The sequence below is a fragment of the Methylobacterium komagatae genome (assembly GCF_042661665.1).
GTDB classification, from domain to species: Bacteria; Pseudomonadota; Alphaproteobacteria; order Rhizobiales; family Beijerinckiaceae; genus Methylobacterium; species Methylobacterium komagatae.
The window spans coordinates 3,053,929-3,110,429 of the sequence record NZ_JBHSWN010000001.1 but is presented as its reverse complement, the minus strand read 5'-3'; the positions used below and the strand labels follow the sequence as shown (position 1 = coordinate 3,110,429).

Genomic DNA, 56,501 nt, shown 5'->3' with positions numbered 1-56,501 from the left:
CTTCCGGGAGTTTCTGGGCTTCGCCGCCTTCGAGCAGCAAAACGCGCAAGCCCGAATCGGCAAATTGAAGCGCGAGCGTGATCCCCGCCGCTCCGGCGCCGACGATGCACAGATCGGCGCTGAGGATTTGCCCGTCCTCGACTGTCGCCACGTGCCTGATCAAATCATCGCCTCCCCGAGCGAGGCGCCGAATAATCGGGATACAACCTCTACTAGAAACTAGAACAAGCCGCAGCAGCGTTCAATGCTCGATAGAGGTCATCCACCGCTCGATCGTCCTCTCGATTGTCGGCGAGCTTGAGACATCGTGCCGAGGGTCGTCCGGGATTCTCGGAGATCTACGTAAATTGATCGGATTGTGTCGGTTAAAACGAGCGGGGCAAGCCGAGGATATGTTCGGCGACGTAGGAGAGGATCAGGTTCGTGGAGATCGGCGCGACCTGATAGAGCCGCGTCTCACGGAACTTGCGCTCGACATCGTATTCGGCGGCAAAACCGAATCCGCCATGGAACTGGATGCAGGCATTGGCCGCCTCCCAGGACGCCTTGGCAGCGAGGTATTTGGCCATGTTCGCCTGAGCGCCGCAGGGCTCCCCTGCATCGTAGAGGCGGCACGCCTCGTAGCGCATCAGGTTCGCGGCCTCGATCTCGATAAAGCTCTCGGCGATGGGGAATTGTACGCCCTGATTCTGGCCGATGGGACGGCCGAACACCATGCGATCCTTGGTGTAGGCCGTGACCTTGTCGATGAACCAGTACCCGTCGCCGATGCATTCGGCGGCGATCAGCGCCCGCTCGGCATTGAGCCCGGTCATGATGTACTTGAAGCCCTGCCCCTCCTCGCCGATCAGGTTCTCGGCCGGGATCTCGAGATCGTCGAAGAACAGTTCGTTGGTCTCATGGTTGACCATGTTGAGGATCGGCCGCACCGTCAGGCCCTTCTTCACCGCTTCGTGCAGATCCACGATGAAGATCGACATGCCCTCTGATTTCTTCTTCACCTGATCGAGCGGCGTGGTCCGCGCGAGCAGAATCATCAGATCAGAATGCTGTACGCGGGAGATCCAGACCTTTTGGCCGTTGATGACGTAGCGGTCGCCCTTGCGCACCGCCATGGTCTTGATCTTCGTCGTGTCGGTGCCCGCCGTCGGCTCGGTCACGCCCATGGATTGCAGGCGCAACTCGCCTGCCGCAATGCGTGGCAGGTAGTACCGGCGCTGCTCCTCGGAGCCGTGCCGGACCAGGGTGTTCATGTTGTACATCTGTCCGTGGCAGGCGCCGGAATTCCCGCCCGAGCGGTTGATCTCCTCCATGATGACGGAGGCTTCAGTGAGCCCGAGCCCGGAGCCGCCATAGGCTTCGGGGATGAGCGCGGCCATCCAGCCCGCCTTGGTCAGCGCGTCAACGAACGCTTCGGGGTAGCCGCGCGCCTCATCGATCCGGCGGTGGTACTCGGCGGGAAAGTCCGCGCAGAGCGCCTTCACCGCATCGCGGATTTCGCCATGGCTGCCGTGATCGATCGTCTGCATCGCGTGTCCCCCCTTCGTCCAGATAGGACCGGGAGGGCGTCCCGCCAGCAAACCCGGCGGGACGCCGCAGGCCTCATCCCTTCTTGACGTTCCAGAACACCGGGACGCCATTGAGGACGCCGGTAATGTTGGGCTTGAACGACGTCTGCACGAAGTACTGGCCGAGTGGCAGGTAGGGCAGATCCACGAAGGCCTGCTTTTGGATCTCGGCGGCGACCGCCTTCTGCCCAGCGACGTCGGGCGCATCGAGCCATTTCACCCGCAGGGCTTCGATGCCCTCGCTGGTCGGCCAGCCGATGGCGGCGTTCGCGCCGTTGCCGCGCAGGAAGGAACTCACCGCCGGATTGGCTTGATCGAGCCCCGCCCAGAAGGTGCAGAACACGTTCCAGCCACCCTGCGAGATCGGCTCCTTCTTGGCTCGCCGCTGCACGACGGTGCCCCAGTCCATCACCTGATAATCGACGTTGAAGCCGGCCCGCGAGAGGGTGTCGGCGGCGACGTCGGCGAGCGCCTTGAGGGTCGGGAAGTCGGAGGCGCCCATCAGGACGATCTTCTCGCCCTTGTAGCCCGCGGCCGCGAGTTCCTTCTTGGCCGCCTCGAAGTCGCGCTTCGAGGTCAGCGCGCCCAGGCCGACATCGCTCGCCATCGGCAGCTTCGGGCAGAAGAAGCCGACCGGCGCGTGCATCAGCTTGGGGTCGGTGCCCGTCACCGCCTGCATGAAATCACTTTGGTCGATGACCTTCAGGAGCACTTGGCGGATCGCCGGATTGTCGAAGGGCGGCAGCAACTGATTCATCCGCAGGGTGCCGATGAGCCCGGTTGGATCTTTGATCGTCGTGGTCAGGCCGCGCAGGGTCGGCACGAGGTCGGCCGGGGGCTGCTCCCACCAATCCATCTCGCCCGTCTGCATGGCGGAGGCGGCGGTGGCCTGATCCGGGATCACCGTCCATTCCACCCGGTCGACGTAGGCGCGCTTGGGGCCGGAGGTCCATTGCGGCTCGCCGCCCTCGCGCGGGACGTAATCCGCAAACTTCTCGTAGACGACGCGGGCGCCGACGATGCGCTCATCGGCCTTGAATCGGAACGGTCCGCTGCCGACCATCTCCGTCACCTGCGTGAAGGCATCGGTCTTGGCCAGCCGCTCGGGCATGATCGCGCAGATCTGCGAGCCGACCTTGCCCAGCGCATCCGGCAGCAGCACGAAGGGCTTCTTCAGCCGGAACTGGATGGTGGTGTCGTCGGGCGCGGAGAGTTCGTCCGTGTAGCTCATGAGCGTCTGGCCCATGGCGTCGCGCTTGCCCCAGCGGGCGATGCTCGCCACGCAGTCGCGGGCGAGGACCGGCGTGCCGTCGTGGAATTTCAGGCCCGGCCGCAGGGTGATCTTCCAGGTCTTGCCGTCGTCCTCCGTCACGTGGCCCGCCGCCATCTGCGGCTGCGCGCGGTAGCTCGCATCGAGGCCGTAAAGCGTATCGAAGATGGCCAGCCCGTGGTTGCGGGTGACGTAAGCGGTCGTCCAGATCGGATCGAGCACCGTCAGGTCGGCCTGCGGGATGAACTTGAGCACCCGCGAGTTGGAGCCCTGCGCCAAGGCAGGGGCAGCCAGCACAGAGCCGGACGCGGCCATGAAACGTCGTCTGTTCAGCACGATCACTCGCTCCATCAAGGAAGACGCGTGAGCGTAGCATGGGCCGGGCCATTGGCACCGTCCGCGCGCCGAAGCCGAAGCGCATTGCCCCGCCGTTGTCTCGCGGCTTCACGCGATGCGACACCGGTCCTGGCGTCGGCACGCGGGCGGCCCCTTGCGAGGCCAAGGAAACTTGTCCATTTCCGGTCGAGCGAACAGCCATGGGCCAAGCATGGCTCACGCTGTCGTTCCACCGGCAGAGACATCGGGTCAGGCATGATCGAGCGGGGCGAAGCGGCCGACGAGGCATGGACGCTCGCGAGCTTCAGCGACACGATCCATCGCGGCGGGGTCGGCCTCTGGGCGTGGTCGCCTTCTCGCCGCCTCGCGCGGCTCGACAGCCTGTGCCGGGAGTTCTGGGGCACCGACGAAACGGTCATCGGCATCGACGAACTCTTCGCCCGCGTGAACCTCGAGGACCGGCTCGGCATGGTCCAGGATTGGGAGGCCAGCGCCACCGATCCAAACCCCTACAGCTTCGATTTTCGTGTCGGCCATGGGCCGGAGGCCCGCTGGATTTCGGCCCGGGGCGTCGGCGGCGAGGCGGGCCGGGTCGGCGAATGGCTCCAGGCCATCTTCATGGACGTGACCGAGCACAAGCGCGCCGAGGAAGCCGAGCGCTTGCTCACCGCCGAGCTGGCGCACCGGGTGTCGAACATGTTCAGCGTCGCCCGCGCGCTGACGTCGATCGTCTCACGCGAAGCGAATTCGACCTCGAGCTTCGCCGACGACCTCGCCCGCCGCTTCGGCGTGCTTCACGAAGCGACGACCCTCGCGACGCGCTCGCGCAGGCTCGACCAGGGCCACGTGCGGCTTGAAGATCTCGCACAGCGGATCCTCGCTCCCTACCTGCAGGGCGACAACATCGCCGTCGCCATCGCGAGCGACGTCACGGTCGATTCGGACAAGACCAACGACTACGCGATGATCTTCCACGAGCTCGCCACCAACTCCGCGAAGTACGGCGCACTTTCGGGTGGCGGCGCAGTTCGACTCGATGGCAGCGTGTCGGGCGACACCCTGCGGCTGACATGGAGCGAGGGCAGCGCCGCGCCGGATGCCGTGAAGGCCGAGGGGACGGGTTTCGGCTCACGCCTGCTCAAGCAAACGATCGAGCGGAGCCTGCGCGGCAGCTTCCAGCGCACCATCGACGGCGATGGGCTGCATTTCGAGATGACGGTCCCGCTGAAATAGGCGGCTCGACCTGTCCATCCGCGCCACAACCGGTGCGAATGCATCATTGCGTCCATCGCCCGAGCCGCTATCTCCGCGCGCCCATCCACAATTCGGAGAAATCGGGATGAGTATCCTCCGCACGGCTGGCTTGCGCGCCGCCCTCACCGGCCTCACCCTGACTGGTCCGGCCTTCGCCGACGACACCCCCACCACGGCGGGCGCGGTCGACCGGCTGAAGGGTCTCGCCAACGAGGCGGTCGGCAGCGCCAAGCGCGGGGTCGGCAACCTCACGGAAGACGAGGATCTGAAGGCCGAGGGCCGGGCGCAGAAGCTCCGGGGTCAAGCCCAGCAGGAGCGAGGCAAGGTCAAGGACACGATCGAGAACGCCATCGACAAGTAAGGCGAGCAGCCCCGGCCGGATCGGCCGGGGCTTTTACGCTCAGTTGGCCCGCGAGACCTCGACGAGGTTGTCCGAGAAGGACGGCGCGTGGCCCATATCGGTGAAGGCGGAAGACGAGATGCTGTTCACCGTGCCCTCGTTGAGCTGGCGCCAATAGCCCAGTGTGGCAACCACGATGCCGGCCTTCACGTCGTCCGTGATCCGCGCGACGCCCTTGAAGGCGCCTCGCCCGTTGGCGACCTGCACACGATCCCCGTCCACGATGCCGCGCGCTTGTGCATCCTCGGCGCTGATCATCACGAACTGCTCACCCTGCCCCTTCTGCTTGTCCTCCATGTTCGCGTAGCAGGAGTTCAGGAAGTAGTGGCTCTTCGGCGAGACGATGTTGAGCGGATAGCGCTTGGCGAGTACGGGATCGGCCGTGTGCGACTCGCGGGCGCCGACGTAATCCGGCAGCGGGTCCAGCGCCTCGCCGGGCTGGAAGCCCTCATACATCTGCCGGAAGGGCGGGGCGACGAAGTTCGTGGCGCCTTCGACCTTGAGCATGCACTTGCCGGTGGGCGTCGGGAAGTTGCCCTCCCTGTGCGGCGCCCGGTCGTCCGGCGTGCCGACCTTGAGGCGGGCGAAGCCGTGCTCGCGCATGTAAGCGAGGTCGATGCCTTCGCAGGCGGGCGACGACCAATCGACGTAATGCTCAAGGCACTCGGCGTCGGTCCACTTGAAGTTCTCTTCCTCGAAGCCGAGCCGAGCCGCGAGTTGCCGGAAGATGTCGTTGTTGGGAATCGCCTCGCCCGGCGCGTCCGCGCATTTCGTGTTGTAGGTCAGGTAGAGGTGACCCCAGGACAGGATCATGTCCTCCATCTCCGCGCCCATCGCCGCCGGCAGCAGGATGTCGGCATAGGAGGCCGTGTCCGAGATGAAGTGCTCGGCCGAGACCATGAACAGGTCTTCGCGCATCAGCCCCTCGACGATCTTGTCGGTTTCGGGAGCCTGCGTGACGGGGTTCGAGTTCCAGCACATCATCGACATGATGGGCGGGTCGAGCTTCATCTCGCCGGTCAGGGCGCGGCCGATCTGAAGGTTCGACACGACGCGGGTGCCTTCTGGAATGAGATCCGGGCGGCACATCACGTCGAACTTGTAGGGGTGCTCCCAGACGGGGAACTGGGTGACGCCGCCGCCGACATGGCGCCACGCGCCGGTCAGCGCCGGGATGCAGGTGACGGCGCGGATCGTCTGCCCGCCGCCGTAATGCCGCTCCAGCGCGACGCCCATGCGGATGCCGACCGGCTGAGCCGTGGCCATCTCGCGGGCGAGCGTGCGGATATCCTCGGCCGAAACGCCGGTAATGCCCGCCGCCCATTCGGGCGTGCGCGGGGCGGCACGCTCCTTCAACTCCTCGAAGCCGACCGTGTAGTTGTCGACGTAGTCCTGATCGACCAATCCCTGTTCGATGATCGAGTTGATCAGCGCCATGGCGAGGGCGCCATCCGTGCCGGGCTTCGGCGCGATGTGCCAGTCGGCTGCCTTCGCAGTGCGCGAGGCGTAGGCGTCGATCACGACGACCTTCGCGCCCTTCTTCTGCGCGTCCTTCACGATGGCCCAGTGGTGCAGGTTCGTGCTGACTGAGTTACAGGCCCAGATGACGATGTATTTGGAGTGGATGTAGCTTTCGGGATCGAGCCCGGCGGTGGGGCCGACTGTGAGGAGCCACGCGGTGCAGGAGCCCTCGCCGCAGAAAGTGCGCTCGGTGACGGTGGCGCCCATGCGGTTGAAGAAGGCATCGCCGCCGTTCAGCCCGTGCACCAGCCCCTGATTGCCCAGGTAGCTGTAGGGCACGATGGCCTGCGGGCCATGACTGTCGATGATCGCCTTCCAGCGCGCAACGATCGTATCCAGCGCCTCATCCCAGGTGATGCGCTCGAACTGCTTCGAGCCCTTCGGGCCGACCCGCTTCATCGGGTAGAGCAGCCGGTCGGGATGGTAATGGCGCTTCTCGTAATCCTTCAACTTCACGCAGAGGCCGCCGCGGGTCATCGGATGGACCGGGTTGCCGCGCACGCTCTTCAGTTCGCCATCCTCGACCTCGAACAGCATTGAGCATGTATCGGGGCAATCATGCGGGCAGGCGCCGAAAAACGTCTTTGTCCGGCCCTCGAGCAGAGCCTCGGGATTGACGATCTCGTTCATGTTTCCTCCGCGTCCGAGCGTTGGGCCTTCTTGTTTTGGCGTGGGCCTGCTCGATGCGCGGAAAGAGTGCACTGAAACTGAAATAACTCCAAATGCGCATGCGCGCCCGATAGGGCACTAGCGCCGCACGAAGTCCGGCAGAAAGTCGCGGTCGGTGAGCGCGGCGGCGAGCATCGCGAAGAGGCCAAGATGCAGCCCGGCTGCCGCGAGCCCGGCATTCTCGAAACACCAAAGCGCGACTGCACCGCCCGCCATCGCGGGTGGAGCGGTGACATAGACGGCGACGCGCCAGGAGGCGGCAGGCCTTGCGATCCGCCAGTAGCTCGCGGCAAAGGCCATCAGCGCGAAGACGCCCTTCATCGCCGCCATGAAGCGGATGACCCGTGCGAGATCGGCGTCCGGAATCGCGGCGGGAGGCCTCAGCGCCGCCGCACCGGCCACGAGAAGCGCCAGCGATGTCAGCCCGACGAGCCAAATTCGCGTGGTGCCAAGTGCGGGGGTGGCTTCGACCGCGAGGTCGCGCCGAAACATCCGCGCATGTCTGTCCGCGAGAGCCATGATTCTCTCCCCGGCGAGAACTGATGACGGAGAATAGTGCGCTCCGTCGGCCAGCCCTGTCCACAGGCTCGCAGAGGCTGGGATTGCCGCACCTGCCCCATTGGCGGAGCCCCGGCCTTCTCATACAGTCATTCACATGACTCTTGCCGCCGTGCCGCAGCCCGACCTCCGTCTTCCGCTGTATCAGCGCCTTCGCGATCAGATCGCCCACCAGATCGCGCGCAATGTCTGGCGCTCGGGCGAGCCGATTCCGACCGAGGCGGAATTGGCGGCGAGCCACGGCGTCGCCGTCGGCACGGTACGGAAGGCGATCGACCTGCTCGTAGCGGATGGCCTCGTCGAGCGTCAGCAGGGGCGCGGGACCTTCGTGCGGCGCCCGCGTTTTGACCGCTCCCTGTTCCGGTTTTTCCGGCATCTGGGGCCGGACGGCACGCAGGCCGTGCCGGAAGGGCGCATCCTCGATCGCAAGGCCCGGCGAGCACCTGCTCATGTCCGCGATGTCCTCGGTCTGGAAGCCAACGCCAAGGCGATCTACCTCTCACGCACCCGGCTGCTCGACGGTCGGCCGATCCTCTCGGAGGAGATCTGGCTTCCGGCAACGCGGTTCGCGCCACTGTTGAGTGTGCCGCTCCCGGAGATCGGCGATCTGCTCTATCCCGCCTATGAGCGCCTCTGTGGCGAGATCGTCGCCCGCGCGGAGGAGACACTGACGGTGGGGGCCGCGCAGGCCAGCGATAGCAACGCGCTCGGCATTCCCGAGGGTGCTCCGGTGGTGGTGATCGACCGCCTCGCCTTCGGGTTCGACAACCGCCCGATCGAGTGGCGCCTCACGCGCGGCGCGGCGACCGACTTCCGGTATCGCGTCGAAATCCGCTGACCTGCCCGGCTGGACTTGACGCGCTCTGCCCTTCGTGTTCATCTATTCATATAAATGACTAGTCCTCTCAAAGGGGACGGAGGAAGCCCTTGTTTAGCTGGTACCGCGTGATCGGTCCGGCTGAGCGCCGCACATTCTGGTCCTGTCTGGGCGGGTGGTCGCTCGACGCGCTGGACGTGCAGCTCTTCAGCCTCGCGATCCCCGCCCTTATCGCGACCTTCGGCCTGAGCCGCACGGATGCCGGATTGATCGGTGCCGTCACCCTGGTGTCGGCGGCGGTCGGTGGGTGGATCGGCGGCGTGCTCGCGGACCGGGCCGGGCGTGTCCAGGCGCTACAGGTCACCATCCTGTGGTTCGCGATCTTCACCTTCCTCGCAGCCTTCGCTCAAAGCTTTTCCCAACTACTCGTCCTCAAGGCTCTTCAAGGGCTTGGCTTCGGCGCCGAATGGGCGGCGGGTGCTGTTCTGATGGCCGAAGCGATCCGGCCCGAGCATCGCGGCAAGGCTCTCGGTGCCGTCCAGGGTGGCTGGGCGCTGGGCTGGGGCACGGCTTTGCTGCTCTCGACTGCCGCCTTCTCGGCCCTGAGCCCGGACGCAGCGTGGCGCGTGCTCTTCGCCTGCGGCCTCGCCCCTGCCCTTCTGGTCCTCGTGATCCGCCGAAACGTCCCCGAACCCAACCGGCCGCGAGAGGCTCCTGGCGCAGCCGCCGGACCTCTCGCGATCTTCTCCCCCGCCATGCGCCGAGTGACCTTGGCGGGGACGCTGATGGGCCTTGGCGCCCATGGCGGCTTCCACGCCCTGTTCACGTGGCTTCCGACCTACCTCAACACCGAGCGCGGCGCCTCGGTCCTGGAATCCGGCCTCTACCTTGGAATCATCATCGCGGCCTTCGGGCTCGGATGCCTCGTCGCGGGCGAACTCGTGGATCGGCTCGGAAGGCGGCGGACCGTGGCGCTCTACGCCGCCGCCTGCATGGCCCTGGTGATGCTCTACTTGCTGGTTCCGGTGAACGGCACCGCGCTGCTGTTGCTCGGCGCGCCGCTCGGCTTCTGCACCGCCGGCATCCCGGCGAGCCTCGCCGCCCTGTTCAGCGAACTCTACCCCTCAGGCCTGCGCGGGACAGGAATGGGCTTTTGCTACAATGCGGGACGCCTCGCCTCCGCCCTGCTGCCCCTGACTGTCGGCCTGCTCAGCGAAGTCTGCGGCCTCGGCCCGGCCATCGGGCTGTCCGCTCTGACGGCCTACGGGCTCGTCCTCCTCGCCGTGGCGCTCCTGCCGGACGGCACCCCTCCCCTCCGTACCGGGATGATCCGATGAACCGGCGCACCTTCTGCCGCGATCTGCTGGCGGGCAGTCTCACCCTCGCTCTGCCGCTGAGAAGCTGGGCGGCGGGAAGTGAGCCAGTTCGGATCGACACCCACGCCCACATCTTCACCCGCAACCTGCCTCTTGTGGGCGACCGTCGCTACGCCCCCACCTACGACGCGAGCATTGCCGATTACCTCGCCATGCTCGACCACAACGGCATGACCCACGGCGTGCTGATCCAGCCGAGCTTCCTCGGCACGGACAACAGCTACATGGTCTCGGCCCTGCGCCAGAACCCTAAGCGGTTGCGTGGCATCGCCGTGTTGGCGCCCGAGGCCGACGAAAGCACGATGCGCGACCTCGCCGGGGCGGGTGTCGTGGGCCTGCGCCTCAATCTCATCGGCAAGCCCGATCCGGCCTTCGCGAGCCCGGCTTGGCAGACCCATCTCGCGCGGGTGAAGGCCCTCGGCTGGCAGATCGAGGTCCAGGCCGAGGCGCATCGCCTGCAAACGCTGCTGCCGCCGCTGATCGAGGCGGGCGTGCCTGTCGTGGTCGATCATTTCGGCCGCATCGATCCGAAACAGGGCCTGTCGGATCCCGGCTTCGCGCAACTCCTGTCTTTCGGGCCGGGGGGGCATGTCTGGGTGAAGCTGTCCGGCGCTTACCGGATCGGCAGTGGCGAGGACGGCCAACGTACGGCCCGCGAGGCAGCGGGATGCCTCCGCGCCGCCTTCGGTGCGAAGCGCCTCGTCTGGGGCAGCGACTGGCCGCACACGCAATTCGAGACGAAAGTGAACCCGGCACAGGCGCTGGCCGACCTTTCCACCTGGGTGCCGGACGAGGCCGAGCGGGCCATCGTCCTCGGGCAGACGCCCGCCGCCCTCTTCCGCTTCGACGCCTGACTTGAGGAGACGAACATGGCCCCGACGCCCACGCCCGACGCGGCGTTCGAGAGCCGGACGATGCGCAAGGTCGGCCTGCGCCTCATCCCGTTCCTCGTGCTCTGCTACTTCATCGCCTATGTCGACCGCGTGAATGTCGGCTTCGCGGCGTTGACGATGAACCGCGATCTCGGCCTTTCCACCGCCGCCTTCGGACTCGGCGGCGGCCTGTTCTTCGTGGCCTACGTGCTGTTCGAAGTGCCGAGCAACCTCGCCATGGAACGGGTCGGCGCGCGAATCTGGATTGCGCGGATCATGATCACGTGGGGCCTCGTCGGCATCGGCTCCGCCTTCGTGACAGGGGCGGTAAGCTTCTCGATCGCTCGTTTCCTGCTAGGCGCGGCAGAGGCCGGATTTTTCCCCGGCGTGATCCTCTATCTGACCTATTGGTTCCCCAAGGCCTACCGGGCGCGCATCGTGGCGATGTTCATGGTCGCGATCCCGCTCTCGAGCTTCTTCGGCTCGCCGCTCTCGGCTGCCCTTCTCAAGCTCGACGGGATGGGCGGATTGCGCGGGTGGCAATGGCTCCTGATCATGGAGGCGATCCCGGCGGTTCTGCTCGGCCTCGGCGCTCTCGCCCTGCTCCCCAGCCGCCCGTCGGAAGCGAAGTTCCTCAGCCCCGAGGAGCGGACTTGGCTCTCGACCAAGCTCGATGCCGAGCGCCGGGCCGCCGAGGCCGGATCGGGCCACCAGCCGCATGGCCTCGCCGCCGTCGGCTCCGTGCTGCGGAACGGGCAGGTGTGGTTGCTCGCCGTGATCTATGCGGGCAGTTCGGCCACCAGCAACACCCTGTCCCTGTGGATGCCGCAGATCCTGAAGGGCTTCGGCCTCAGCGAGATGGAGACGGGCCTTCTGAACATGATCCCGTTCGGGATCGCCTCGGTGTTCATGATCGTCTGGGGCCTGCGCGCCGACCGAAGCGGCGAACGTATCTGGAGCACCGCCCTGCCGCTGGCGCTGACCTGCATCAGCTTCGCCCTGACGCTGACGACCGGCTCGCTCGCCTTGACCCTCGTGCTGCTGTCGCTGGTGCTGCTCGGCAATTATGCGATCAAGGGGCCGTTCTTCGCCCTCGCGACGGAGACCTTGCCTCCTGCCCAGACGGCGGCGGGCATCGCGGCGATCAACACCCTGGCGCATCTCGGCACGGGGGCGATCACATCTCTGATCGGCCTTCTGCGTGAGCAGACGGGCAGCTTCCCGGTTGCGCTGCTACCGCTCTGCGCCCTCACCGGCATCGGCTCCGCCCTGGTGTTCTGGATCGGCCATCGCCGCACGAAGACGATGGCCGCCAGCCCCACCGCCTCGGCGGCCTAACCGCCCGATGCAGGCTCGATCTGGATGAGGCGGATGTTGTTGGTGTTGCCCGTGGTGTGGAACGGGATGCCGGCGGCCGTGACGATGATGTCGTGGGGCTTGGCAAACCCCTCGTCCTGCGCGTGACGGCAGGCATCGGCCGTCATCTCCTCGTAGGAGTCGACGTCGCCGGTATGCACAGAGTGGGCACCCCAGAGCAGAGTGAGGCGGCGTGAGGTGTTGAGATCCGGCGTCAGCGCCAGGATCGGCACGGCGGGGCGCTTGCGCGCGACGCGGGCGGCCGTGGTGCCGCTCGCGGTATAGGCGACGATGGCGGCCGCGTGGATCGCCTCCGCCAGCGTCGCGGTCGCCGTCGCGACGGCGTGAGGCGGGGTCTCCTCCTCTCCCGGCTCCGAGGCCGCGATGATCGAGTGGTAGAGCTTGTGCCGCTCCACCGAGCGGATGATGCGGTCCATCATCGCCACCGCCTCGGCGGGATACCGCCCGGCCGCCGACTCGGCCGAGAGCATGACGGCATCGGCGCCGTCATAGATGGCAGTGGCCACGTCCGAGGCCTCGGCGCGGGTCGGCGCGGGGGCATTGACCATGGAATCGAGCATCTGCGTCGCCACCACAACGGGCTTCACCGCGAGGCGGCAGGCGCGGATCAACTCCTTCTGACGGCCGGGCACGTCCTCGTGCGGGATTTCGACGCCGAGATCGCCGCGCGCCACCATCACCGCGTCCGAAAGCCGGATGATGTCGTCGATCCGCTCCAGGGCCTGGGGCTTCTCGACCTTGGTCATGATCCCGGCGCGCTCGCCGATGAGACCGCGCGCCTCGATGACGTCCGAAGGCTTCTGCACGAAGGACAGCGCCACCCAATCGACACCGAGTTCGAGGCCGAAGGCGAGGTCGGCCCGGTCCTTGGGCGTGAGCGGCGACAGGTCGAGCAGCGTGCCCGGCAGGTTCACGCCCTTCCGGTTCGAGATGACGCCCGCTGTGATCACCTCGGCCTCGATGGAATCGGTCTCGATGCCGACCACCCGCACCCGCACGCGGCCGTCATCGATGAGCAGATCCTGCCCGGGAATTACGGCGGCGAAGATCTCGGGATGGCGCAGGGGAATGGTGTCCTTGTCACCCTCGGCCCCGTCGAGGACGAAGCGCACCCGCTCGCCCGCCACGAGGTCGAGCCGCCCGTCGCGCAGGGTGCCGATGCGGATCTTCGGCCCTTGGAGGTCCTGAAGGATGCCGATGGGCCGCCCGACCTCGCGTTCGAGGGCGCGAATGGCCGCATGGACCTTGGCATGGTCGTCATGCGTGCCGTGGCTGAAATTGAGCCGGAACGTATCGACCCCGGCCAGGAACAGGGCCTTCAGCATCTCCGGGGTGTTGCTCGCGGGACCGACGGTGGCGACGATCTTGGCGTAGCGGTGTCGGCGCATGGCTCGCTCGGCCTCGTCTGGCCGCCTCTGGGATCGGGTGCGGGAAACGCGGGGCCAGCGCCCGCGCCGGGGAGGATTCGACCGGGCGATGATGCCACCGCCCGGCGCCTCAGGGAATCCAGCCTGCCCGTTTCAGCGCTCCCGCTCCGTGGAGTGACCCGTCAGGGGCTTGGTGGACCCTCGCCCTTGCCCACGAAGGGGATGCCTTCGATCGGGCATTCCTCCGTCCCCACGCTTTGGCGGGTGATGGCGCGCACGGCATCGCGCGTGGCGTCCGGGTTTTCGATCCAGCGGCGGTAGAACTCGTAAGGGCATTCCGACAGGCCGTGCCGGTTCTCCTTCGAGTTGATCATGCCGGTATAGCCCCGGTGCAGCAGCTTGAAGAGGTGGTTCTCCGATTGGCCGTGGGCGCGAAAATCGCGAATCAGGAACTTCGAGAGGGCGGCATACTGAATGCCCATCTCCTCCTCGCCGCATTCACCGAGCGTTCGCCCATCGAAGCCGATGATCGCCGAGTGGCCGAAATAGGTGTACACGCCGTCGAACCCGGCTGCGTTCGCCACCGCGACATAAGTGTTGTTGGCGAATGCCATCGCCTTCGAGATGACGATCTGCTGTTCCTTGGCCGGATACATGTATCCCTGGCAGCGGATGATGAGCTCGGCGCCGCGCATGGCGCAATCGCGCCAGATCTCGGGATAATTGCCGTCATCGCAGATGATGAGGCTGATCTTCAGGCCCTTCGGCCCGTCCGAGACGTAGGTCCGGTCCCCCGGATACCAGCCCTCGATCGGCGTCCAGGGCATGATCTTCCGGTACTTCTGTACGATCTCGCCCTGATCGTTCATCAGGATCAAGGTGTTGTAGGGGGCCTTGTGCGGGTGCTCCTCGTGGCGCTCGCCGGTGAGGGAGAATACGCCCCAGACCTTCGCCTCGCGGCAGGCGGCGGCGAAGACGTCCGTCTCCGCGCCGGGGATGCTCGAGGCGGTCTCGTACATCTCTGCGGCGTCGTACATGATGCCGTGCGTGGAGTATTCGGGGAAGATCACGAGATCGAGGCCCGGCAGGCCGGCCTTCATGCCGACGATCATTTTGCCGATCGCCTTGGCGTTCTCCAGAACCTCGGCGTGGGTGTGCAACCGCGGCATCTTGTAGTTCACGACGGCCACACCGACGCTGTCCTGGCTGGACGAGATGTCCCCGTGCATCATGGCGTGATCTCCTCTTCCGCGGCGATTGTTCGTCTCTCGGGGGACTTGGTGCGAGCTTTGGAAGTCCAACCGTCATGACTGCATAGGATCAGCCATGACGGTGGATCGGTCAGTGGCTGATCATCCAGGGCCGCGCGCTGGGGAAGCTCTTGGCGGCGGCCGGAGCCGTCGCCTTGCTCTTCTTCGGCGCGCAGCAGCCGCATCCGGCCCCGTGGGCGCCTGAGCGCCGGGGAGCATGGCGGCTGCGCTCGTTGGTGGCGTGCGCCGCCTTCAACCCCGCATCCATGCCGCCGATGCGCGGCGCGGTGAGGAAGGCCCGTGGGCTCGCCTCCCCGCAATCCGGGCAGGCATGCGGCTCGCGGAACTCCGCCATCGGCCGCATGACCGTGAAGGGCCCGCAGGCCTCGCAGGCATAATCGTAGACCGGCATGTCAGAGGTCCGGCGAAAGCGGCATCTGAATCGAGCCGTCGAGGAACTTCGTCGGCCCGGCGGCGGTGGGATTGATGTCGAAGTCGAAGATCTTGGTCGGAATCCAGAGCGTGGCGCAGGCATTCGGGATGTCGACGACACCCGAAATATGCCCCTGGACCGGCGCCGTGCCGAGGATCGAGTAGGCCTGCGCGCCGGAATAGCCAAACTTCTTCAGGTATTCGATGGCATTGAGGCAGGCTTGGCGATACGCGACGTGCACGTCGAGATAGTGCTGCTTGCCCCACTCATCGACAGAGATGCCTTCGAAGATCAGGTAATCGTCGTATTGCGGGGTGATGGGCGAGGGTTTGAAGATCGGGTTCTTGATCCCGTACTTCGCCATGCCGTCCTTGATGATGTCGACTTTGAGATGCACCCAGCCCGCCATCTCGATGGCGCCGCAGAAGGTAATCTCGCCGTCGCCCTGGCTGAAGTGCAGGTCGCCCATGGAGAGACCGGCACCGGGCACGTAGACCGGGAAGTAGATCTTAGAGCCGCGCGACAGATCCTTGATGTCACAATTGCCGCCATGCTCGCGGGGCGGCACGGTGCGGGCGCCTTCGCCGGCGGCCTTGTCCCGCGCGTCGCCCTTCAGGCGGCCCATATGGGCCGTGGGCCCGAACGGGACGGTGCCGAGGGCGGGCACGCGGTCCGGGTCGGTGTTGACGAAGGCGATTTCGCGCTCGTTCCAGGTTGAGAGCAGCTTGGGATCCGGCAGGCAGCCGATCAGGCCGGGATGGATCAGGCCGGGAAAGCGCACGCCGGGTACGTGGCGGGACTTGGTGAACATCCCCTCGAAGTCCCAGATCGACTTCTGAGCCTGCGGGAAATGCTCGGTGAGGAAGCCGCCGCCGTTCTTCTTCGAAAAGAACCCGTTAAACCCCCACTGGCTCTCGGGCTTGGCGCCGATATCCAGGAGATCCACCACCAGCAGATCGCCGGGCTCGGCCCCCTCGACGCCGATCGGGCCGGACAGGAAGTGGACGATCGACAGGTCGATATCGCGCACGTCGTCGGCGGAATCGTTGTTCTTGATGAAGCCGCCGGTCCAGTCATAGGTCTCGACGATGAAGTCCGCGCCCGGCTTCACGTAGGCGACCATCGGGATGTCCGGGTGCCACCGGTTGTGCACCATGTCGTTCTCGTAGGCCGACTGGGTGAGATCGACCTTGATGAGCGTCTCGGGCATTGTTTCAGCTCTCCCTTGTGCGCTGGTCTTGGTGAAAAGGGGGGCGGCTCAGACCGACAGGAAGCGAGCGACAGCCGCCTCATCGATGCCGTCTCGCGGGGCCTCGTGGACGATCGCGCCGTTCTCCAGCACGATCACCCGGTCGGCGACATCGAGGGCGAAGCTCAGCACCTGCTCGGACACGACGATGGACAGGCCGCGCTCGTCGCGGATCTGCTTCAGGGTCCGGCCCATCTCGCGGATGATCGAGGGCTGGATGCCCTCTGTCGGCTCATCGAGGAGCAGCACCTTCGGTCGGCTCGCGAGCGCCCGGGCGATGGCGAGTTGCTGCTGCTGTCCGCCGGAGAGGTTGCCGCCGCGTCGGCCCTCATCTCCTGAAGCACCGGGAACATGGCGTAGAGGTCCGGCGGTACCTTGCGGGTACCCGTGACCGTCAGCCCGGTTTCGATGTTCTCCTGCACCGTCATGGTCGAGAAGATCATCCGGCCCTGCGGTACGTAGGCGAGGCCCTTGGCCACCCGCAGATGGCTCTTCAGCCCGCCGACGCCCTCGCCCTCGACCCGGATGGACCCGGATTTCACTGGCACGAGGCCCATCAGCGTCTTCATGAGCGTTGTCTTGCCCATGCCGTTGCGGCCCATCACGGCGACAATCTCGCCGGGCGCGACCGAGAAGCTCAGTCCGTGCAGGACTTCGCTCTGGCCGTAGGCGGCGTGGAGGTCTTCCACGGCGAGGGCGGGCATGGCAGCGGGGGCGATGCCGGGAGACGGCATGAGGGGCGTGGTCTGGAGCATCGCGATCCTCAATGGCCGAGATAGACTTCGATGACCTTCGGGTCGTTCTTGACCCGATCCATCGACCCTTCGGAGAGCACCTTGCCCTGATGGAGCACCGTGACCCGGTGGGCGATGTCCTCGACGAACTTCATGTCGTGCTCGATCACCAGAACCGAGCGGCCCTTGATGATCTGGTTGAGCAATTCGGCCGTCTTGATACGCTCGCCGACGCTCATCCCGGCGACCGGCTCATCGAGCATCAACAGTTCCGGGTCCTGGATCAGCAACATGCCGATCTCGAGCCATTGCTTTTGGCCGTGGCTCAGGAACTCGGCACGCTCGCTCAACTGATCCTTGAGGAAGATCGTCTCGGCGATTTCGTGAATGCGGTCGCGGACTTCGGCGTCGCGCTTGAAGGTCAAGGCCCCGAAGACAGATCGGCCGCGTGGGAACGAGATTTCCAGATTCTCGAACACCGTCAGATCGTCGTAGATCGACGGGTTCTGGAACTTCCGGCCGACGCCCGCCTGGACGATGGCGCTTTCGGAGAGCTTGGTGAGTTCCTGGCCCTTGTAGCGGATCGACCCGCCACTGGCCCTGGTGCGTCCGCAGATGAGGTCGAGCACGGTCGTCTTGCCCGCGCCGTTCGGGCCGATGATCACCCGGATCTCATCCGGGTCGACGTAGAACGACACGTCGTTCACCGCCTTGAACCCATCGAAGGAAACCGTCAGCGCCTCGACGGCGAGAAGATAATCCAGCGGCGCGGCCTCGGCGCCGACGACGGGGGAGGAGAGGATCGCGGCGTTCATGGGGGTCCTCACTCGGCCGGGGCGCCAACGGGCGTCTTCTGGGGCGAAGGCATGGTCGGCGCAGGGGGCCGCAGGCCCTTCACCCGGCGGGTGAGGCGCGGCTCGATCTGCTCGCGCCAGATGCCGGCGAGGCCGTTCGGGAAGGCGAGCACGACGGCGATGAAAAGGGCGCCGAGGCCGAAGAGCCAGAGATCGGGGAAGCTCTCGGAGAAGCTGGTCTTGGCCCAGTTCACCAGCAGCGTTCCCCACACCGCACCGAACAGGGACAGGCGTCCGCCGACAGCGGCGTAGATCACCATCTCGATCGAGGGCACGATGCCGACGAACGAGGGGGACATGAAGCCGACCTGTAGGGTGAACATCGCTCCGCCGATCGCCGCGAACCCAGCCGCGAGGCAGAAGGCGAAGACCTTGAAGCCCGCCACCGAGTAGCCGGAGAACCGCACCCGGTCCTCCTTGTCGCGCATCGCCACGAGGATGCGGCCGAGCTTCGACTTCTTCACGTACTGCGCGGCCAGGATGCAGGCGATGAGCAGTCCGCCATTGACGAAGTACAGGATGAACTTCGCGCTGTCGGTGCGGATATCCCATCCGTGGAGCGTGCGCAGGTCGGTGATGCCGTTGATGCCGCCGGTATAGCCTTGCTGACCGACGATCAGGATCGTCAGGATCGCCGCGATGGCCTGGGTGATGATGGCGAAGTAGGTGCCGCCGACGCGCCGCTTGAACATCGCGAAGGAGATCAGCATCGCGAACAGCACCGGCACGGCGACCACGAGGATCAGCGTCAGCGGCAGGCTCTTGAAGGGCTGCCAGAACCACGGCAGCGCCGTGATCTGGTTCCAATCCATGAAGTCCGGAATGCCAGGCGTGGATTGGATCTTCGTATTCTCGACGCTCGAAGCCTCCAGCTTCAAGTACATCGCCATGCAATAGCCGCCGAGACCGAAGAACACCCCCTGCCCCAGTGACAGGATACCAGCATAGCCCCAGCAGATGACGAGGCCGAGCGCGACGAAGGCGTAGGTGAGGTACTTGCCGACGAGGTTGAGGCGAAAGCCATCCAGCATCAGCGGCAGGACAATAAGCACCACCCCCGCCAGGAGGAGCAGGCTCAGCCACTCCACCGGCTTCATGTACGGGTTGTCGTTGACGGAGACCGTTTTCGAGAGGGTCTGGACCGGGTTCGTCATGGTCTCACACTCCTCAGCGACGGACCTTGAGGGTGAACAGGCCCTGCGGCCGCAGCATCAGGATGCCGACCACCGCGAGCAGGGTGAGCACCTTGGCCATCGAGCCGGACAGGAAGAATTCGAGGGTCGATTGCGTTTGCGAGATCGAGAAGGCCGAGGCGATGGTGCCGAGCAGGCTCGCCGCGCCGCCGAAGACGACGATCAGGAACGTATCGACGATGTAGAGCTGGCCCGAGGTCGGCCCCGTGGAGCCGATCATCGTGAAGGCCGAACCGGCGATCCCGGCAATGCCGCAGCCGAGGCCGAACGTATAGCGGTCGACCTTCTCGGTATCGATGCCCACCGCGCCCGCCATGGCGCGGTTCGACATCACCGCCCTTACCTGCTGGCCAAAACGGGAACGGAAGATCAGCAACGCGACACTGATCGTAATCAGGATCGTTACGCCCATCACGAACAGGCCGTTGATCGGGATCTCGATCGTGTCGGTGACCTGCACCGAGCCGATCAGCCACGAGGGCAGCTCGACGCCGACTTCGCGGGCGCCGAAGATCGAGCGATAGGCCTGCTGCATCATCAGCGACAGGCCCCAGGTCGCCAGCAACGTGTCGAGCGGGCGCTTGTAAAGGAACCGGATGAGGCTCCACTCCACCAGCATCCCCATCGCCCCGGAGGCGAGGAAGGCCAGCCCCATCGCGACGAAGAAGTAGGCCGGGAAAAGGAACGGCAGGTAAGCCTGGAAGAAGTTCGAGCAGAGGTAGGTGACGTAGGCGCCGAGGATCATGAACTCCCCGTGCGCCATGTTGATCACGCCCATCTGGCCGAAGATGATGGCGAGCCCGAGCGCCATCAGAAGGTAGACTGAGAACAGGATCAGCCCGGCGAAGCCTTGCATGGCGAAGATCGCGCCGAGATCGCCGAGGGAATAATCGCCGAGCATTCTTTGAAGTCTCCCAAGCTCCGTCATGGCGAGCGGAGCAAAGCAATCTGGGGAACCACACTGTCTCGAGATGTCCCGCTGCCCTGGATCGCTTCGCGTTACTCGCGATGACGACAGGGAGGGGTGAGAAACACCCCTCCGGCAGCGATTACTGGTAACCCTTCGGAAAGGGGTCGGGCTTGATCAGCTCAGGACTGGTATAGACGATCTCGAACTGGCCATCGTTCTTGGCGCGGCCGACGCGGGTCTTCGACCAGAGGTGATGGTTCTCGTCGATCTTGACGTAACCTTCCGGCGCGGCCTTGAACTCGATGCCGGGCGAGGCCGCGACGACCTTGTCGACGTCGAAGGAGCCGGCCTTCTCGCAGGCCATCTTCCACAGGAACGGCCCGAGATAAGCGGCCTGGGTTACGTCGCCGATGACGGTCTTCTCACCCCACATCTTCTTGAAGGCGGCGACGAAGGCCTTATTGTTCTCGTTCTCGATCGACTGGAAGTACTTCATGCAGGCATAGGCCCCGGCGATATTCTCGCCGCCGATGCCGTCGATCTCGTCCTCGGTGACCGAGATCGTCATCAGCACCTGCTTCGACAGGTCGATGCCCGCCGCCTTGAGCTGCTTGTAGAATGCCACGTTCGAGCCACCGACCACGTCGGCGAAGATCACCTTCGGCTTCGTCAGCTTGATTTTGTTGATGACCGAGTTGAACTGCGTGTGACCCAGCGGGAAGTATTCCTCGCCCACCACCTTGCCCTTCAGCACGTTCTCGACATGCTTGCGGGCGATCTTGTTCGAGGTGCGCGGCCAGATGTAGTCCGAGCCGATGAAATAGAAGGTGTCGCCGCCCTTCTCCTTGTGCACCCAGTCGAGCCCGGCGAGAATTTGCTGCGTCGCCTCCTGCCCGGTGTAGAAGACATTCTTAGATTGCTCGAGGCCTTCGTAGAAGGTCGGGTAATACAGCAGACCATTGTACTGTTCGAAGACCGGCAGGACGGCCTTGCGCGAGGCCGAGGTCCAGCAGCCCATCACGGCCGCGCATTTGTCGTTGACGAGAAGCTTCTTCGCCTTCTCCGCAAAGGTCGGCCAGTCGGAGGCGCCGTCTTCCTGGATGATCTTGATCTTGCGGCCGAGCACGCCGCCTGCGTCGTTGATCTGCTGGATCGCGAGCTTCTCGGCCTGCTGAGCGCCCGTTTCCGAGATGGCCATTGTGCCGGTGACCGAGTGCAGGATGCCGACCGTCACCTCGCTGTCCGTCACCGCGAGGCCGGTGGTGTTCACGGCCGTCGTCGCCGGAGCGGCCCAGGAGGTCCTCGGCATCAACGCCAGCGCCGGAACGCCCGCCATCCCCATGAGGAGCCTGCGCCGCAAGGGCGAACGCAAGCCGTGATCCGCACCATTGTCGGTCTTGTCTGCCATCTGCTGCCCCTGAGAGCGTCCGGGGCCTTTTGGTCCGGCCCGGATCGACTGCGTCAGGCTAGATCCGGCGTCGTGCGGCGGCCTATACGCGATTTTGCGTATGGCCATGGACTTGCATGCGGTGCACCATGAACGCGCAATACTGCTCGGGGGCGTGCATTGTGAGTCGCAATAGCGTGGGCGATGCACGCATGCGTATAATTTTGTTCGCGCGCATGGGCGGATTGTGTCCGTCGATGCGTGGTTTTTTGCGCTGCCATATCGACCGCCGGGCCGGAGCATGATGAGCGGCCCGCAGCGCATCATCCCCATTCGCCGGGACTATAACCGCTTCGTCGCGGACGAGACGCTGGAAGATTACGCCCTTCGTTTCACCGCCAAGAAAGCCCGGCGATGGTCGGGCGCCCAGGTGGCGCAAACCGCTCTGGGGTCGATCGCTTTTCTGGCCTTGGAGGCGATCGGGGGTACCCTGGCGCTGACGGCGGGGTTGCCCAACACCGTGGCGGCGGTGCTCGTCGTAGGGTTGATCATCTTCATCACGGCCATGCCGATCACGGTCTATGCCGCGCGCTACGGCGTCGACATGGACTTGCTGACCCGAGGCGCGGGTTTCGGCTATCTCGGTTCGACCGTCACATCGCTGATCTACGCGAGCTTCACCTTCCTGTTCTTCGCGATCGAAGCGGCGATCATGGCGCTCGCCCTGCAGCTCTGCTTCGGGCTGCCCCTTTGGCTCGGCTATCTGGTCTGCGCGGGCGCCGTGATTCCCCTGGTAGTCTACGGAATCCGGTTGATCAGCCGCTTCCAGATCTGGACCCAGCCGCTCTGGCTCGCCTTGAGCCTCCTGCCGATCGCCTTCATCGCCGCGAAGGATCCGGGCGCGCTTCGCTCCGTGGCGGACTTTCCCGGCCTCGACGGCGGCGGAAGCGGCTTCGATCTCGCGCGCTTCGGTGCGGCGACCGGCGTGCTGCTGGCACTGCTCGCGCAGGTGGGGGAGCAGGTGGATTTCCTGCGCTTCGTGCCCGAACCCGCAGGTCCCCGTGACCGGCGCTGGTGGTTTGCCGTGCTGGCGGGGGGCGCGGGCTGGATCGTACCCGGTATGGCCAAGATCCTGCTTGGTGCCGCCCTCGCCGTGCTCGCTCTCTCGCATGGGGTTCCGGCGAGCGAGGCGGCCGAGCCGACGCAGATGTACCGGATCGCCTTCGGCTACGTGGCGGGGGAGGACAGTCGCGCGGCGCTCTTGCTGATGGGGGCCTTCGTCCTCGTCTCGCAGATGAAGATCAACCTCACCAACGCCTATGCGGGCTCGATTGCGTGGTCGAACTTCTTCTCGCGGCTCACCCATAGCCATCCCGGCCGGGTGATCTGGCTCGTGTTCAACGTCGCGATCGCCGTGCTCTTGATGATGCTCGGCATCGATAAGACCATCGACAGTACCCTGCCGCTCTATGCCTGCGTCGTCTCCGCCTGGGTCGGGGCGCTTGCCGCCGACCTCGCCGTCAACAAGCCGCTCGGCCTTTCGCCGCGCGGCATCGAGTTCAAGCGGGCCCATCTCTATGCGGTGAACCCGGTCGGGACCGGGGCGATGCTGCTCGCCTTGTTTTCGGGTTGCCTTCTCCATCTCGGGTTGCTCGGGCCGATGATGCAGGCCTTCGCACCGATGGTGACGCTCGCCGTCGCCTTCTGCTCCGCGCCCGTCATCGCCTGGGCGACGGGGGGCGATGGTATCTCGCGCGTAAGCCCCGGCGGGATTGGGGGGCGGCCGAAGTCACCTGCCGAGTCTGTGAATTGCCCTTCGAAGGCGAGGATATGGCCCATTGCCCGGCCTATAATGGGCCGATCTGCTCGCTATGCTGCTCGCTGGACGCACGCTGTGGCGACCTGTGCAAGCCGCACGGGCGCCTGGAAGTGCAGGCGCAGCAGGTTCTGGGGCGCATCCTTCCGAGCCCCGTCGCCGTATGGATCGGCGCTCCCCTCGGGCGCTATCTTGCGGTGATGCTGACGCTCTGCGCGGTGATCGGCCTGATCCTCGGGATCGTCCATGCGGGCGCGAGCAGCGTCCATCCCGACCATCGTGAGGTGCTGCGCGCGGCGCTGACCAGCGTGTTTCTGATCCTCGTCGTCATCTTCGGCGTCGTCGCGTGGCTGTTCGTGCTGGCGCAGGAAAGCCGCCGAGTCGCCCAGGCCGAGACCCGCCGCCAGACCGCGCTCTACGAGGCCGAGATCGCGGCTCACAAGATCACCGATGCGAAGCTGCAGGAGGCCAAGGAGCGCGCCGAGGCCGCAAACCAGGCCAAGAGTCGCTACGTGGTCGGGCTCAGCCACGAATTGCGAACACCGCTCTCCACCGTACTCGGCTATGCGCAACTCCTCGAAACAGACCCGGCGATCCCGGAGGCCCGGCTCAACGGCATACGGGTGATCCGGCGCAGCGCGCAGCATCTCTCGGGCTTGATCGACGGACTGCTCGACATCTCGCGGATGGAGGCCGGACGGCTTCAGATTCACCGAGACGAGGTACGGCTCTCGGATTTTCTCGAACAGCTCGCCGACATGGTGCGGCTCCAGGCTCGCGAGGCCGGGTTGGAATTCCGCTTCAGCCGTCCGGAGATCCTACCGCAGGTCGTCGCTACCGATGAGAAGCGTCTGAGGCAGGTGCTGCTGAACCTGCTGTCGAACGCCATCAAATTCACCCCGAGCGGCGTCGTCTCCCTGGATCTCAGCTACCGCAATCAGGTCGCCGTCTTCACGATTCGCGATACCGGGCCGGGCATCCCCGAGGCCGACCTCGCCCGCATCTTCGAGCCGTTCGAGCGCGGCTCGACAACGGCCGCACGAAATACGCCGGGAACCGGGCTGGGGCTGACCATCGCCAACCTGCTGGCGCAACTCCTCGGGGGCGAGATCACCCTCGCCGCTGCGCCCGGCGGGGGCACGCAGGCGCGGCTTCGTCTGATGCTCGCGGCTGTCGCGCATCCCTCGCTCGTTCCCTCCCCCGCGCCGGTCACGGGGGCGCCGCGAGGTGTCGCGAGGCCGAGCCGCACCATCCTCGTCGTGGACGATGATTCCGCCCACCGCACGCTGATGCGGGCGATTCTCGAACCGCTCGGCCTCACCGTGCGTGAGGCCGAGGCCGGGGCCGCCTGCCTTACTCTCATGCAGGACGAGGCCGTGGCGCAGAGCGTCGATCTGATCTTCCTTGATATCGCGATGCCGGGCCTCAGCGGATGGGATGTGGCGGCGTCGCTACGGTCTGGGGGCTATGGCGGGCCGATCGTGATGATGTCGGCCAACGTCCACGAGATCAGCCCCTTGCGCGGCGATAGCCCGCCCCACGACGCGATCCTGGCCAAGCCCTTCGACCTGCGAGACGTGCTCGACCGGACCGGGGCACTCTTGCGTCTGGACCGGGCGGAAGTGCCGACGATCAAACCGGCCGAAGAGCCCGGCGCGATCGTCCATCCGGGCGCCGAACATCTGGGCGAGCTGCTGCGCCTTGGGCGGATCGGGCATATCCGGGGCATCGAAGCGAAGCTGTCGATGATGGAGCGGGACGAAGCCGTGCCGCGGGCCTTCGTCACGCACATGCGCGGGTTGATCGCCAGCTACGACCTGCGCCGCTACCTCACGGTGCTCAAGGAGCTTGCTGGCGATGAGTGAGCCCGACCGCGATGTGGTCCTTGTCGTCGACGATTCTCCAGACACGCTGAGCTTCCTCACCGAGGCCATCGAGCGATCCGGCGCCACGGTGCTGATCGCCGTCGCTGGCGATCTCGCCCTCGCCTTGGTCGACGAGGTGACGCCCGACGTGATTCTCCTCGATGCCGTGATGCCCGGCCTCGACGGGTTCGAGACCTGCCGCCGCCTGAAGGCGAAGCCGCATCTCGCCGCCGTACCGGTGATCTTCATGACGGGGCTCAGCGAGACCGAGCATATCGTCAAAGGCTTCGATGCGGGCGGCGTCGATTACGTCACCAAACCCATCGCCCCGGATGAAATCCTGGCGCGCATCCGCACGCATCTCGCCATCGCCCGGGCGGCCCGCAGTGCCCGCGCTGCCCTCGATACGACGGGTCGAACACTCCTGGCGGTGTCCGCCGACGGCTCGGTCCTTTGGTGTACGCCCCAGGCTGGGCAATTGCTCGCAGCCGTGTCCCCGGTGCCCGGCGGCCCGCAAGCGCTCCCGTCCGAGGTCGTCGACTGGCTGAGGGCCTGCCTCGCTGGCAGCGCGCCCCCTTCCCTGACCGTGAAGGGATGGAGCGGGCCGCCCTGCACCCTCGGCTTCGTGGGGGGCACTGCGGACGAAATCCTGTTGCGTCTTTCCCGCGATGACCCCACCCAGGGTCTGGTCCGGCTGCGCGCGAACCTCTCTCTCACCGCGCGCGAGGCGGAAGTTCTGCTGTGGCTCGCCCAGGGGAAGTCGAGCCGGGATATCGGCGACATCCTGGGTCTTAGCCATCGCACCGTTACAAAGCATCTGGAGGCGATCTACGCCAAGCTCGGCGTCGAGAACCGCACCGCGGCGTCGATGATCGCAAACCGCTACCTCCAAGGGAGCACCTGACGGAAAGCGTCTCGACGACCCAAGAGAAGGGAACCGCTCGCGTGCTGCCGATGGACGAATTCAGCGTCAGCCCTGGACTGGCTCGACTGCGAAACGCTTCATCATCTCGGCACGGACGTGGTCGTGGAACACGCGGACGCGCGCCGGTAATTCCCGCCCGGCAAGGCTGACGGCACGGAGCGCTCCGCCCGCGGTCGCCCACGGTGCGAGCACCCGGACGAGAGTTCCAGCCTCGACCGCGCGGGCCGCGACGACGTTGGGCAGGTAGCCGATACCCGCACCCGCGAGCGACAACCGAAGAACCGTCGCAAAGTCGGTGGCGCGCACGGCCGGGCGAAGGGCGATCTGCTCGGTGCGGCCTCGTCCATCGCTGAGGAGGATTCCCGCCGCGCCGGGGCGTTCGCGCGAGAAGATCAAGTCGAGGTCCGCGAGCGATGCGATGCTCGCCGGAGACTGATGTCGAGCGAGATAGCCCGGCGCTGCATAAAGTCCGATCCAGAGGTTCAGGATCAGGGCCGCCCGATATCCCGTCTCCTCCGCATCGCCCAGCCGCAGGGCAAGGTCGATCCGGTTGGCCGCGAGGTCGAGCCGAGAATCCGTGTTGAGAAGGTCGACCGTGATCTGAGGATAGGCTGTCCGGAAGCTAGCGACGATTTCCGGCATGACCTCGATGCCGAAGTCGATCGAGGTGGTCACCCGAAGATGACCTGTCGGCACGGTGCGGGCATCGCGCACCGCCTCGGCCGCCTCGTCCAGCAGGGTCAGGCTTTCCTGGGCCTTGGCGTAGAAGGTCATGCCCTCTTCCGTCGGCGTGACCGCGCGAGGATGTCGCGCCAGGAGAGTGGCACCAAGCCCCTCTTCCAGCCGCGAGATCCGGCGGCTGACGCTGCCCTTGGTCTCGCCCCGGCTCGCTGCGGCCGCCGTGATCGTGCCGAGATCGACCACCGCGCAAAACGCGCGCAGATCGTCCAGATTGCCCAGGAAGGTTTCCGATTTCGCAACCATGAAGTTCCGAATAGCAGGCTCAACCTGGACCGCCAAAGGCGATATCCCGTCGGCATCGGAGTGCACCGCCCTTACGCGCTCGTCGCGATGAGGGGGCCTTTGGTTTCGTTGACGGAGACATTCGTGAAGTCGCTTCTCATCCCCGGCCTTGCCCTCACGCTCGCCCTGGGCGGCGCCGCCCAAGCCCAAACCCCGGCAAGCCATGATCCGGCGTCGGTTCAGGCCGGCACCTACGCGGTCGATCCCGGCCACACCCAGGTCGGTTGGCGCGTCTCCCACATGGGCTTCTCGAATTACGTCGGCGGATTTTCCGACGTGAGCGGCAACCTCGTCCTCGACCCGAAGAATCCGGCCGCCGCGAAACTGTCGGTGAAGATTCCCGTCGCCTCGGTCACGACGACCAGCGCCAAGCTCACGGGTGAGCTGAAGGGCGACCAGTGGCTCGACGCCGGCAAGTTCCCGGACATGACCTTCGTTTCGACCAAGGTCGCATCGGCTGGCAAGGACAAGGCGAAAGTGACGGGCGACCTGACGCTCCACGGCGTGACCAAGCCCGTGACGCTCGACGTCACCTTCATCGGCGCTGGTACGAACCCGCTGAACAAGAAGTACACAATCGGCTTCGCAGCCACCGGGACGCTCAAGCGCTCGGATTACGGCGTGAAGACCTACCTGCCGCTGATCGGCGACGACCTGCACCTCGCCATCGAGGGAGCCTTCGAGCGCCAGGACTAAGACGAAGCCGGAGGGAGGGCCGCCACCATGGACAGATCCATGCGGCGTTACACGGTGGTGGCGACCCTCCTGCAATGAGAAGATAGCGCTGCCTTTCGTGGCTTAACGCGAAGATGATTCTCTCTCTGCCGGCAAAAGTTCGGCAAACGATACTCTTGCTGCCGCATCTTCTTTTTCGATACAACGGCTTGGCTTTACGCCCCCTAGACGCAGCGCCCCCTGCCGCGGCCGGATATCGGAGCTTCCCCGAGATGCGTTTCCTGAAGTCCCTCGTCATCGCTGCTCTCTGGGCGGGCACGATGGCGGCCGAGGCCGAGACACTGAAGATCGGGACCGTGCCGGGCGCCTATAGCGATTCCGTCGCCGCTGCGGTCAAGGAGGCGAAGGATCAGGGCATCGATGTGAAGGTCGTGGAATTCAGCGACTGGACGACGCCCAATGTCGCCCTCGATGCGGGCGATATCGACCTGAACTTCTACCAGCACCGGCCCTTCATGGAGAACGCCTCCAAGCAGAAGGGCTACCAGTTCGACATCGTCGGGCTCGGTATCTTACAAAATATCGGGCTGTTCTCTCTGAAGCATAAAAGCTTCGATCAGATTCCCGCGGGCGGGAAGGTCGCTATCGCCAACGATCCGGTGAATCAGGGGCGCGGTCTGCTCCTCTTGCAGAAGGCCGGCCTCATCAAGCTCAAGGACAATGTCGGCTTCCTCGGCACGGTCGATGACATCACCGAGAATCCGAAGAAGCTGAAATTCATCGAAGTCGAGGGACCGCAGCTCGCGCGCATCACCGGCGACGTCGATCTCGCACAGGGCTACCCGCACTTCATCGTCGCGGCCAAGACCTTCGATCCCACGAGCGGGCTGATCTACTCCGGCATCGAGGACAAGCTGTTCACCGTGAGCTTCGTCAGCAAGGCCGCCCGCAAGGACGATCCCGCTATCAAAAAGTTCGTCCAGATCTTTCAGAACTCGGATGCGGTAAAACAGCAGATTCACAAATCCTTCGCCGGGAGCGACAAGCTGTACCTGCTCGCATGGCAGAAATGACGATGGTCGGGTTGGCTTTGGACAGTCTCAGCGGATCAAGCCCGGCCGAGACCGGAATGGCGAGATCGGCCGCCGTCCCGGCCTCGCAGGCGGTCGCCGGGCCGCGCCGCGCGGGGACCGTGCAGTTCGAGCGCGTCTCGAAGAGCTATCGCTCGGCGGGCGGCGAGGTCCGGGCGCTTGACGAGGTCAGCCTCGACATTCCCGCAGGGGCGATCTTCGGCATCATCGGCCGATCGGGAGCGGGCAAGTCGACCCTGCTGCGCACCGTCAACCGCCTGGAGGAGCCGAGCGCCGGCCGGGTACTAGTCGATGGCGAACCCATCGCTGCGTTGGGTACGGACGGGCTCGTGGCGCTGCGTCGCCGCATCGGGATGATCTTCCAGCACTTCAATCTGCTCTCGGCCAAGACCGTGCGGCAGAACGTGGCGCTGCCGCTTACGGTGGCGGGCGTGGAGAAGCGCGAGATCGCCCGGCGGGTGGACGAGGCGATGCGCCTCGTCGGGCTGGAGAGCAAGGCCGAGACCTATCCGTCCCGCCTGTCGGGCGGGCAGAAGCAGCGCGTCGGCATCGCCCGCGCCCTGGTGAGCGATCCCGAGATCCTGCTCTGCGACGAGGCGACTTCGGCGCTGGACCCGGAAACCACGCTCTCGATTCTCGGCCTGCTGCGGGACATCAACCGGCGGCTCGGTCTCACCATCATCCTCATCACGCACGAGATGAGCGTGATCCGCGAGATCTGTAGCGATGTCGTGGTGCTGGAGGCTGGCAAGGTCGCGGAGGCCGGGCCGGTCTGGCAAGTCTTCGGCGCGCCCGAGCACCCAGCCACGCGGGCGTTGCTCGCTCCCCTCACCCGCGACGTGCCGGATGAACTGGCCGCGCGGCTGAGGCCGCACCCAGCGCCGGGCGGAAAGGCCATCCTGCGGGTCAGCTATTCCGGGCGGACGCCACCCGACCTGGCGGCCCTGGTCGCGGCAACGGGCGGGCCGGTGCACCTCCTTCAGGCGGGTGTCGAGCGTATACAGGGGCATGCGGTCGGCCGCGTGCTCATTGCCGCCGAGGGCACGGAGGCCGAGGCCCGTCTGAGGGCTATCGGGCAGGACGTCGAGGGGATTGGCTATGTCGCCGCAGATGATTGACCGCCTCTGGCAAGCGGCCTTCGACACGCTGTTCATGGTCGGCATTTCGGCGGGAATCGCGGTCTTGGTGGGTATCCCGCTGGCCCTGTTCCTTGTCACATCCGGGCCGGGCGGGGTCTTTCCGGCGCCGCGGGCGAACCGTGTCGTCGGCCTCATCGTGAACGGCTTCCGGGCCGTCCCCTTCATCGTGCTGCTCGTGGCGCTGATCCCCTTCACCCGGCTCGTGGTCGGAACCACGATCGGCGTCTGGGCGGCCATCGTCCCGCTGGCAGTAAGCGCTACGCCCTTCTTCGCGCGGATCGCGGAGGTGTCCCTCAGGGAGGTCGATCCCGGCCTGATCGAGGCGGCACAATCCATTGGCTGCCGCCGCCGTCATATCCTGCTCCACGTGCTGCTGCCGGAAGCCCTGCCGGGCATCGTGGGCGGCTTCACCATCACCGTTGTCTCGATGATCGGCGCCTCGGCCGTGGCGGGCGCCGTTGGTGCGGGCGGGCTCGGCGATGTGGCGATCCGCTATGGCTACCAGCGCTTCGACACCACTGTGATGTCGGTGGTCATCGCGATTCTGATCGTCCTCGTGTGCCTCGTGCAGTTCACGGGCGACACCGTGGTGCGGAGGCTGCGCGCACGATGACCCCCCGAAAGCAGATCCGCCTCAACGCGTTCAACATGAACTGCGTCGGCCACATCAACCACGGTTTGTGGACTCACCCGCGCGACCGATCCAGCGAGTACAACACGCTGCGCTACTGGACCGATCAGGCGAAGCTTTTGGAGCGGGGACTGTTCGACGGGATGTTCATTGCCGACATTCTCGGCGTCTACGACATCTACGGCGGGGGTATCGACGTAACCGCACGGGAAGCCGTGCAGCTGCCGGTGAACGATCCGACGCTCATCGTCCCGGCCATGGCGGCCGTGACGGAGCATCTCGGTTTCGGCATTACAGTCAACGTCTTTGCGGAGGCGCCCTACACCTTCGCCCGGCGGATCTCGACCCTGGACCATCTCACGGGAGGCCGGGTCGGGTGGAACATCGTCACCGGCTATCTTGAGAGTGCGCATCGCGGCCGGGGCGAGGTCTTGCCGGCCCATGACCGCCGCTACGACTATGCCGACGAGTATCTGGAGGTGCTCTACAAGCTCTGGGAAGGTAGCTGGGACGACGATGCCGCGCGGCGAGACCGCGAGGCGCGCGTGTTCAGCGATCCGGGCAAGATGAGGCCAGTTTCGCACCGCGGTGAGTTCCTGGCCGTGGACGGCTACCACCTCTGCGAGCCGTCGCCCCAGCGCACGCCGGTGCTCTATCAGGCTGGCGCCTCCGGCCGTGGCCGGGCCTTCGCCGGGCGCCATGCCGAATGCGTTTTCATTTCAGCCCGGGACAAGGCCACGGCGCGCGATTCCGTGCGCGCGATCCGCGCCGAGGCCGCCGCCGCTGGCCGCGACCCGCAGGACGTGAAGGTGTTCATCGGCATCGCCGCCATTCCCGGCCGCACCCACGCCGAGGCCGAGGACAAGCGTGACGAATACATGCGCTACGCCAGCGCGGAGGCGGGGCTCGCGCATTTCTCCGCCTCAACGGGCATCGATTTCGCCCGCTATGGGCTGGATGAGCCAATCCCCTATGCTCCGGGGAATGCGATCCAATCGGCCACCGCCGCAGCCGCCAAGCGGGGGCTGACCAAGCGCGACCTGCTGTCGGAAATGGGCCTTGGTGGGCGCTACGCCGTGCTCACCGGCGATGCCTCATCGATCGCAGACGAACTGCAATCCTGGGTCGAGGAAGGTGAGGTAGACGGGTTCAACCTGAGCCGCATCGTCGTGCCTGAGAGCTTTTCGGACTTTATCGACCTCGTCATCCCGGAGCTACAAGACCGGGGCCTGTACAAGACCGAATACGCGCCTGGATCGCTCCGCCGGAAGCTGTTCGGCGAGGGCGACCGCCTCCCCGCTCGCCATGCGGCGCATGCGTTCCGCCACGCGGCTCCCCTCTAGAGGCCTTAGGTCATCCTGAGCCATAGCCCGTCCGAGGCCGACTCGATGTCGAACAGGCGAAGGGCCCGGAACGACCAGCCCGGCGAGACGGAGCCGTCCTGAAGGTCGAAGGAGGCGAGGTGCCTGGGGCAATGCAGCCTTCCGCCGACGCAGCGGCCGAGAAGCAGATCCGCCCCCTCGTGCGGGCACGCTCGTTCGGCGGCGACGATCCGCTCACCGTCTCGCACGAGAAGGAGGTGGTGTCCGCCGACGGTGACCGGCACCAGGGTCCGGCCGTCGAGCATGTCGGGCGGGCCGAGGCGAATTCGCTCCGGCCGTTCCGTCTCAGCCACCGAGATAAGCTTCCCGCACATGCGGGTCCGCGATAAGGGCGTCTCCCGTCCCCTCGCGCACGGTGCGACCGGCTTCGAGGAGGTAGGCGTAGTCGCAGAGTTCGAGAGCCGCGAACGCGTTCTGCTCCACGAGCAGGACCGTTGTGCCGGCGTCACGGACCGATCGGATCACCGCGAACATCCGCTCGACGATGTTGGGCGCGAGGCCGAGCGACGGCTCATCGAACAGCACGAGCTTCGGGCGCCCCATCAGCGCGCGGCCGATCGCCAGCATCTGCTGCTCGCCGCCCGAGAGCGTACCCGCCGTCTGGTCGCGGCGTTCCGCGAGGCGCGGGAACTCGCCGTAAATGCGGTCCAGATCCGCCGCGACCCCTGCCCGGTCGCGGCGCAGGTATGCGCCCATGGCGAGGTTTTCGGACACGCTCATCTGCGGAAAGACCCGTCGGCCCTCCGGGCAATGGGCGATGCCCTCGGCCAGGATGCGGCGAGGCTCCGCGCCCGCGATGTCGCGCCCGGCGAAGCGGATTGCGCCGGAGCGCGGTGGCACGAGGCCGGAGATCGCCCGCAGCGTTGTGGATTTGCCGGCCCCGTTCGCGCCGACGAGGGCCACGAGCTGGCCCTCGCGCACGTCGATCGTGAGCCCTTTCAGGGCGGTGACTTGGCCGTAGCCACAGACGAGGTCGCGGATCTCAAGCATGGGCCGCCTCCTGAACCGAAGCGGCGGCCTGCCGGGCGGCGCTGCCCTGGCCGAGATAGGCTTCGATCACCGCCGGGTCGGTGCGAATCCTGTCCGGCGGCCCCTCGGCGATCAGGCGCCCGTAATTGAGCACGACGATGCGGTCGGAGACCTCCATCACCATCGGCATGTCGTGCTCGACGAGGAGGATGGTGATGCCGCGCTCGCGGATCTGCCGGATCAGCCGCACGAAGATCCGCGTCTCGGAGGCGTTCATTCCCGAGACCGGCTCGTCGAGGAGGAGCATGGCGGGTTCGGTGGCGAGCGCCAGGGCCACGCCGACGAGGCGCTGCTCGCCATAGGCAAGTGATCCCGCTTTCTCCTGCGCCCGGTGGCCGAGCCCGACCCAGTCGAGCAAAGCCTCGGTGCGGTCCCGCAACTGCGTCTCTCCGGCGCTCTGCTGGTGCAGGCCGATCATCACGTTGTCGAACACCGTGTCGTTCGGGAAGACGCTGGTGCGCTGGAAGGTGCGGGCGAGGCCGAGCCGGGTGATTGCGTGGGGCGACAGGTTCCGCAGAGAGGTGCCCTTGAAGCGGACATCGCCCTGGCTGGGCTTCAGGAAGCCAGTCATCACGTTGAAGGCGGTGGTCTTGCCTGCCCCGTTCGGACCGATCAGGCTGACGATCTCGCCTTCGCGGACTTCGAAATGCAGGTCGGCAATGGCGACCAGCCCGCCGAAGCGGACGCCGACATGCTCGACCGAGAGGATCGTGCTCATCGCTGCACCGCCGCGTTGGCTTCGAGGACGGGAACCGGTCGGGCCTGTCGGCGGCTGACCAGAGCCGAGAGACCCGGCACGATGCCTTTCGGCATCACGAACAGGATCACGATCAGCACGAGGCCGTAGACGATCCATTGCGCTTCCGGTGCCATGACCGGGCGGAGCGCCACGGGCAGCAGGCCGAAGATCAGGCCGCCGACGACCGGCCCCATCAGGGTGCCCTTGCCGCCTGCCACGACCATGATGACCATGGTGACCGTGGTAGCGAACAGGAACACGTCGGGGTCGATGATGCGCAGGTAATGGGCGTAGAGGCTTCCGGCGGCGCCCGCCATTGCGGCCGAGATCACGGCCGCGACCGTCAGCGTGCGGGTGGCATTGATGCCGACCGATAAGGCCAGCGACTCGTTCTCCTTGAGGCCCCGCATCGCCCGGCCGAAGCGGCCCCCGACGAGGCGGGCGATCACGAGATAGCAGAGAGTGCCGACACCGAGCACGAGGTAGTAGTTCTGGAGCTTGGTCTTCAGGGTCCACATTCCGAGGCCCGGAAGGCCGAGGGTGATGGCCGGGATGTTGGTGAGCGCGAGCGGCCCCTGGGTCAGCTCGACCCAGTTGAGGGCCACGAGCCGCACCACCTCGGCGAAGGAAATCGTCACGATCACGAAATAGGCGCCGCGCACCCGGAAGGAGAGCCGCCCGATCAGGTAGCCGCAGCCACCCGCCGCGACCGTCCCCAGCAGGAAGCCGATGAAAGCCGGCCAGGGTTCGTGGACCGCGCGGAGGCCGAAGCCGAGATCCACATCGAAGCCGAGGCTCGTCAGCGCGCTGACATAGGCCCCGATCCCGAAGAACGCGATGTGGCCGAGGCTGAGCTGCCCGGTGAACCCGAGAAGCAGGTTCAGGCTCATGGCGCCGATCGTCAGGATGCCCGTCACGATCAGGGCGTTGAGGAGATAGGGATTGGCGCCGAGCAGATGGGGCAGGACGATGAGTCCCGCGAGCAGCGCGACGGGAAGGAGCCGGGTCATCCGATGCGCTCCGCCTTGGCGAACAGCCCTGTGGGTTTGTAGAGCAGGACCGCGATGATGATCAGGAAGCCCATGGCGTCCCGGTAGCCGGAGGAGACGTAGCCCGCACCGAACTCCTCCGCGAGGGCCAGGACGAACCCGCCGATCGCCGCCCCGGTGACGTTGCCGAGGCCGCCCAGGATGACGATGGCGAAGGCCTTGAGCTCGGCGAGGCCGCCCATCTGCGGAAAAACCACATAAACGGGCCCGAGCAGGGCCCCGGCGGCAGCGGCGAGCGACGAGCCGAGCGCGAAGGTGGCCGTGTAGATCCGACGCACGTCGACGCCCATCAGCGCGGCCGTGTCGGAATCCTGGAACGCGGCGCGCATGGCGAGGCCGAGCTTGGTCCGGTTGATCAGCGCGTAGGTGAGCGCGATCAGGGCGAGCGCCGCGCCGAGCACGAACAGGCGCAGCCACGACACCGAGACCGGGCCGAACTGGAGCGGCGCCTCGGGAAAGGGCGACGGGATCGCCTTGGCGACGCCGCCGAAGGTCCAGAGTGTGCCCGATTGCAGGACGATGCCCGCGCCGATCATCACCAGCATGGTGGTGTCGATGTCCGAGCCACGGAACGGGCGCAACAGCAGCAGTTCGATCGCGGCCCCGAGCAGGAGCCCGCCGAGGATCGCCACCGGGAGGGCCAGGAAGAAGTTCAGCCCGAGCGCGGTGACGGCCAGATACATGACGTAGGCGCCGACCGTGTAGAGGGCGCCGTGGGTGAAGTTCACGACGTTCATGATCCCGAAGATCAGCGTCAGCCCGATCCCCAGCAGCGCGTAGGTGCCGCCGAGGATGAGCGCGTTGACGAGGTGCTGAACCAGTTCGTTCATGGGCGGCCTCCGAGGGGGCGTCCCGGCCCGGAGGCCGCCGGACAAGCGAAGAAGGCCGGCGTCAGGCCGCCGACCCAATGGGGCTCACAGCGTCGGAACGATCACCTTCCCGTCCTTGATCTCGATGAGGTAGACGTCGGGCCTGCTCTGGCCGCTTTCCTTCCCGGTCGGGCCCGCCTTGGTGAAGCGGATCGGCCCGTTCAGGCCGACGAAATCGACCGACCAAAAGGCCTTGGCGATCGCAGCCGGCTCGGCGGACCCCGCCTTCTCGATGGCGTGGGCAATGGCACGGATGCCGTCGTAGCCGCGGAAGCTTTCGGTGACGCCCGCGAATTCGAAGCCGCGCTGCTTCCACGCGGCGATGAAGGCCTCAGTGGCCTTCGGGTCCGGCGTCTTCCCGGGCAGCCAGGGCAGGAAGGTCGTCAGGTGCATCGTCCCATCGGCGGCCGCCCCGGCCTGGGCGATGATCTGGTCCGGGTTCTGGGAGCCGCCGGTGGTGATCACCCGCTTCTTCAGGCCCAGAGCCGCCATCTGCTTGAACAGGAGCACGAGCCGATCGACAGAGCTCGTGATCATGATGGTGTCAGAATCCGAGGCCTTCAGCTTGGCGAGCTGGGCGCTCATATCCTGCGCGCCCTGGTCCATGGTCTCGACGAGGCCGACCGTGACGCCCTTGTCCTTGAGCATCTTGCCGAAATCGGTCGCCGCGCCGCGGCCGAAATCGTTGTTCAGGACGAGAAAGTCGACCTTCTTCAATCCGAGGCGAGCGACCATCGGCGCGAAAGTCTCGGCCTCCAGCGACGAGGGCGGCGAGATCCGGAACACGTAAGGATTGCCCGAGGTCGTGATCTTGCCGGACGACGAGGTCTCGACCAGCATCGGCGTCTCGTAATCCATCAGCTTCGGCATGACGGCGAGCGTCAGGCTGGAGCCCCAGGCGCCCATCATCACCGGGGTCTTGTCGCTGGTGATCAGCTTCTCGGCGACCGCGGCGGCCTCGGTCGGATTGCTCTTGTTGTCCTCGATCAGGAGTTCGATCTTCTTGCCGAGGACACCGCCCTTGGCGTTGATCTCGTCGGCGGCGATCTTGGCCCCATTGACCACGTAGGTGCCAGAGGCCGCGAAGGGCCCGGTCAGCGGCTCGTTGACACCGATGCGGATGGCGTCCGCCCATGCGCCTGTCGCGGTCAACGCCAACAGGATCGCGTTCGAAAGGGTGAACCTGCCAAGCATTCTCGTGTCTCCGGTGGTGTGAGCGATGGCGCGAGGGGCGATCAGGAGCGGCCGAACCACGCCGCGAGGCTTGTGCGGGCGAGGCCGAGGAGCAGGCGGAACGAGTTCAGGCCGGTGGGCGCCGGGGCGGCGGCACCCGAGAGGCGGGCATCGAGGTTGCGGGAGAAATCCGCCGCGATGCGACCGGCGAGGTCGCGCACGAGGCCGGGGCGGCCGAACTGCGCGAGCGGCCCGGTCAGGGTGTAGCCGACCTCCAGGGCGATCCGGGCCGTGCCGGGGGCCGGTCCCGGTTCGACCCGGTAGCGGATCCGGCCCTCGGTAGCCGAGCGGCCGCCCGCATCGCTGCCGGCGCCGTGGACGGCGCCGATCTGCCCCGCCTCGTCCCGCTCGATGCGGGCGCGGCCCCGGAACGTCGCGCTGATCGGCCCGATCCGCACCTGCAGGCCGCCCTCGACCGTGTCGGGGGTGGGACGCGCGGTGAGCACAGCGCCCGGCAAGCAGGCGGCGACCGCCTCGATGTCGCCGAGGAGGGCGAACACCGCCTCCGGGGAATGGGCGAGATCGAGGATCTGCGTGAAACTGTGGGCCGGAGTGAATGAGGCGGCAAGGTCGGCCACCGCAGCGGGGGCGACCGGGGCGGCCGGACTCGCGGGAAGCGGAAGGGACACCACGCTCTCCCCGCCGATCCCGGCGCCGACCGGCCCAAGGGCCCGCCCGGCTCCGGTCTCGGGGGGAATGCCGCGCGCGCGCCGTTCCGCGATCACTGCCATCACGGCCCGGACGATCCCGGCATAGCCCGTGCAGCGGCAGAGATTGCCCGATAGGCCGACCCGGATGCGCCGCTCGTCGGCTTCGGGCAACCGTAGGACCAGATCGCGGGCGGACACCAGCATCCCGGGCGTGCAGTAGCCGCACTGGAGCGCGTGCTCGCGGTTGAAGGCGGCGCGCAGCTCGCTCGCGATCTCGTCCGTATCGAAGCCTTCGATCGTGGTGATGGCGGCGCCCGCGCAGGCGCCCGCGAAGGTGAGGCAGGCACGGGCCGGTTCGCCGTCGAGGAGCACGGTGCAGGCGCCGCAGACGCCGTGCTCACACCCGAGATGCGTGCCGGTGAGATTCAACTCCTCGCGGAGCACATCGCCGAGATGGCTGCGCGGCTCGGCCGCCAGACGCACGGAGCGGCCATTGACCGTTAGAGCGAGGTCCATGCGCGTGGGCGCGAGTGCGGCCAGGGCGGCGCTCATGCGGCCTCCGAAAGGGGCTTGGATCGGGGATCTGGCTCGGCCGCCGCAGCCACCGCGCGAGCCAGCACCGTCACGTGAATGTGGCGTTCGACCGCGTCGGCCATGCCGGCTTCCCGCAGGGCTGCATCCGCCGCGTGCGGATCGAAGCGCGCGGCGAAGTCGGGGCCGATGCGGCCGCCGAAGAGCGGGCGGGCATCAGCGATGAGCACGGGCGGCCCTTCGACCGCGCCGATCACCGCCCGGCCCCGGCCCACGCCGGGTTCGAGGCGCACGGCCCCGATGGCGTGGGCGAACTCGCCGATCTTCGCGCAATGCTTGACGTAGCCCCAGGCCGCGCCCGGCGGCAGCGCCGGAATGCGCACGGCGACGAGGATTTCGTCCGCGCCGAGGGCCACCGAGAGGGCTCCGGTGATGAAACGCTCCACCGGCAGGGTGCGGCGTCCGGTCCGCCCCGCGATCTCCACCTCGGCGCCCAGCGCCGTCAGGGCGCTCACCCAGTCAGCGGCCGGATCGGCGTGGACGAGACTGCCGCCGATCGTCCCCCGGTTGCGCACCGGACGGTAGGCGATCGCGGCGGCGACGCGGCGCAGCGCGCCGCCGGTGAGGTCGGGTACGCGCCCGTCCTCGATATCGGCGTGGGTCACGCAGGCGCCGAGCACGAGCGTATCTCCCTCGACCCGCGCCTCCCGCAATTCCGGCACGCCGGTCATGTCGAGGATGAGATCGGGCTCGACGAGGCGCAGGTTCAGCATCGGCCCGAGGGATTGGCCGCCCGCGATCAGCTTCACGCTGCCGGGGGTGTCGGCGAGGCGTGCGAGGAGCGCGGGTAGGCTGCCGGGGCGCTCCCAGGCGAAGAGGGCGGGCTTCATGCAGCCTCCCGCGCGGTCACGGCGGGGGTTCCGGCGGAGAGCACCGCCTCTACGATCCGCCGGGGGGTGATGGGGGAGTGCAGCAGCTCGACGCCGAGCGGAGCCAGCGCATCGTTTATGGCATTGGCGAGCGCCGCCGGGGGCGCGATGGCGCCACCCTCGCCGATGCCCTTCTGGCCGAAGCGCGTGTAGGGCGAAGGCGTCTCCATGTGATCGATGCGCGCCATCGGCACATCGGCGGCGCCGGGCAGGAGATAATCGGCGAAGGTCGAAGCCAGCGGCTGGCCGCGGGAGTCGAACCGCATCTCTTCGAACAGCGCCGTGCCGATCCCCTGCGCGAGGCCCCCATGGATCTGGCCGTCCACCACGAGGGGGTTCACCAGCGTGCCGCCATCTTCGACGATGACATAATTGAGGATCTCGACCGCCCCGAGATCGGGATCGACCGCCACCACGGCCGCGTGGGCCGCGTAGGAGAAGGTCCCGGAATCGCGCACCGGCTTGTAGCCGGCGGTGACTTCGAGGCCGCCGGGATCGGTATCGGGCGCGAGATCCTGCGGGCGCCGGTACCACGTGCGGGCGATCGCCTCGAGCGAGACGTCGCCGGAGGGGCCGACGACGTGGCCGCCCTCGAAGCGGCACTCCTCGGGCCGCGCCTGGAGCAGGTGGGCGCCGATCCGGAGAGCCCGGTCGCGCAGTTCCTCACAGGCGGTCGCGACCGCGCCGCCCGCCATCACCATCACCCGCGAGCCCCAGGATCCGGTAGAATAGGGCGTCATCGCCGTGTCTCCGTGGACGAGGCGGGTGCGCGCCACCGGAACGCCCAGGATCTCGTGGGCGACCTGGGCGAGAGTCGTCTCCAGGCCTTGGCCGTGGGAATGGGCGCCGATCCGCAGTTCCAACCCGCCATCCGGGGTCAGGCGGGCGCTGGCCTGCTCGTGGCCGGGCACCATCGGGATGCCCCAGCCTGAATAGACCGAGGTACCGTGGGCGGCCTGCTCGCAGTAGATCGCAAGGCCGAGGCCGATCCGGCGACCGTCCGACTCTCCCGCAATCTGGCGAGCGCGCACTGCCTCGACATCGATGGCCTTCAAGGCGCGGGCCAGGGCCTCCGGGTAATCGCCGCTGTCGAAGTGCTTCTTCGTGATGTTCTCGAACGGCATCTGCTCGCGGCGCACGAGGTTCTTCTCGCGCACGGTCTCGGGGGCGACCCCCGCCGCGCGGGCAACGGCGTCGAGCACCAGTTCCAGGGCGAAGCAGACGCCGGTGCGAGCGACGCCGCGATAGGGCAGGATCGGGCACTTGTTGGTCGCCACCGACCACGTCCGGCAGCGATAGGCCGGGAAGTCGTAGGGACCGGGCAGGATGCTCGCGACTTGCGCCGCCTCCAGGCAGGCCGAGAACGGGTAGGCCGAATAGGCGCCGGAATCGACGGTGGCCTCGCAATCGATGCCGCGCAGCGTCCCGTCCCGCTCGGCATAGGCGGTGATGCGGTAATGGTGCTCGCGGCAATTGGCGTTGGCGGTCAGATGCTCGCGCCGATCCTCCAGCCAGCGCACCGGATGGCCGCAGCGGAGCGCGAGCCAGCAGAGCGCCACGTCCTCGGCGAGGAGGATCGCCTTGTAGCCGAACCCGCCGCCGACATCCGGCGAGACGATGCGGATGCGCCCCTGTTCGATCCCAAGACATTCCGAGAGGCCGTTGCGCACGATGTGCGGCATCTGGCTCGCGGTATGGACGACGAGTTGGTCGAGGCGGTGATCGAGCTGCACCACGGTGCCGCGTCCCTCGATCGGCGCCATGCATTGGCGCCCGGTCGAGATGGTGCGGCTGACCTTGATCGGCGCGTCGAGGGCGCTCTCGATGCCGACATCGACCAGCGTTTCCAGAAAGACGTTGTCGCCCCAATGATCATGGACGAGGGCGGAGCCGGGCTCGCGGGCGGCCAGCATGTCGTGGATGGCGGGGAGTTCTTCCAGGTCAAGCACCACGGAGGCCGCGATATCCTCGGCCTCGGCGCGGGTCGGGGCGACGCAGAGCGCCACCAATTCACCAACTTGCCGGACCTTTCCGGTGGCCAGCACCGGCTGCTCGGAGACCTTGAAGCCGGGCAGGCCGGATACGGCGCGGATCGGCGATACGCCGTCGAGGTCGGCGGCGGTGAAGACCCGATCGCGAAAAGCCTCCGGCACGTGGATGGCGCGGATGCGGGCATGGGCGAGCGGGCTGCGTACGAAGGCGACGTCCTGCATCCCCGGCAGGCGGATGTCGCCGACATACTGACCGCGCCCCCGCATCAGGCGCTCGTCCTCCTTACGGGGCAGCGGAGCCCCCACACCCTCGCGGCTCATCGGGCGCCTCCGAGAAGATCCTGTGCGGCACGGACCAGGATGCCGTCGGGGCGACGGAACTCGTCGAGGATCGAGAAATGGTCGGCGCCCGGCACCGGCAGCAGGGAGCCCGGCGCATGGGCGGCGGCCCGCAGGGCGTGAAGGTTGCGGGCATCGTGAACGAGGGCGGGAAGTTCCCGGCTGCCATAGGCCAGCGTCATCGGCTTGGCCGTCACGGGAAGCCGGAGGGGCGACAGGGTCTCGATCTCGTCGTCGGTCAGCCCAAGCTTGTCGTTCAGGTAGGTCTCGCGGATCGGCGCGAGGTCGTAGACGCCGGAGATCGCCAGAACCGCCGTCACGGCGGGATGTCCAAGGTGGAGCGCTGCGAGCTGCGCTCCGGCCGACCAGCCGGAAAGGACGAGCGGCCCGACGATCCCGTGAGCCGCGCCATCCGCGCGGAGCCAATCGAGGGCGGCCCCGATCTCGGCGACGATGGCGGCGAGGCTCGCCTCGGGTGCCAGGGTGTAGCCGGGCATCGCCACCGCCCAACCGGCTGCGTTCAGCCCTTCCGCGAAGCATGCGAAATCCGCCCTGGCGTTACGCTGCCAGTAGCCGCCATGGACGAAGACGAGGCACGGGGCCTTGGGATCTGCCGCGGGGTAGAGATCGAAGGCCGTGCGGTCCCCCGCGGCGTAGGAGATATCGAGCCCGGCCGGATGCGCCGCGCGGTAGGTCGCGGAGGCGGCGTTTCGGGCAGCGACCCGGGCCGCGCTGTCGGGCACGGCGGCGTTGTTGTCGTAGCAGGCGTCACGGGCCGCCGAGTCCAGGCTGTCCCAGCGGCGGCGCGGATCCCGCGGTGTCGGGTCATCGAGGACGAAGGGGGGCACCCGCACCTCCTCAGGCCGCGATCGCCTGGGGCAGGATCGGCGAGTCCGCTTCGAAGCGCCGCCCCGCGCGGAGGCAGAAGGCCGGGCGCAGCAGGCGGTCGGCGATCACTCGCGTGTCCTCGTTGTCCCTCAGCAGGAAGCGACCCCGGTCGTCGTGCAGCACCGAAACGTCGGCCGCGTAGCCGACCGTGAGGGCGCCGATCCGGTCGCTCATGCGCAGCATCTCGGCCGGGTGGGACGTCACCATCGGCACCACTTCCTCCAGCGGAATGCCGAGCGCCATCATCGGCTTCATCGCCTGAGTCAGGCTGAAGCGGGCTTGGCCGAGGAAGGGATGGTTCTCATCGTCGTGGTGCTCGTCCGGGGTCCCGGCGGGCTGGGGCACCTCGGTGTTGTAGCCATGCATGTCGGCGCCGAGGGTGTAGGGGATCACGCCCGCCGGAAGGGAAGCCCGGGCCACGCGGTAGGAGAAGTGGCTGCCGTGGCCGACATCGACCTTCAGCCCCGCGTCCATCGCCCGGCGGATGATGTGGTGCACCTCGCCCTGCTCGTTGATGAAGCCGCCCGGATGGCGGGTGAAGGGGTGGGCCAGCACGTCGCCAGGCCGCAGCAGGGGGATCACCCGCTCGACGATGGTGTCGGCATCCTCACCATTGGCGCCGGATTCCGGGAGGCCCCAGAGCCTGGCCGAAATGCACGTAGAGCGGCAGGTCGGCGCGGCGGCTGATCTCGGCGGCCATCTCCATGACCTTGATGCCCCAGCGGGCGAAGCCGCCGATCTCGGCGTGGCCCTTGATGCCGCGCACGAGGTCGCGGTTCTCGGTCGCCGACTTCACCGTCGCGTCGATATCGACGCCGTCCGGGCTGTAGAGGTTCGGGTAGAAATGGCCTTCGAGGCCGCCGACGAGATAGGCCGACAGGAAGGCGAGCACCTGCGTCTGCGACTGCTCGGCGATGAAGTGGCGGAAGCCCGGCAGGGTCATGCATGACGGGCCGCCCTGATCCACCACCGTGGTGACGCCCGAGCGGACGCCGACCATGTCGGGGTTCAGGCCGAAGCGGCCGGTGACGTACTGATAGACATGCGCGTGCGTGTCGATCATGCCGGGCAGGACGAGCTTACCCGAAACGTCGATCACCTCGGCCGCGGCCGAGGGGAGGATGGTCTCCTCCACGGCGGCGATGCGCCCGTCCTGCACCGCGACGTCGCGGATGCCATCGATACCGGAGGCGGGGCAGATCACCCGCCCACCGCGCAGAACCAGATCGTAACGGCGGTTGTCCATCTCGACCTCGTGATCCCGGCCAGCCCGTGCAGGCCCCGTTTTTGCCAGATGCGAAGCATGCTTCGTAATTGGCACTGCATGGAGCGTGCCAAGGCTGGAACCGATCTGCGGAGGGGGATGATGAATGAGGGTCTGCGAGCTGGCCTCGCCAGTGAGGAGACGACCACGGGGGAGCCGGTCGGCTCGCGGCATTGGCCACTGGCCGACCGCCCGGGTTTCCTCGCGCGCCGGATGCACCAGATCCACGTCAGCCTTTTTGCTGAGCGATGTGCCGCCTTTGGCGTCACCCCGTTGCAGTACAGTCTGCTCTCTATGCTGCGTGACGTCGGCGAGGCAGATCAGACGACGCTCGCGAGCGCGGTTGCCCTCGACCGAACGACGACGACCGGTGCCCTCAAGCGGCTGGCGGCCCGTGGCCTCGTCAGCCGCGCAACATCGCCCCTGGATCGCCGCGCTCAGATCTGTCGGCTGACCTCAGAAGGCGAGGCCCTCCATGCCGCCATGGAGCCTGAAGCGCGGCAGGCGCACGCGATGACGGTCGAGGCGCTGACGCCTGCCGAACAGGATCAGCTCGACCACGCTCCTGCGACGCGTCATCATTGGACACGAACATCGGCGAGGACCGACCCTCATCGAGTGAGACGCGTTCGAGGCGAGCGGGGCGAAAACCTATCTGCTGTCCCAGCGGCCGTGCATCGAAGCAGATTGGCAGGTTCGGCCCAGGTCTAGCCGGTTGTCCGGGGGCGCCGAGAGGTTGAGTTGCGTGGATTGCTGCCTGTTGGCTTTCCATCGTCAAACCCGGCATTCGCCTACGACGAACATCACTTGATAGGACCCCCTCCGCGTCGATTTCACGAACGGTTGGGGCGCTGCAGAATTACAGGTCCGTGACCCTTGCTTCCGAGCTCGATCCAGCGGGTTGCGTAGTGGGCATTCCGTTTGAGAGAGGCAGCCGCAGCCGATACACCCGTCGAGGCTGTCCCGCAGAAGGGTCAGCCCATCGATGCGCTCTTGGAGCATGGCCCGCCAGCCGGTGACCATCGCACGGATCTCTGCCGCCGTGGGCCGCTTGCCCGGCGGGATCGGCTTAAGGAGCTCCGCGATCTCAGCGAGCGACACCCCGAAACCCTGTGCCACCCGGATGATGGCCACCCGGCGCAGCACATCTCGCGAGAAGCGCCGCTGATTGCCGCCGCTGCGCGTCGCGCCGATCAGCCCCTTCGCCTCGTAAAAATGCAGTGTCGAGACCGCGACACCGCTGCGACGCGCGACCTCGCCGACCGTGAGGAACTCGGGCAGCGCGGTGCGCCTCACCGCCGATGCGGACATCGCTTGACCTCAAGTAAGCTTGAGGTTTCATAAGGGCTGTCGACTTGCCTGCGCAAGTCCTCCGAGCCGTGCGGCCGGGGTACCTCCGGGGTCGACGTGTTTCCTGAATCACGGGTGAGCGCGCCTCCGGTTTTGACGGAGCGGACGACGACATGAGCACGAAACCCATCCTCGCCCTGGTCAGCGGCGCCAACCGCGGCATCGGCCTCGCCATCGCCACGGGCCTCGCCCGGCAGGGCGCGCAGGTGCTGCTCGGATGCCGCGACATCGGCAAGGGCGAGGCCGCCTGCAACGCCCTGCGGGCGGAGGGACTTCAGGTCAGGCCGGTCGAACTGGACACGACTTCGACTGCCAGCGTGTCTCGCCTCGCCGAAATGATCCAACAGGGCTACGGCTATCTCGATGCCCTGGTGAACAATGCCGGCATCGGCGTCGATCACGACCCGATGCTCACCGCCGCCGATCGACTGAGGCGTACCATGTCGGTCAACGTTCTGGGTCCGCTGCTGCTGACCGACGCGATGGCGCCCCTGCTCTCGGCGTCAGGGCGCGGCCGCATCGTCAACGTCTCGTCGGAACTGGCCTCTTTCGGCCTGCGGGCGAACCCGAACTGGGCCTTCGCTGACTTCCCCATGCCGATTTACCAAGCATCGAAAGCGGCTTTGAACTCCCTGACCTTGAGCTACGCCCGGCAGCCCAGGACCGAGGAATCAAGGTCAACTCGATTTGCCCTGGCTACACGGCAACAGAAGCGACGAACTTCGCGGGCACGCGGACGCCGGACCAAGCGGCGGTGGTCGCGATCCGCTATGCGTTGCTCGGGGAAGACGGCCCTACGGGCAGCTTCGCGAACGATCAGGGCGAACTCCCTTGGTAATCGACTGGCTGGCTGGCCGACAACGATTGCCCTTCCGATGCTTGTGATGGGGCATTCCGCGGCCGCGCGTTCGAGCTTCGATCGTGCGGTCCATCGGCCAGCTGGCGCTCAGCCCCTTACGCAGGCCGGCCGATAACCCGTCGCTGAAGGATTAGCGCACCGGCATCCGCGCGCTGCGGACCGTCTACGTTTATGAATGAGCCGAGGGGGCGATCGTGCTGATCGAACCTACGGCTGAACAGCTTCACCAGTTGGTTCGTGCAAGATGGAGGAGGCTTCTAGCGGCAAGGCCACATCCTCGGGCAGTTTACCCAACAAATGACGGCGCGCCCGCTGCACGAGTGACTCGGCGACGGTCGAAGCGGCGGCTCTAGAAGCGCCAGAGCAAGAGCTGAAGATTGGCGGCAGCAATCATTGACCACCATCCAAGATGATGGGCCGAACCGTTGATCTACAACGGTCCAATTTCAATGATTATAGTGAGTAGGAATGGCGCGCCCGAAAGGATTCGAACCTCTGACCCCCAGATTCGTAGTCTGGTGCTCTATCCAGCTGAGCTACGGGCGCCTGAACCGCGGCAGCGACTAGTGCGCGCCGGGGTTGGCGTGCTTCTAGTCGAGCGCGCCGACCTTGGCAAGCGCCGTTTGCAAATTCCTTCGCGACTCCGTTCAGCCTGATTTTCATCGCCCCGATCGGACGGTTGACGTGGCTTCGGGCGGCGCCGTAGATCAGCGGGCCTGCACCAGGAAGGGTGGCCGAGTGGTTTAAGGCAGCGGTCTTGAAAACCGCCGTGGGGGCAACTCCACCGTGAGTTCGAATCTCACCCCTTCCGCCAGGTCTACGTGTCGAGACCCTGCCCTGAAATGTGATTTCGGCTCGCGGTGCAGGCGCATGGCCGTCTCCTGCACGAGAACGTGACCGCCACACCCGCGTGATGCCGCGCAGGGGTCGAACCTGTGCCGCAATCGATCAGGCTGATGCAGCCCTCACAAGGGGGCCTGCCCGCAGAGTGCCCCGTCGATCGCCACGGTATCACGCGATGCGTCCCATCACCGCTTTCCTCACCCTGGCCGCCGCCATGTTTCTTGTCGCGGCCTGTTTCATTGGCCCCGCCAGTGCCGCCGAGAAGCGCTTGGCGCTCGTCATCGGCAATTCGGCGTATCAGGCGAGCCCCCTCGCCACGGCCGCCAACGATGCCGGGCTGGTTGCGCAGACTTTGCAGGCCGCCGGGTTCGATGTGATCGGTGCCCGCGATCTGGACGAGGACGCCTTGCGTAAATCGCTGCGCGACTTCATCGACAAGGCGTCGGCGGCCGGACCCGACGCGGTGACGTTCGTCTACCTTGCAGGGTTCGGCTTGCAGCTTGAAGGCGAGAACTACTTCGCGCCTGTCGATCTGCGCGTAAGCAGTGCGGCCGATGTTTCCCTGCGCGCCCTCCGAATCTCGGACTACACCAAGAGCCTCGCCGCCCTACCCCTGAAGGCGCGCTTCTTCGTGCTCGATGGCGCCCGGCGTTCCCCGTTCGTCGTCGCGGATAAGCCTTTGGCGGGTGGCCTGGCTCTGACCGAGGCCGAGCCGGGCAGCCTGATCGCGTTCAACGCCGCGCCCGGCACGATCGGGCCTGTCGAGAAGGGCCCCTACGGTGCCTACGCCCAAGCCCTCGTGGAGATGATCCGCGAGGGCGGGCTTCAGCCGGGGCCCCTGTTCGACCGGGTGCGCCTGCGGGTCGATGCCGCCACGAAGGGAGCCGAGGTGCCTTGGGATGCCGACCGCACCGCCACGAGCTTTCTCTTCTTCGACCGTGCCCCCGATGCTCCGGCCCTGGGGCGCGAACGGGTGGCCGCACTCCGGGAGCGGCCCCTGCGCGATCTCGGCGCCCAAGATGCCTACGCGGTCTGCCTGGAGCGTGACGACCTCACCCACTACCAGCAATTCGTCTCGGATTATCCGAACGACCTCCTCGCCCGCCGGGTCCGTGCGCTCATCGCCGCCCGTCGCGAGGCGATCGTCTGGCGGCGGACATGGCTCGTCGGCACGCCCGACGCCTACTGGTCCTATCTCTCCCGTTATCCGCGCGGACCACATGCTTGGGATGCGCGGCGCCGTCTCTCTTCGCTCGCCGCTGCGATGGAGCCGCCGCCGCGCTACGTGGCCCTCGTCTACGATGTGCCCCCGCCGCCACCGGAAGAGGTCGTCTATGTCGACCGGCCCGTCATCTATCTCGATGACCCGGTCTTCGCCCTGCCGCCGCCGCCGCCGCCCGCGCTGGTCTTCCTTCCCCCGCCGCCAGCCTATCTCGTTGCGCTGGCGCCCCCGCCGCCGGTCTATGGCGTCTACGCCCTGCCGACGCCCCCCATCGTGGCTGTGCCGACCTACGTGTCGGCTCCCGCCTATGTGGCGCCACCGCCGAACAATGTGATCTTCCAGAACATCCACAACACGACCGTGATCGAGCAGATCAACCGCCAGAACACGATCGTGCAGGCCCCGCCCTCGGGTGCGGCGGTCGGAGCTGGTGCGGTCGCCGGTGCCGCGCTCGGTGCGGCGGCAGCGCGTGTCGCCCTGCCCGCCGCTCTCCAGCAGCGCGCCGCGCTGGCCGCTCCACCTTCCGCAGCGGGCGGGATGGCGCGTCAGGGGGCGAGCCAGGCCGTGCCTCTCACCGCAGCGACTCAGCCGGGGCTTCCCACCGCGCCAGGACAAGTCCCGGGCGGCCGCGCCCTGCCCGGCGCGAATGGTAACGCCCTGCCCGCCGCTTCCTCTCGGATGGCTGTTCCGCCCGGCAACACGACCGCCGCGCCCATGATGGGACGGCCTGTCCGCCCGGCCGAGGCTCGGCCACCATCGCCTGCCCCAGTCACACGCCAGCAGGCTGCCCGGCCCCTACGGCAGGACTTGATGGAGCGTCGCGCACCGTCTGGTCCGCCGCCCGGCCAGCGGGCGGCGTTCGCGGCCCAGCAGCGTGCCTTCGCCCAGGCGCAGCATCAGCAGCAGGCGATGCAACGGCGGCAACAGGCCGTGGCCGCGCGTCAATTTCAGGCGCCGCAGCGACCGCCCGCTATGCCCCATCCGCAAATGATGCCCCATCCGCAAATGATGCCTCGCCCTCAGATGATGGCCCGGCCGCAGGCGGCACCGCCGCCGCATGCTCCGCCTCGCGCCGCCGCACCGCCCCCGCAGCAGGGCGGCGGCGGGCATCATTGCCCGCCGGGCCATCCCTGCCGCTGAGTTCCCGCCATCATGCGCCAGGGTCGTTCACCGGCCCTGGCGGGCGACCTGCCGGGCGACGGCGAGGGACAGGCCGAGGTTGAGGAGGGCGACCGCGACCAGGATTCCCGCCAGCACGTCGATACCGAACCATTCCATGGCATAGCCGCAGGCGAGCGGCGTCGCGGCCTGCCCCAGCAGGGGCGGACGGGCAAGGCGCCCGATCACCGCCGCGTACTCGGCTTGTCCGTAGAGCGCGAGCGGGAGCGTTCCCCGGACGACGGTGCGCATGCCGTTACCCGCGCCGTAGAGCAGGATCGCGAGCCACGCGAGAGAGGGCGCGAGAACGAGCAGGATCAGGCCCAGCGCCACGCTTCCAGCCGAGATCAGCAGCAGGTGAATCGGATGCGCCCGCTGCCCGAAGGCGAGTTCGAGCACGCGCGCACCGACTTGCGAAGGGCCGATGAGAGCGCTGAGGGCCACGGCCGAGGCGGTCGGAATGCCGTGGGATTGCAGCAGGAGCAGCAACTCGACCGCGACCGCTGCCATGAGGATGGCGGCGGTGGTGAAGGTCATGGCGAGGATCCCCTCCCCCGGCAGGCGCGGCGCTTTCACGCCAGGCTTCGGCATCGCGACCCGTGCCGGAACCGCTGCCCGCCCGGCTGGGAGAGCAAGGGCGAAGATCGGCGCCACCACGAAGGCCGCGAGCGCCGCGTAGGCGAGGCAGGTGCCGCGCCAGCCGATATGAGCCACGAGGAAGGTTGATGCCGGCCAGCAAAGAGTGATCGCGAAGCCCGAGGCGATGGCGATCTGCGTCATGGCACTGCGCGCGGAGGCGCCATAGGCCTGGCCGATTGCTGCGAAGAGCGGATCGTAGAGGGCGCCCGCCATGCCCAGGCCCATCACCGCCCAGGCGGCGAGAAAGAGGGCCAAATTGCCGGCCATCGCCATCAGCACCAGGCCAAGCGCCATCACCAACGTCCCGGCCACCAGAACCGGGCGACCGCCGAATCGGCGAATCTGCGTTCCGATCCAGGGCGAGAGCAGCCCGGAGATCAGAATTGCCAGGGAAAGCGAGCCGATCACGAGGCCCTGGGGCCAGCCGGTCGCCTCAACCACCGGCCCGACGATGACGGCCGTCAGGAAGAATGAGCCGCCCCAAAGGATGATCTGAGTGAGGCCGAGCGCGGCGTTGCCGAGTGTGCTCGGCACGCGGCGTTGCGGTTCCAGTATGGGGGCGTCGGAGGCTTGCATGTTGGATCCACGGGCCGGATCACCGGCCCGACCGGGCTAGAACCCCCCGGCCGATCCCGCAAGGCGCCTGACCTCAACCGATCCGGCGGGCGGTCCAGCGTCCGTTGCATGTGGTGATGCCGGACAGGGTCCACTGCCCGCTGCCGGTTTTACCCTTCAGGCGTCCGCTCACCGTGACGGTGGCAAGACCCTGGCGGATCGTGCCGCTGATGCCACCGTCCGGGGTGGCGCGTCCGGTCGCGTCGACATCGTTGTCGCCTGCGTCGTCCACTTGGCCATTGCGGATCACGATCGGGTAATTGTACGGCCCGGTGCAGGACGTTCCATTCCCCTTCGCGATAACCGACCACGAGCCGTCGAAGCGGTCGGCACCGGGAGCCGCCTCCGCAGCGCCGGTCGCGATGAGCAGGAGCGGCGCCAGAGCCGCAAGCCGAATGGTCTTCATGATCTCCTCGATTCAGGCCGCATCGAAGCGGCCAGGTTGGTAATGCCGATTGCGCGCAACGGATCCGGCCGGGAAAGTACCCATTCGGATCTGCCTCGCGGCGGAAGGGGCAACGGGCCGGATGCACACCCGGAGCAGAGGCACACCCGGCCACGCGGCCATGCCGGAATCCCGATGAGGCATTGGTCCCGGCATAACCTCTGGAAAAACTGTCATGCCGCAAAGCATTTCCGCGACTATGAGACCTAGTTGGGTGTATCGCGAGTATCCGCCTGAGATCGATCTACCAGTATAGGCGGATTTTCGCTCAAAACTGCGCCCCTGCGTGAGAAATCACACGACGCCAAGTTCTTGGGACAGTCGATCCCTCGCGCGGCTGACGCGGCTCTTCACCGTACCCGGCGGGCAGCCGAGGATGGCCGCTGCCGCCTCGTAGGTGAGGCCTTCCACTGCAATAAGGGTCAAGGCCTCGCGATGGGGTTGGTCGAGGCGGCCCAAGGCCTGTTGCAGGTCTTGAAGCTCCACCTTGTGTTCCTGTGCAGCCGGTTCGGCGAGCGTCCCCGCATGGGCACCATCCGGATCCGCAACCTCCCGCCAGTACTTCCGGCGCCCGTTGATGTGGCCGTTGCGCAGAATTGTGAACAGCCACGCGACGAGGTTGCTGCCCGGCTCGAACCGATCACGGAATTCCCATGCTTTGAGAAGCGTCATCTGGACGAGGTCGTCCGCCTCGACTGCGTCGCGGGTCAGGGAGGTTGCGTAGCGGCGAAGCCGGGGCACAATGCCGATGAGTTCCTGGCTGAAGGCCGCCGCTGCACCGTTCGCCTCCGTCGCGCCGAGGATCTGCGTCAGCCGGGACAGAACCTTTCCGAGCCGCGATTCCGATTCGATCGGAGCGGCCTCGGGGTAGTACTCCCGGAGCCGCTGTCCCAGTTCGGCAAAGACGAACGCCGTCACGTCGGACGGTTCCTCGGTCGCTTCAAGAATTTCGATTGCCTGCTGCAAGGGAAGGCACACCTGTCGGAACGAGGTGAAGCCGCCTGCACCGCTACAACGCGGGGACGGCCGGGAAGCGACTAATCTTTGGTCGCTCCCGACGCTTTCAATGATACGACAATACCAGTGAGACGGTCGATTTTCAGGGAACTAGGCCGCGTGCAACCCGTTGCCGCCGCGTTGCCACCTTGGCAGCCGCAAGTAGGTAGGAGCGGGACTGGCTGTGACGAAGGGCGTCGACAGGCATGAGCTTCGGCAGATCATCGCCGGCCTCAGCGAGGGGGTGATCCTGGTCGAGCCCGATCAGACGATCGCCTATGCCAACGAAGCGGCCCTTGCGATGCATGGCGCCGAGAGCCTCGATGAGCTTGGCGCGAACATCGACGCCTACCGCGAGCGGTTTTCCCTCCGCTATCGCAATAACCGGGCACCCGAAAGCTATCCGATCGAGCGGGTGGTGGCGGGCGAGTCGTTTCACGACGTCATCGTCGAGGTGACGCGTACCGACCGACCCGGCGTCGATTTCGTGCACTCGCTGCGCAGCCTCGTTGCGACCGGTCACGACGGCAAACCGAGTTGCCTCGCCCTGATCCTGAAGGACGTGTCCGAGCAATTCGAGGCCGAAGACCGTTTCGAGAAGACCTTCGCCGCCAACCCGGCGCCCGCCATCATCACGCGACTGTCGGACCTTCGACACGTGAAAGTGAACCACGGTTTCCTGGAGATGACGGGGCACACCCGCGAAGACGTGATCGGGCACAGCGTCTACGAACTCGATGTCCTGGCGAATGCCCGCAATCGTGATCTCGGGATCTCCCGACTGAAAGAGGGGGCCACCGTTCCGCAAATGGAGGCCTGCCTCGAACTGTCTAACGGGGGGCGGCGCTTCGTGATCGTGGCGGGCCAGCCGATCGAGATGGGTGAAGAGCCCTGCATGCTCTTCACCTTTGCCGATCTCGAATTACGCCGGAAGGCCGAGGCGGCGCTGCGCCAGAGTGAAGAGCGGTTCGCCAAGGCATTCCGCCTCACGCCGGTGCCGACCGTGCTGGCGCGGTCGAGCGATTTCCAGGTCATGAGCATTAACGAGGCCTTCAGCCGCGTCTTCGGGATCGGCGAGGACCGGATCATCGGCCGCTCTCTCGACGGTGCTGGGCTTTGGGTCAACGACACCCAACGTGCGGGTTTCGAGGCGGCGCTCGAACGGCAGGGCTATGTGCTCGGTGTCGAAGTGTGCATGCGCCACGAAGACGGGCACAACATCGACTGTCTCATCTCCGCCGAACGCGTCGAGATCAACGATACGACCTTCGTGTTGCTGGTGATGCAGGATATCACCGACCGCAAGCATACGGAGCGTGAATTGTTCGACGCCATCGAGACGGTGATGGCCGATACGTCATGGTTCAGCCGCGGGCTCATCGAGAAGCTCGCCAACCTGCGGCGGCCGAGCCGACCCGAACCCGACCCGTTGGTGCCAGATCTCACCGCCCGCGAACGGCAGATCCTAAACCTGATCTGCTCCGGCCTCGACGATGCGGCGATCGCGCGCAAGCTCGGCTTGTCGCGCAACACCGTGCGCAACCATGGCGCTGCGCTCTATCGCAAGCTCAACGTTCACAAGCGCACGGAGGCCGTCGTGTGGGGGCGGGAAAACGGCTTCCCGGTCCATATCTCCGGTATATGAATTTCGCAGTACCAGTATTTTTCTACCATTGAACAGCGGACGGCCGTTCACATCTGCCTTGGCAATGAACGGCGGCAGATAAAATGATCGATGGTAAGAAATCGGTAATTTATCGTCACGATCTCTTGCGCTGACACGTTGGTTACTAGGCAAAGCTTTCCGAGACTTCGTCTCTTAAGATTACGAAATCGAGTAGTTGGAGTGTTTTCGTGCCCGCTGAGGTGCCCGTTCCCACCATGACCACGGAGGCGCATGTCGTCACCCCGCTCGTGCCTGGTGCCTACGACGCGCGCAACCTCTGATCCCGTTCACCACCGGCCGGATCGACCGGCCTCCCTCGCGAAGCAGAAGCAGGAGTGCACATCATGAGCAGCACCACCGACAAGCTGAAGGGTCTGGCCAACGAGGCCGTGGGCAACGTCAAGCAGGGCGTGGGCAACATGACCGGCAACGACAAGCTCGTGGCCGAGGGCAAGGCCCAGGAGCTGAAGGGCGAGGCGCAGAAGACGGTCGGCGACGTCAAGGACGGCGCCAAGAACCTCGCCGACAAGGTCACCGGCAAGCACTGAGCCGGTACGGCGGGGCCGCTCGTCTCGGTCCCGCCAGCCTGACTAACCTGCGGGCTCGCCCGCCGATGACGCCGATGGAGAATAGGATGAGCAAGGGATATCCCTCGATGACCGCCCTTCTGGGGCTCCTCGCCGTGGCGGGCTTCCAGAACCGGGACAAGATTTCCGAATGGCTCGGCAGTCATTCGAACGAGCCGCACCGTTCGCCGGTCCCGCCCATCCGCGACGTACCGGTCGGCCACGATTCGCGGGGGCCGTCGAATTTGTCGAGCATTCTCGGTGGAGTCGGCACGGCGGGCGTCGGCGGCCTGATCGCCAGCGGCCTGAGTGAGCTCGTTGACCACTTCACCAAGGGCGGCCACGGCGAGACCGCCAATTCGTGGATCAATCACGGCCCGAACCGCGACATGGCGGAAGCGGACTTGGAGCGGGCGATCGGCCCCGAGACCCTCGACCATCTCACCCGTCAGACCGGCCTGAGCCGTGCAGCTCTCCTGTCGCGCCTCTCGCGAGAATTGCCGTCCGCCATCGACCGGTATTCGCCGGATGGCCGTCTGCCGGTGTAGCTCTCACCCTCTCGGGCCGACGCACGCGTCGGCCCGTTTTATTTCGCGAGAGAGCGGGCCACGGCCAAAAGCCGGAGACGTGACGCGTCGTCCGGCAGCTTAGCCCAAAGGCTCATGAGTTCGATGCCGGACTCATGGATTGGAAGCCCGCCCTCGCTCGAAAAGTCCTTGACCGAGCAGCCGAGCGTCTGCGCAATTTTCAGAAGTGTCGTCGGCGATGTCGCTTGCGGAGCGACCGGGCATTCTTGGTCCGACACTGAATGTCCTCGCCCCGTGCCGCTTTCAAGCAGTATACGCCACATTCCATATTCCACAAATATATCATGGTCACAGTGACGTTATACCAATTTTGGTTGAATTAAACCGACCTGGGGCGACACGATTGGGTCGCATTCTGCTGACAGATTAGAGACCGTTCGATCACGCGTCTTCGGCCGCCATTGCGATGTCGCGTTCCGACCGGCTGAGTATCCGTGCCCTTTCGACACGGGATGGCCAAACCTACGCAGTTTGCCTTGATCCTGAAGAAAGTGTTAAGGCTACGCTTGGACTTTCCTGGCCTTCGAGGGCATCCGCGTAAAGCCATGAGAATGACGCTTATCGCCGTCGCCGGCCTCTCCGTTGCTGCGGGGGGCTGCAGCCTGGGTTCGCTGAGCGGTCCGGCCGCCTACAGTTCGCTCTCGCCGCAAGCGGCGGTCGCGCAGCCTCCGGTTGCACCTCCGGCGGTCGTACCGGCGCCTGCTGCTGGTGAAGACCGCGTTGCCGCGCTGCCGCCCGGCTTCGAACCCGCCCCGGTCTCCGAGAGAATGCCGGGCGATCTCATTCGTCCGATCCCGCAGGGAACTGCAGGCCGTGTCGACCCTGGCGCTGCCCTGTCGGCTTCCGAGCGCGCGCGCAGCCATTGGGAAACCCTGAAGCCCGGCGCCGTGAAGACGCAGGTGCCACTCATGGCTCGCATCGCCCGCGGTGAGAACGGGGAATCGACCCCGGCCGCGGCCACAGTTGCCTCCTCCGCCATCGCTGCGGGCAACTACGATCGTGAGGATACCATGCAGAAGCTTGTGAAAGGCGGGAAGTCCGCAGGTAAGGCTATCTGTAGCGGCTGCTGAGGCAAGCATAGGTGAAGGCAACAGCCTTTCCACCGAGATGTCCCCAAGCAGAAGGCCTGCACAATAAATCCAACTTGAGTCGGCGCGCTCCATGTCTCATCATGAGAATGTTCAATCGTCGTAACAGCTCAGGGCCGAGGACATTATGGAGCAAAGCTCCGCTTTCATAGACATGGCTAGCGACATCGTGGTCGCTTACGTTGCGCACAACCACGTCGCGACATCCGATCTCCCCGCCCTGATCGGCAAGGTACATGCGGCGCTGCTGGCCCTGGCAGAGGGTGGGGTCGCTCCCGCCGAAGAGGCCGCACCCGCCATCACCGCCGCGCAGATTCGCAAGTCCGTGCAGCATGACCGGTTGATCAGCTTCATCGATGGCCGGGCCTACAAGACCTTGAAGCGCCACCTGACGGCCAACGGCCTCACGCCGGATGCGTATCGCGCGCGGTTCGGCCTTCCTTCCGATTACCCAATGGTTGCTGCCGCCTACAGCGAGCGGCGTTCGAGCCTCGCCAAGGCCCACGGCCTCGGCTCGCAGGGCGGCGCTCGCCTCGCCTCGTGAGGCTTCCTCAACATCGCAGCAGGTGAAGGGCGAAGCCGGCGGAATCGACGAAGCTCTCTTCCGCCGTCCAGCCCGCTTTCCCGGCAAGTGCTCTAAAGGCTTCGGCCGGGTATTTGTGCGACGTATCGGTGCGCACGCTCTCCCCGGCCGTGAAGGCGAACTCCCGACCGCCGAGATGAAACGTCGTCGCTTGCTTGGCGACGAGGTGAGCCTCGACCCGGAATGGCTCGTGGAGCACCCGCGCCTCGTGCCGGAACGCGTCGAGTTGGATGTCGGCCCCAAGCTCGCGGTTGATCCGCGACAGGATGTTGAGGTGGAGCGCCTCCATCAGTCCCCCGCAGCCGCCATAGACGGAAACGAGACGGTCCTCGTCCTGCGTCGTGTCGGCGCCGACGAGGAAGTAACTCGGTCCGAGCGTATCCCTGGCCCGCGCGAGGAAGGCCGTCGCTTCCTCCGGGGCGAAGTTGCCG

49 protein-coding genes, 2 tRNA genes and 3 pseudogenes (2 of these 54 only partly in view) are annotated in these 56,501 nt (G+C 66.5%); 22 read left to right on the top strand and 32 right to left on the bottom strand.

The genetic code is table 11. The annotated features are described in order from the left end of the window. The 3 genes from ACFQE0_RS15450 to ACFQE0_RS15440 form a co-directional block, all read right to left on the bottom strand. Nucleotides 1–151 carry the 5' end (the start) of an FAD-binding protein gene (locus ACFQE0_RS15450; protein WP_378971154.1) on the bottom strand. The gene continues 281 nt to the left of window position 1, outside the view, so the window shows 151 of its 432 coding nt (coding positions 1–151); the start codon lies at nt 149–151; its stop codon lies beyond the left edge, outside the window. Nucleotides 152–365: 214 nt separating this feature from the next. Continuing rightward, entirely contained in the window at nt 366–1,529 is a 1,164-nt protein-coding gene (locus tag ACFQE0_RS15445) for an acyl-CoA dehydrogenase family protein (RefSeq protein ID WP_378971152.1), read from the bottom strand. Between the two features lie 73 nt (nt 1,530–1,602). After that, nucleotides 1,603–3,189: an ABC transporter substrate-binding protein gene (locus tag ACFQE0_RS15440; protein WP_378971149.1), complete on the bottom strand. Its 1,587-nt coding sequence runs from the start codon at nt 3,187–3,189 to the stop codon at nt 1,603–1,605. Nucleotides 3,190–3,429: 240 nt separating this feature from the next. Between ACFQE0_RS15440 and ACFQE0_RS15435 the strand changes: the two genes are divergently transcribed. Together ACFQE0_RS15435 and ACFQE0_RS15430 are read left to right on the top strand one after the other, a co-directional pair. Continuing rightward, nucleotides 3,430–4,407: a sensor histidine kinase gene (locus ACFQE0_RS15435; RefSeq protein ID WP_378971147.1), complete on the top strand. Its 978-nt coding sequence runs from the start codon at nt 3,430–3,432 to the stop codon at nt 4,405–4,407. Nucleotides 4,408–4,513: 106 nt separating this feature from the next. Further along, nucleotides 4,514–4,789 (top strand): CsbD family protein, encoded by a 276-nt coding sequence (locus ACFQE0_RS15430; RefSeq protein WP_378971145.1) that lies wholly within the window; start codon nt 4,514–4,516, stop codon nt 4,787–4,789. Between the two features lie 39 nt (nt 4,790–4,828). Here the strand turns inward: ACFQE0_RS15430 and ACFQE0_RS15425 are convergent, their stop codons facing one another. Together ACFQE0_RS15425 and ACFQE0_RS15420 are read right to left on the bottom strand one after the other, a co-directional pair. Further along, nucleotides 4,829–6,979: a molybdopterin-containing oxidoreductase family protein gene (locus tag ACFQE0_RS15425; protein ID WP_378971143.1), complete on the bottom strand. Its 2,151-nt coding sequence runs from the start codon at nt 6,977–6,979 to the stop codon at nt 4,829–4,831. 117 nt (nt 6,980–7,096) lie between these two features. After that, nucleotides 7,097–7,537, bottom strand: a complete 441-nt coding sequence (locus ACFQE0_RS15420; RefSeq protein WP_378971141.1) for a hypothetical protein — start codon at nt 7,535–7,537, stop codon at nt 7,097–7,099. Nucleotides 7,538–7,673: 136 nt separating this feature from the next. Between ACFQE0_RS15420 and ACFQE0_RS15415 the strand changes: the two genes are divergently transcribed. From ACFQE0_RS15415 to ACFQE0_RS15400, 4 genes are all read left to right on the top strand, one after another. Beyond that, a complete protein-coding gene (locus ACFQE0_RS15415) occupies nt 7,674–8,414 on the top strand; it encodes a GntR family transcriptional regulator (RefSeq protein ID WP_378971139.1) in 741 nt (246 codons plus the stop codon). Between the two features lie 89 nt (nt 8,415–8,503). Then, nucleotides 8,504–9,730, top strand: coding sequence for an MFS transporter (locus tag ACFQE0_RS15410; RefSeq protein ID WP_378971137.1), 1,227 nt, complete (start codon nt 8,504–8,506; stop codon nt 9,728–9,730). Then, nucleotides 9,727–10,623: an amidohydrolase family protein gene (locus tag ACFQE0_RS15405; protein ID WP_378971134.1), complete on the top strand. Its 897-nt coding sequence runs from the start codon at nt 9,727–9,729 to the stop codon at nt 10,621–10,623. The genes ACFQE0_RS15410 and ACFQE0_RS15405 overlap by 4 nt, the downstream gene beginning before the upstream one ends. Nucleotides 10,624–10,638: 15 nt before the next feature. Then, nucleotides 10,639–11,979: an MFS transporter gene (locus tag ACFQE0_RS15400; RefSeq protein ID WP_378971132.1), complete on the top strand. Its 1,341-nt coding sequence runs from the start codon at nt 10,639–10,641 to the stop codon at nt 11,977–11,979. On the opposite strand, the gene pyk is transcribed toward ACFQE0_RS15400, so the two are convergent. The 9 genes and pseudogenes from pyk to urtA all read right to left on the bottom strand — a co-directional run bounded on the left by pyk (nt 11,976) and on the right by urtA (nt 21,416). Next, the gene (gene pyk / locus ACFQE0_RS15395; RefSeq protein ID WP_378971130.1) at nt 11,976–13,406 is read right to left on the bottom strand and encodes a pyruvate kinase; all 1,431 of its coding nucleotides are present in this window, start codon (nt 13,404–13,406) and stop codon (nt 11,976–11,978) included. The two genes, ACFQE0_RS15400 and pyk, sit on opposite strands and share 4 nt — an antisense overlap. Before the next feature lie 161 nt (nt 13,407–13,567). Beyond that, on the bottom strand, nt 13,568–14,617 hold the full coding sequence (locus ACFQE0_RS15390; RefSeq protein WP_378971128.1) for an aliphatic amidase: 1,050 nt from the start codon (nt 14,615–14,617) through the stop codon (nt 13,568–13,570). Nucleotides 14,618–14,726: 109 nt separating this feature from the next. Then, nucleotides 14,727–15,047 (bottom strand): FmdB family zinc ribbon protein, encoded by a 321-nt coding sequence (locus ACFQE0_RS15385; RefSeq protein ID WP_378971126.1) that lies wholly within the window; start codon nt 15,045–15,047, stop codon nt 14,727–14,729. 1 nt (nt 15,048) lies between these two features. Continuing rightward, on the bottom strand, nt 15,049–16,278 hold the full coding sequence (fmdA, locus tag ACFQE0_RS15380) for a formamidase (RefSeq protein WP_378971124.1): 1,230 nt from the start codon (nt 16,276–16,278) through the stop codon (nt 15,049–15,051). A 48-nt stretch (nt 16,279–16,326) separates the two neighbouring features. After that, nucleotides 16,327–17,072: pseudogene (urtE, locus tag ACFQE0_RS15375) on the bottom strand (urea ABC transporter ATP-binding subunit UrtE). A gap of 8 nt (nt 17,073–17,080) precedes the next feature. Beyond that, the gene (gene urtD, locus ACFQE0_RS15370) at nt 17,081–17,866 is read right to left on the bottom strand and encodes an urea ABC transporter ATP-binding protein UrtD (RefSeq protein ID WP_378971122.1); all 786 of its coding nucleotides are present in this window, start codon (nt 17,864–17,866) and stop codon (nt 17,081–17,083) included. Nucleotides 17,867–17,874: 8 nt separating this feature from the next. Beyond that, a complete protein-coding gene (gene urtC, locus ACFQE0_RS15365) occupies nt 17,875–19,059 on the bottom strand; it encodes an urea ABC transporter permease subunit UrtC (protein ID WP_378971120.1) in 1,185 nt (394 codons plus the stop codon). Nucleotides 19,060–19,072: 13 nt separating this feature from the next. Then, nucleotides 19,073–19,999 carry an urea ABC transporter permease subunit UrtB gene (gene urtB, locus ACFQE0_RS15360; protein WP_378971118.1) on the bottom strand — a complete coding sequence of 309 codons (927 nt, stop codon included), beginning with the start codon at nt 19,997–19,999 and terminating at the stop codon, nt 19,073–19,075. Nucleotides 20,000–20,147: 148 nt separating this feature from the next. Beyond that, entirely contained in the window at nt 20,148–21,416 is a 1,269-nt protein-coding gene (gene urtA / locus ACFQE0_RS15355; RefSeq protein WP_378971116.1) for an urea ABC transporter substrate-binding protein, read from the bottom strand. A gap of 1,809 nt (nt 21,417–23,225) precedes the next feature. On the opposite strand from urtA, the gene ACFQE0_RS15350 reads away from it, so the two are divergent. After that, the gene (locus ACFQE0_RS15350) at nt 23,226–25,076 is read left to right on the top strand and encodes an ATP-binding response regulator (protein WP_378971114.1); all 1,851 of its coding nucleotides are present in this window, start codon (nt 23,226–23,228) and stop codon (nt 25,074–25,076) included. Beyond that, a complete protein-coding gene (locus tag ACFQE0_RS15345) occupies nt 25,069–25,980 on the top strand; it encodes a response regulator (protein ID WP_378971112.1) in 912 nt (303 codons plus the stop codon). The genes ACFQE0_RS15350 and ACFQE0_RS15345 overlap by 8 nt, the downstream gene beginning before the upstream one ends. A 66-nt stretch (nt 25,981–26,046) precedes the next feature. Here the strand turns inward: ACFQE0_RS15345 and ACFQE0_RS15340 are convergent, their stop codons facing one another. Beyond that, the gene (locus ACFQE0_RS15340) at nt 26,047–26,985 is read right to left on the bottom strand and encodes a LysR family transcriptional regulator (RefSeq protein ID WP_378971110.1); all 939 of its coding nucleotides are present in this window, start codon (nt 26,983–26,985) and stop codon (nt 26,047–26,049) included. 123 nt (nt 26,986–27,108) lie between these two features. Here ACFQE0_RS15340 and ACFQE0_RS15335 point away from each other — a divergent pair, with 123 nt between their 5' ends. From ACFQE0_RS15335 to ACFQE0_RS15315, 5 genes are all read left to right on the top strand, one after another. Then, the gene (locus ACFQE0_RS15335) at nt 27,109–27,720 is read left to right on the top strand and encodes a YceI family protein (protein WP_378971108.1); all 612 of its coding nucleotides are present in this window, start codon (nt 27,109–27,111) and stop codon (nt 27,718–27,720) included. 251 nt (nt 27,721–27,971) lie between these two features. Further along, nucleotides 27,972–28,772, top strand: coding sequence for a MetQ/NlpA family ABC transporter substrate-binding protein (locus ACFQE0_RS15330; protein WP_378971106.1), 801 nt, complete (start codon nt 27,972–27,974; stop codon nt 28,770–28,772). Nucleotides 28,773–28,828: 56 nt separating this feature from the next. Next, on the top strand, nt 28,829–29,908 hold the full coding sequence (locus ACFQE0_RS15325; RefSeq protein WP_378971104.1) for a methionine ABC transporter ATP-binding protein: 1,080 nt from the start codon (nt 28,829–28,831) through the stop codon (nt 29,906–29,908). Beyond that, complete coding sequence (locus tag ACFQE0_RS15320; protein WP_378971102.1) at nt 29,889–30,542, top strand: methionine ABC transporter permease; 654 nt, start codon at nt 29,889–29,891, stop codon at nt 30,540–30,542. The genes ACFQE0_RS15325 and ACFQE0_RS15320 overlap by 20 nt, the downstream gene beginning before the upstream one ends. Next, a complete protein-coding gene (locus tag ACFQE0_RS15315; RefSeq protein WP_378971100.1) occupies nt 30,539–31,903 on the top strand; it encodes an LLM class flavin-dependent oxidoreductase in 1,365 nt (454 codons plus the stop codon). Before ACFQE0_RS15320 ends, ACFQE0_RS15315 begins: the two co-directional genes overlap by 4 nt. 5 nt (nt 31,904–31,908) lie before the next feature. Here the strand turns inward: ACFQE0_RS15315 and ACFQE0_RS15310 are convergent, their stop codons facing one another. From ACFQE0_RS15310 to ACFQE0_RS15260, 11 genes and pseudogenes are all read right to left on the bottom strand, one after another. Beyond that, the gene (locus ACFQE0_RS15310) at nt 31,909–32,235 is read right to left on the bottom strand and encodes a Rieske (2Fe-2S) protein (RefSeq protein ID WP_378971098.1); all 327 of its coding nucleotides are present in this window, start codon (nt 32,233–32,235) and stop codon (nt 31,909–31,911) included. After that, nucleotides 32,228–32,932: an ABC transporter ATP-binding protein gene (locus ACFQE0_RS15305; protein ID WP_378971096.1), complete on the bottom strand. Its 705-nt coding sequence runs from the start codon at nt 32,930–32,932 to the stop codon at nt 32,228–32,230. Before ACFQE0_RS15305 ends, ACFQE0_RS15310 begins: the two co-directional genes overlap by 8 nt. After that, on the bottom strand, nt 32,925–33,689 hold the full coding sequence (locus ACFQE0_RS15300) for an ABC transporter ATP-binding protein (RefSeq protein WP_378971094.1): 765 nt from the start codon (nt 33,687–33,689) through the stop codon (nt 32,925–32,927). Before ACFQE0_RS15300 ends, ACFQE0_RS15305 begins: the two co-directional genes overlap by 8 nt. Then, entirely contained in the window at nt 33,686–34,720 is a 1,035-nt protein-coding gene (locus tag ACFQE0_RS15295; protein WP_378971092.1) for a branched-chain amino acid ABC transporter permease, read from the bottom strand. Before ACFQE0_RS15295 ends, ACFQE0_RS15300 begins: the two co-directional genes overlap by 4 nt. Continuing rightward, complete coding sequence (locus ACFQE0_RS15290; protein ID WP_378971090.1) at nt 34,717–35,589, bottom strand: branched-chain amino acid ABC transporter permease; 873 nt, start codon at nt 35,587–35,589, stop codon at nt 34,717–34,719. The genes ACFQE0_RS15295 and ACFQE0_RS15290 overlap by 4 nt, the downstream gene beginning before the upstream one ends. Nucleotides 35,590–35,673: 84 nt before the next feature. After that, a complete protein-coding gene (locus ACFQE0_RS15285) occupies nt 35,674–36,822 on the bottom strand; it encodes an ABC transporter substrate-binding protein (protein WP_378971088.1) in 1,149 nt (382 codons plus the stop codon). A 41-nt stretch (nt 36,823–36,863) separates the two neighbouring features. Further along, complete coding sequence (locus ACFQE0_RS15280; protein ID WP_378971086.1) at nt 36,864–38,063, bottom strand: xanthine dehydrogenase family Fe-S subunit; 1,200 nt, start codon at nt 38,061–38,063, stop codon at nt 36,864–36,866. Continuing rightward, the gene (locus ACFQE0_RS15275) at nt 38,060–38,932 is read right to left on the bottom strand and encodes an FAD binding domain-containing protein (RefSeq protein WP_378971084.1); all 873 of its coding nucleotides are present in this window, start codon (nt 38,930–38,932) and stop codon (nt 38,060–38,062) included. Before ACFQE0_RS15275 ends, ACFQE0_RS15280 begins: the two co-directional genes overlap by 4 nt. Beyond that, nucleotides 38,929–41,283, bottom strand: coding sequence for a xanthine dehydrogenase family protein molybdopterin-binding subunit (locus tag ACFQE0_RS15270; protein ID WP_378971082.1), 2,355 nt, complete (start codon nt 41,281–41,283; stop codon nt 38,929–38,931). The genes ACFQE0_RS15275 and ACFQE0_RS15270 overlap by 4 nt, the downstream gene beginning before the upstream one ends. Beyond that, nucleotides 41,280–42,149, bottom strand: a complete 870-nt coding sequence (locus tag ACFQE0_RS15265) for an alpha/beta hydrolase (RefSeq protein ID WP_378971080.1) — start codon at nt 42,147–42,149, stop codon at nt 41,280–41,282. Before ACFQE0_RS15265 ends, ACFQE0_RS15270 begins: the two co-directional genes overlap by 4 nt. A gap of 10 nt (nt 42,150–42,159) precedes the next feature. Then, nucleotides 42,160–43,435, bottom strand: a pseudogene (locus ACFQE0_RS15260) (amidohydrolase/deacetylase family metallohydrolase). 48 nt (nt 43,436–43,483) lie between these two features. Here ACFQE0_RS15260 and ACFQE0_RS15255 point away from each other — a divergent pair. Continuing rightward, nucleotides 43,484–43,831: pseudogene (locus tag ACFQE0_RS15255) on the top strand (hypothetical protein); the annotation flags it as partial. Nucleotides 43,832–44,227: 396 nt separating this feature from the next. Here ACFQE0_RS15255 and soxR read toward each other — a convergent pair. Continuing rightward, complete coding sequence (soxR, locus tag ACFQE0_RS15250) at nt 44,228–44,764, bottom strand: redox-sensitive transcriptional activator SoxR (protein WP_378971078.1); 537 nt, start codon at nt 44,762–44,764, stop codon at nt 44,228–44,230. A 152-nt stretch (nt 44,765–44,916) separates the two neighbouring features. Between soxR and ACFQE0_RS15245 the strand changes: the two genes are divergently transcribed. Further along, the gene (locus ACFQE0_RS15245) at nt 44,917–45,777 is read left to right on the top strand and encodes an SDR family NAD(P)-dependent oxidoreductase (RefSeq protein ID WP_378971076.1); all 861 of its coding nucleotides are present in this window, start codon (nt 44,917–44,919) and stop codon (nt 45,775–45,777) included. A 354-nt stretch (nt 45,778–46,131) separates the two neighbouring features. Here the strand turns inward: ACFQE0_RS15245 and ACFQE0_RS15240 are convergent. Beyond that, a tRNA-Arg gene (locus tag ACFQE0_RS15240) sits at nt 46,132–46,208 on the bottom strand. A 178-nt stretch (nt 46,209–46,386) separates the two neighbouring features. Between ACFQE0_RS15240 and ACFQE0_RS15235 the strand changes: the two genes are divergently transcribed. Then, nucleotides 46,387–46,476, top strand: a tRNA-Ser gene (locus tag ACFQE0_RS15235). Between the two features lie 204 nt (nt 46,477–46,680). Further along, the gene (locus ACFQE0_RS15230; RefSeq protein WP_378971074.1) at nt 46,681–48,867 is read left to right on the top strand and encodes a caspase family protein; all 2,187 of its coding nucleotides are present in this window, start codon (nt 46,681–46,683) and stop codon (nt 48,865–48,867) included. Nucleotides 48,868–48,894: 27 nt separating this feature from the next. Here ACFQE0_RS15230 and ACFQE0_RS15225 read toward each other — a convergent pair whose 3' ends face one another. From ACFQE0_RS15225 to ACFQE0_RS15215, 3 genes are all read right to left on the bottom strand, one after another. Next, nucleotides 48,895–50,058, bottom strand: a complete 1,164-nt coding sequence (locus tag ACFQE0_RS15225; protein ID WP_378971072.1) for an MFS transporter — start codon at nt 50,056–50,058, stop codon at nt 48,895–48,897. A gap of 115 nt (nt 50,059–50,173) precedes the next feature. After that, the gene (locus tag ACFQE0_RS15220) at nt 50,174–50,545 is read right to left on the bottom strand and encodes a hypothetical protein (protein ID WP_378971071.1); all 372 of its coding nucleotides are present in this window, start codon (nt 50,543–50,545) and stop codon (nt 50,174–50,176) included. A gap of 333 nt (nt 50,546–50,878) precedes the next feature. Continuing rightward, on the bottom strand, nt 50,879–51,502 hold the full coding sequence (locus tag ACFQE0_RS15215; RefSeq protein WP_378971069.1) for a sigma-70 family RNA polymerase sigma factor: 624 nt from the start codon (nt 51,500–51,502) through the stop codon (nt 50,879–50,881). Nucleotides 51,503–51,764: 262 nt separating this feature from the next. On the opposite strand from ACFQE0_RS15215, the gene ACFQE0_RS15210 reads away from it, so the two are divergent. The 5 genes from ACFQE0_RS15210 to ACFQE0_RS15190 all read left to right on the top strand — a co-directional run bounded on the left by ACFQE0_RS15210 (nt 51,765) and on the right by ACFQE0_RS15190 (nt 56,031). Next, complete coding sequence (locus ACFQE0_RS15210) at nt 51,765–53,225, top strand: helix-turn-helix transcriptional regulator (protein ID WP_378971067.1); 1,461 nt, start codon at nt 51,765–51,767, stop codon at nt 53,223–53,225. Nucleotides 53,226–53,590: 365 nt separating this feature from the next. Then, complete coding sequence (locus tag ACFQE0_RS15205) at nt 53,591–53,794, top strand: CsbD family protein (protein WP_378971065.1); 204 nt, start codon at nt 53,591–53,593, stop codon at nt 53,792–53,794. An 86-nt stretch (nt 53,795–53,880) separates the two neighbouring features. After that, nucleotides 53,881–54,360: a YidB family protein gene (locus ACFQE0_RS15200; RefSeq protein ID WP_378971063.1), complete on the top strand. Its 480-nt coding sequence runs from the start codon at nt 53,881–53,883 to the stop codon at nt 54,358–54,360. A 515-nt stretch (nt 54,361–54,875) separates the two neighbouring features. Then, on the top strand, nt 54,876–55,469 hold the full coding sequence (locus ACFQE0_RS15195) for a hypothetical protein (RefSeq protein WP_378971061.1): 594 nt from the start codon (nt 54,876–54,878) through the stop codon (nt 55,467–55,469). Nucleotides 55,470–55,641: 172 nt separating this feature from the next. After that, a complete protein-coding gene (locus ACFQE0_RS15190) occupies nt 55,642–56,031 on the top strand; it encodes a Ros/MucR family transcriptional regulator (RefSeq protein ID WP_378971059.1) in 390 nt (129 codons plus the stop codon). 7 nt (nt 56,032–56,038) lie between these two features. Here ACFQE0_RS15190 and egtD read toward each other — a convergent pair whose 3' ends face one another. Continuing rightward, nucleotides 56,039–56,501: the 3' portion of an L-histidine N(alpha)-methyltransferase gene (gene egtD, locus ACFQE0_RS15185; RefSeq protein WP_378971057.1), read on the bottom strand. Its footprint extends 455 nt past the window's final position; 463 of the gene's 918 nt are visible here — the last part of the coding sequence; its start codon lies off the right edge, out of view — the gene reads right to left on this strand; it ends in the stop codon at nt 56,039–56,041.

Coding starts and splice junctions, on each gene's coding strand:
- ACFQE0_RS15190 (WP_378971059.1), top strand. CDS start 55,642: ATGGCTAGCGACATCGTGGTCGCTTACGTTGCGCACAACCACGTCGCG.
- ACFQE0_RS15420 (WP_378971141.1), bottom strand. CDS start 7,537: ATGGCTCTCGCGGACAGACATGCGCGGATGTTTCGGCGCGACCTCGCG.
- fmdA (WP_378971124.1), bottom strand. CDS start 16,278: ATGCCCGAGACGCTCATCAAGGTCGATCTCACCCAGTCGGCCTACGAG.
- ACFQE0_RS15245 (WP_378971076.1), top strand. CDS start 44,917: ATGAGCACGAAACCCATCCTCGCCCTGGTCAGCGGCGCCAACCGCGGC.
- ACFQE0_RS15220 (WP_378971071.1), bottom strand. CDS start 50,545: ATGAAGACCATTCGGCTTGCGGCTCTGGCGCCGCTCCTGCTCATCGCG.
- ACFQE0_RS15400 (WP_378971132.1), top strand. CDS start 10,639: ATGGCCCCGACGCCCACGCCCGACGCGGCGTTCGAGAGCCGGACGATG.
- ACFQE0_RS15200 (WP_378971063.1), top strand. CDS start 53,881: ATGAGCAAGGGATATCCCTCGATGACCGCCCTTCTGGGGCTCCTCGCC.
- ACFQE0_RS15275 (WP_378971084.1), bottom strand. CDS start 38,932: ATGAAGCCCGCCCTCTTCGCCTGGGAGCGCCCCGGCAGCCTACCCGCG.
- ACFQE0_RS15425 (WP_378971143.1), bottom strand. CDS start 6,979: ATGAACGAGATCGTCAATCCCGAGGCTCTGCTCGAGGGCCGGACAAAG.
- ACFQE0_RS15390 (WP_378971128.1), bottom strand. CDS start 14,617: ATGATGCACGGGGACATCTCGTCCAGCCAGGACAGCGTCGGTGTGGCC.
- ACFQE0_RS15325 (WP_378971104.1), top strand. CDS start 28,829: ATGGCGAGATCGGCCGCCGTCCCGGCCTCGCAGGCGGTCGCCGGGCCG.
- ACFQE0_RS15345 (WP_378971112.1), top strand. CDS start 25,069: ATGAGTGAGCCCGACCGCGATGTGGTCCTTGTCGTCGACGATTCTCCA.
- ACFQE0_RS15440 (WP_378971149.1), bottom strand. CDS start 3,189: ATGGAGCGAGTGATCGTGCTGAACAGACGACGTTTCATGGCCGCGTCC.
- ACFQE0_RS15305 (WP_378971096.1), bottom strand. CDS start 32,932: ATGCTTGAGATCCGCGACCTCGTCTGTGGCTACGGCCAAGTCACCGCC.
- ACFQE0_RS15270 (WP_378971082.1), bottom strand. CDS start 41,283: ATGAGCCGCGAGGGTGTGGGGGCTCCGCTGCCCCGTAAGGAGGACGAG.
- ACFQE0_RS15330 (WP_378971106.1), top strand. CDS start 27,972: ATGCGTTTCCTGAAGTCCCTCGTCATCGCTGCTCTCTGGGCGGGCACG.
- ACFQE0_RS15405 (WP_378971134.1), top strand. CDS start 9,727: ATGAACCGGCGCACCTTCTGCCGCGATCTGCTGGCGGGCAGTCTCACC.
- ACFQE0_RS15430 (WP_378971145.1), top strand. CDS start 4,514: ATGAGTATCCTCCGCACGGCTGGCTTGCGCGCCGCCCTCACCGGCCTC.
- ACFQE0_RS15320 (WP_378971102.1), top strand. CDS start 29,889: ATGTCGCCGCAGATGATTGACCGCCTCTGGCAAGCGGCCTTCGACACG.
- ACFQE0_RS15340 (WP_378971110.1), bottom strand. CDS start 26,985: ATGGTTGCGAAATCGGAAACCTTCCTGGGCAATCTGGACGATCTGCGC.
- ACFQE0_RS15300 (WP_378971094.1), bottom strand. CDS start 33,689: ATGAGCACGATCCTCTCGGTCGAGCATGTCGGCGTCCGCTTCGGCGGG.
- ACFQE0_RS15295 (WP_378971092.1), bottom strand. CDS start 34,720: ATGACCCGGCTCCTTCCCGTCGCGCTGCTCGCGGGACTCATCGTCCTG.
- soxR (WP_378971078.1), bottom strand. CDS start 44,764: ATGTCCGCATCGGCGGTGAGGCGCACCGCGCTGCCCGAGTTCCTCACG.
- ACFQE0_RS15280 (WP_378971086.1), bottom strand. CDS start 38,063: ATGAGCGCCGCCCTGGCCGCACTCGCGCCCACGCGCATGGACCTCGCT.
- ACFQE0_RS15290 (WP_378971090.1), bottom strand. CDS start 35,589: ATGAACGAACTGGTTCAGCACCTCGTCAACGCGCTCATCCTCGGCGGC.
- ACFQE0_RS15230 (WP_378971074.1), top strand. CDS start 46,681: ATGCGTCCCATCACCGCTTTCCTCACCCTGGCCGCCGCCATGTTTCTT.
- ACFQE0_RS15350 (WP_378971114.1), top strand. CDS start 23,226: ATGGCCCATTGCCCGGCCTATAATGGGCCGATCTGCTCGCTATGCTGC.
- ACFQE0_RS15445 (WP_378971152.1), bottom strand. CDS start 1,529: ATGCAGACGATCGATCACGGCAGCCATGGCGAAATCCGCGATGCGGTG.
- urtD (WP_378971122.1), bottom strand. CDS start 17,866: ATGAACGCCGCGATCCTCTCCTCCCCCGTCGTCGGCGCCGAGGCCGCG.
- ACFQE0_RS15205 (WP_378971065.1), top strand. CDS start 53,591: ATGAGCAGCACCACCGACAAGCTGAAGGGTCTGGCCAACGAGGCCGTG.
- ACFQE0_RS15285 (WP_378971088.1), bottom strand. CDS start 36,822: ATGCTTGGCAGGTTCACCCTTTCGAACGCGATCCTGTTGGCGTTGACC.
- ACFQE0_RS15385 (WP_378971126.1), bottom strand. CDS start 15,047: ATGCCGGTCTACGATTATGCCTGCGAGGCCTGCGGGCCCTTCACGGTC.
- pyk (WP_378971130.1), bottom strand. CDS start 13,406: ATGCGCCGACACCGCTACGCCAAGATCGTCGCCACCGTCGGTCCCGCG.
- urtA (WP_378971116.1), bottom strand. CDS start 21,416: ATGGCAGACAAGACCGACAATGGTGCGGATCACGGCTTGCGTTCGCCC.
- urtB (WP_378971118.1), bottom strand. CDS start 19,999: ATGCTCGGCGATTATTCCCTCGGCGATCTCGGCGCGATCTTCGCCATG.
- urtC (WP_378971120.1), bottom strand. CDS start 19,059: ATGACGAACCCGGTCCAGACCCTCTCGAAAACGGTCTCCGTCAACGAC.
- ACFQE0_RS15415 (WP_378971139.1), top strand. CDS start 7,674: ATGACTCTTGCCGCCGTGCCGCAGCCCGACCTCCGTCTTCCGCTGTAT.
- ACFQE0_RS15435 (WP_378971147.1), top strand. CDS start 3,430: ATGATCGAGCGGGGCGAAGCGGCCGACGAGGCATGGACGCTCGCGAGC.
- ACFQE0_RS15315 (WP_378971100.1), top strand. CDS start 30,539: ATGACCCCCCGAAAGCAGATCCGCCTCAACGCGTTCAACATGAACTGC.